The sequence below is a fragment of the Cupriavidus sp. CER-90 genome (genome assembly GCF_057652055.1).
The window spans coordinates 398,117-453,616 of the sequence record NZ_JBYGYM010000002.1; the positions used below are offsets into that span (position 1 = coordinate 398,117).

Below are 55,500 nucleotides of genomic sequence, written 5' to 3' on the forward strand. Positions count from 1 at the left end.
CAGGCTGTTGTCGAGCCAGACGAAGTAGAACGACGAACCGATCCAGGCGATCGCCGTGATGACGTGCAGCCAGCGCAACAGCAGATTGGCCCAGTCGAGAATGTAGCCTTCCATGACTTGTCTCCTTGTTCCCGTCCGCCTTGACTCAGCTGCCGCGGTAGGTCGAATACGACCACGGCGACACCAGCAGGGGCACGTGGTAGTGCGCGTTCGTGTCGGCAATGCCGAAACGCAGCGTCACCACATCAAGGAATGCCGGCTCGGGCAGCTTCACGCCCTGGGCACGGAAGTAGGCGCCAGCGCCGAAATCGAGTTCGTAGACCCCAGGCTGCAGGTCGGCGCCTTCCAGCAGGGGCTGGTCGGCACGGCCGTCGTGGTTGGTCTGGATCGACTTCAGGGTCTCGCGACGATTGTCGACAATCTTATGCAGGGTAACCGACATGCCGGCACCGGGCGTCCCGGCGGCGGTGTCGAGAACGTGAGTGGTCAAGCGTCCCATCCTGTTCTTCCTTTGGAGTGTGGGTTGTGAGGGGCGCCGCTGCCTTCACTAGCACCATTTGTGGGAAATGGTGCCCGCTCGGTACGTGTTTCAACGCATCCCGGCGCTGGATTGGTGCGAGGCGACAATGCGCCCGCCCTATCCTGATGACAACTCGGTAAATACCCGTAGTTGTCGAAAACCTAGGTCGGTTTTGTTGACAATGGTGCTTGCATATCCAAATAATTGTCAACAATTTTTAGATCGGCGAAGCCAAATGATCGATATCAAGACCCTTGATGTTGATGCCTGAACGGCTCGCTACGATCGCTGACCATTGCCTGTCCCGCTTCCACGAGTGCCCAGCATGTCCAAGAATCTCAAGCTGATTGCCGCCGCCGACGCCCTGCCCGCGTCCACCGATAACAAGCCCGCCCGCAAGGGGTCGGTGGAAGAGCGCATGTATCACGAGATCTACGACGCGATCATGGAGCACCGGCTGCCGCCCCGGACGAAGCTGACCGAGCATTCGCTTTGCGAAATCTATGCCACCGCGCGTCACACGGTGCGCAAGGTGCTGTCGCGCCTGGCCGCCGACGGCATGGTCGATCTGGAGCCGAATCGCGGCGCGTTCATCGCCAGCCCGTCCACCGACGAGGCCCACGACATGTTCGAGCTGCGCCAGATGCTGGAACGCGCGGTGCTGGAAAAGCTGGCGGCCATGCCGAACGTGCGCACCGTGATCGCCCCGCTGCGCAAGATGGTCAACGACGAGCGCCAGGCCTTCCTGACCCACGAGCGTCCCACCTGGATCCGCCTGTCCGCCGAATTCCACACCGCACTGGCCGACCTTTCCGGCAACGAACTGCTGGTGACGATGATGCGCCGGCTGGTGTCGCGCACCACGCTGATGATTGCCAGCGTCGAAGCCCCCGGCCACAACGCCTGCTCGTTCGACGAGCACGACGACATTCTCGACGCACTGGAACAGGGCGATGCCGCACTGGCCCAGTCGCGCATGGCGCACCACCTTGGCGCCTGCGCGGACCGCGTGCAGCCGGACGAGCCCGGCAACTTCGATCTTCGCACCGTGCTGGGCCGCTCCACCTAGCACGATGTTCCCGCCGCCGGGCAACAGAGACCCCCTGTTGCCGATGCCATCCCGCCGGCTTTCCGTCGCTGATCAAGCCCGCCAGAGGCGCGACTGAAACCGGACAAGAACCGCCAACAAACGCCCCCGACAAGAGGCGGCGACAAGGCGGACAAGGGTGGAGCCCGGCGTGCGTTCCCATCGAAACCAAAGGAGAGGAGACACACCCATGAATTCCGCAAGCACCACGGTCCCCACGGATCTGACAAACGAGCGGCTGCCCTCCGGGCGGTTGCTGGCGCTGGGCCTGCAGCACGTGCTGGTGATGTATGCCGGCACGGTTGCCGTCCCGCTGATCGTCGGCGGGGCGCTCAAGCTCCCGAAGGACCAGCTGGCCTTCCTGATCAACGCCGACCTCTTCGCGGCCGGCCTGGCCACGCTGATCCAGGCCATCGGCTTCTGGAAATTCGGTATCCGCATGCCGGTGATGATGGGCGTCACGTTTGCGTCGGTGGCGCCGATGATCGCCATCGGCAACGATCCCAACGTCGGCCTGCTGGGCATCTACGGCGCGGTGATCGCTTCCGGGGTGTTCGGCATACTGATTGCGCCGATGATGGGCCGCATGCTCGGACTCTTCCCACCCGTGGTCACGGGCACGGTGATCACGCTGATCGGCGTGTCGCTGATGCGCGTGGGCATCAACTGGGCGGGGGGCGGCCAGCCCACCACGCGCGCGGTGATCGACGGCGTGGTCAAGGACGTGCCGAACCTGGCGTATGGCGACCTGGGCAACCTGGCCATCGCCGGCCTGACGCTGCTGGTCATCCTGGCGCTCACCCGCTATGGCCGTGGTCTGGTGGCCAACTGCGCGGTGCTGCTGGGCATCATCATCGGCACCTTCGTGTCCATGGCGTTCGGCAAGGTATCGTTCGACGGGCTCCATGACGCCAGCTTCGTGGCCGTCATCACGCCGCTGCACTTCGGCATGCCGACGTTCCAGCTGACCGCCGTGCTGTCGATGTGCATCGTCATGCTGATCACGCTGGTGGAATCGACCGGCATGTTCCTGGCCTTGTCCGATATCACCGGCCGCAAGCTCAGCACGAAGGACCTGACGGCCGGCCTGCGCGCCGACGGCCTGGGCACGGTGATCGGCGGGGTGTTCAACACGTTCCCGTACACGTCGTTCTCGCAGAACGTGGGCCTGGTCACGGTGACCGGCGTGCGCTCGCGCTACGTGGCGGCGGCCGGCGGCCTGATCCTGATCGCGTTCGGCCTGTTCCCGAAGATGGCCCACGTGGTGGCCTCGGTGCCGCAGTTCGTGCTGGGCGGCGCCGGCATCGTGATGTTCGGCATGGTGGCGGCCACCGGCATCCGCATCCTGGGCGGATGCGATTTCAACCGCAACCGCCACAACCTGTTCATCGTGGCGATCTCGATCGGCTTCGGCATGATCCCGACCCTGTCGCCCACGCTGTTCCAGTACCTGCCCAAGTGGACCGACCCGTTCACGCACAGCGGCATCGTGCTGGGCACCATCGTGGCCGTGGCGCTGAACCTGTTCTTCAACGGCATCCAGTCGGCCGAGGAAGCCATGCGCAACGCGGCCGCGAACACGCACGGCACGGAGTAACGCCACACGCCAACGACGAACAATCGACGCTCGACAATCGGACTCGACAATTGCGCACGGACAATCCACGACACGTTGCGCACGGTTGTCAAGTCTTTCGCCGGAAATCTGGCACGCGCTTTGCGTAAGCCAGTGCGCTCCAGGTTCCGGCCAGGCCCTCGCCCGAACAGCGGGTCGGGGGCAGCAGTTTGGATTTCTCTCCTGAAGCAGACACAACGAGATGACACACGATAACTATCCACGCGATCTCATCGGCTATGGCGCCCAGCCACCGCACGCCCGCTGGCCGGGCGGTGCGCGTATCGCGCTGCAGTTCGTGCTCAATTACGAAGAAGGCGGCGAGAACTGCGTGCTGCACGGCGACGCCGCGTCCGAGCAGTTCCTGTCCGAGATCGTCGGTGCCGCGGCTTACCCCGCCCGGCACATGAGCATGGAAGGCATCTACGAATATGGTTCGCGCGCCGGCGTCTGGCGCATCCTGCGCGAGTTCGAGCAACGCAAGCTGCCGCTGACGATCTTTGGCGTATCGATGGCCCTGCAGCGCCACCCCGAACTGACGCGCGCCTTCGTGGAACTGGGCCACGAGATCGCCTGCCACGGCTGGCGCTGGATCCACTACCAGAACATCGACGAGGCTACCGAGCGCGAGCACATGCGCATCGGCATGCAGATCATCAAGGAACTGACCGGCGAAATGCCGCTGGGCTGGTACACCGGCCGCGACAGTCCCAACACGCGCAAGCTGGTGGTCGAACACGGCGGCCTGCTGTACGACGCCGACTATTACGGCGACGACCTGCCGTTCTGGACCGAGGTGGAAGTCACCGGCGGCGAAAAGAAGCCGCACCTGGTGGTGCCGTACACCCTCGACTCCAACGACATGCGCTTTGCCACGCCGCAGGGCTTCAACACGGGCGAGCAGTTTTTCCAGTACCTGAAGGACGCATTCGACGTGCTGTACGCCGAAGGCGATCCGCGCGGGCTCGACCAGCCGAAGATGCTGTCGGTGGGCATGCACTGCCGCCTGCTGGGCCGCCCGGGACGCTTCCGCGCCCTGCAGCGGTTCCTGGACTACGTGCAATCGCACGACAAGGTATGGATCTGCCGGCGCGTGGACATTGCGCGCCACTGGATCGACACCCACCCGTACCGGAGCCAGGCATGAGCCAGAACCCCTACACCATCACCCAGCTGAATGCGATGCCCGAAGCCGAGTTCATCCAGGTACTCGGCGGCATCTACGAACACTCGCCGTGGTTTGCCGAAGCGGCCGCGAAGCAGCGCCCGTTTGCCAACGCGGCCGAACTGGCTGCCGCGCTGCGCGGCGCCGTTGACGCGGCGGGCCAGGAAGCCCAGATCAAGCTGGTGCGCGCCCACCCGGAACTGGCCGGCCGCGCGGCCGTGCGGGGCGAGCTGACCGCCGAATCCACGCGCGAGCAGGCCGGAGCCGGCCTGGACCAGTGCACGGCCGAGGAATTCCAGCGCCTGCAGGACCTGAACGCGGCCTACAACCGCAAGTTCGGCTTCCCGTTCATCCTGGCCGTGCGCGGCTACGACCGGCACGGGATCATCGACGCTTTTGCAAGACGTATCGAAAACGAGCCGGCGGTGGAGTTGCAAACATGCATCAACCAGATTCATCGCATTGCGCAGTTCCGCCTGAACGACTTAGTATCCGCCTGAAAAAAAATCCACAGCAGTCAAGAGAGAGAAATTCAGGAACGTTCAGCGACGCAGCATCGCTGTAAAAAAAGGACCCGGCCGCGCCGGTCCCGACTGCCACTGGCAGACACCGTGCGCGGCCGAGGGACAAAGCAGAAGAAGACCCCGCCAGGGTCCCGGCACACAAGAAAACGTTCTGAGCAGCATCACAACCACGGAGGTCTTACATGACGAAGCAGTACAAGCCGGCTCTCAAGCTGGCGGCAATCGCGGCCACCCTTTTCTCCGGCGCAGCCATGGCCCAGTCCAGCGTGACGCTGTACGGCATGGCCGACGCTTTTGTCGGAGGTGTCAAGGCACCGGGCTCGGGCGACCGTGCCTACGTTGTCAATTCTGGTGGCATGCAAACCTCGTACTGGGGCATCAAGGGTACCGAGGACCTGGGCATGGGCACGAAGGCCATCTTCGACCTGAACGGCTTTTTCCGCCCGGATACCGGCAGCACGGGCCGCTTCACCGGCGACTCGATGTTCAGCCGCAACGCGTTCGTCGGCCTGACGAACGACAAGTACGGCACGCTGAAGCTGGGCCGCAACACGACGCCGTACTTCGTGTCGACGATCCTGTTCAACCCGCTGGTGGACTCGTACACCTTCAGCCCGATGATCTTCCATACGTACTTCGGTACGCCGGGCACCGGCCTGTACGATCCGGGCATCATCGGTGACTCGGGCTGGAACAACTCGCTGGTCTACTCGACGCCGACCTTCGGCGGCCTGACCGCCAACCTGATCTACGGCATGGGCGAGTCGGCCGGCAGCAACAGCAAGAACAAGTGGGGCGGCAACCTGACCTACTTCTCGGGCAACTTCGCCGCCACGGTGGCGTTCCAGCAGGTCAAGTTCGACGTGGCGCCGTTCGACCCGCAGAACCCGGCGCTGGCCAACCTCGACAAGCAGTCGGCCGTCCAGGCTGGCGTGACGTACGACTTCAAGTTCGTGAAGGCGTACCTGCAAGGCCAGTACATCAAGACGAACTTCACGACCAGCACCACAGGCGACATCAAGCACATCGACGGCCAGGCCGGTGTGTCGGTGCCGGTCGGCGCGGGTAATGTGCTGGCGTCGTACACGTTCGGCCGCGTGCTGAACGAAGTGACCAGCATCAAGCGCAACACGTTCGGCGTGGCCTACGACTACAACCTGTCGAAGCGCACCGACGTGTACGCCGCGTACTACTACGACAAGGTCACGGGCGTAGAGCACGGCGACACCTTCGGCGTCGGCGTTCGCCACCGCTTCTGATCACGGCAGTCGGCAACACCCGCAGCACTGAAGCCTGCCGCGCGGCAGGCTTTTTTCTTGCGCGCGGCAGTCACCGTCGCGCCACAATGCTGCGCCGCAGCGCGATCTCGCGCCGCTGCAGCAGGATCGGAAGCCATTGCTCCATAGCGCGATTCAATTGGCGGCGCCCCCCTGTTCTACCTAGATTGGTCTTCCGGACTGTGTGCCGGACCACGTAAACCAGGACGAGTGAGGTGACGCATGCGGCGCTATGTGAAATCCCGATCGGAACTGATGGCCATCCTGAGCCAGTGCCTGGACAACAACCCGGAATGCGGCGAGGTGGAGTTGCATGCGATGCGCGTGCATTCGCCGGACCACACGGGTTGCAACTGGAGTGCTGAGGTCGATTTTCGCCAGGACACCTTCGACGATTTGGCACAGCAGATGGCCGCGGCCCGTTCGATCATCGTGGTGATGCGGGAGCAGTACAACGTGCTGCAATAGCCAAGGTCTTGGCTGGGCACACGCCACCCGTGCGTACTGACCCGCCGACGCGCTGACACCCCGGCAGACGTGCCAGCGCACCGACAAAAAAACCGGGCCGCGAGAGACTCTCGCGGCCCGGTTTCCTTTTGCGACCATCAGATCTGCAAAACTCTCAGATCGGGTGCAGGTGCTTAGCGGATCGCGCCAGCCTCCGCAACGGCCACGGCCGTCATGTTGACGATGCGGCGGGTGGTGGCCTGCGGATTCAGGATGTGAACCGGCTTCGCGGCGCCCAGCAGGATCGGGCCCACCGTCACGCCCTGGCCGCCCGTCATCTTGAGCAGGTTGAACGCGATGTTGGCCGAATCCAGCGTCGGCATGACCAGCAGGTTGGCGCTGCCCGCCAGCTTGGTGCCCGGCAGGAAGTGGCGGCGCACGTCTTCATCCAGAGCGGCGTCGCCCTGCATTTCGCCTTCCACTTCGAGCTCCGGTGCCACACGGGCCAGGATCTCCGCCGCTTCGCGCATCTTGCGCGCCGACGGACGGTTCGACGAACCGAACATCGAGTGCGACATCATGGCCACCTTCGGATGCAGCCCGAAGCGGCCGATTTCCTTGGCCGCCAGTTGCGCGATCGCGGCCAGTTCCTCGGCGCTCGGATCATCGTTGACGAACGTGTCGGTGATGAACAGCGTATGTTTTTCCAGCATCAGCGCGTTCATCGCGGCGAAGACCTTGGCGTCCGGCGCCAGGCCGATCACGTCCCGCACGTGCTCGAGGTGAGCCTCGAAGCGGCCGACCGTGCCGCACAGCAGCGCGTCGGCATCGCCCATGTGCATCAGCATCGTGCCGATCAGCGTGTTGGAGCGGCGCAGAGCCACCTTGGCCATGTCCGGCGTCACGCCATCACGGCCACGCAGCGCGTGGTATTCCTCGTGATAGGCGCGGTAGCGCGGATCGTCTTCCGGGTTGATCAGTTCGAAGTCGGCACCGGCGCGCAGGCGCAGGCCGGCCTTCTCGATGCGCATCTGGATCACGTGCGGGCGGCCGATCAGGATCGGACGGGCCAGGCCTTCGTCCACCACGCCCTGCACGGCGCGCAGCACGCGCTCTTCCTCGCCCTCGGCGTAGGCCACGCGCTTCGGCGCGGCCTTGGCGGCCGAGAACACCGGCTTCATGATCAGGCCGGTGTGGTAGACGTAGCTCGACAGCTGCTGGCGGTAGGCTTCCAGGTCCTTGATCGGACGCGTGGCCACGCCCGACTCTTCCGCAGCCTTGGCCACGGCGGGCGCGATCTTCTCGATCAGGCGCTGGTCGAACGGCGTCGGGATGATGTAGTCGGGGCCGAACTTCAGTTCGCGGCCGCCGTAGGCCGCGGCAACGGCATCGTTCAGTTCGGCTTCGGCCAGCTCGGCGATGGCCTTCACGCACGCCAGCTTCATTTCCTCCGTGATCTTCGTGGCGCCGCAATCGAGCGCGCCGCGGAAGATGTACGGGAAGCACAGCACGTTGTTCACCTGGTTCGGATAGTCCGAACGGCCGGTGGCGATGATGCAGTCCGGACGGGCGGCCTTGGCCACTTCCGGGCGGATTTCCGGTTCCGGGTTGGCCAGCGCCAGGATGATCGGCTTGTCGGCCATGGTCTTGACCATGTCGCCGGTCAGCACGCCCGCGGTGGAGCAGCCCAGGAAGACGTCGGCATGCTTGACGATGTCGGCCAGCGTGCGGTCCGCCGTGTCCTGCGCGTAACGGGCCTTGTTGGCTTCCATGTTCGCGTCGCGGCCCTGGAAGATCACGCCCTTCGAGTCGACCACATACACGTTCTCGCGCTTCACGCCCAGGCTGACCATCGTGTCCAGGCAGGCAATGGCCGCAGCGCCCGCGCCCGACACGGCCACCTTGACCTTGCCGATTTCCTTGCCCACCACCTTCAGGCCGTTCAGCAGTGCCGCGGCCGAGATGATGGCGGTGCCGTGCTGGTCGTCATGGAAGACGGGGATGTTCATGCGCTCGCGCAGCTTCTTCTCGATGTAGAAGCACTCGGGCGCCTTGATGTCCTCGAGGTTCACGCCGCCCAGCGTGGGTTCCAGCGCGGCGACGATCTCGACGATCTTGTCCGGGTCGCGCGCATCGAGTTCGATGTCGAACACGTCGATGCCGGCGAACTTCTTGAACAGGCAGCCCTTGCCTTCCATCACCGGCTTGCCGGCCAGCGGACCGATGTCGCCCAGGCCCAGCACCGCCGTCCCGTTGGTGATCACCGCCACCAGGTTGGCGCGCGAGGTGTACTCGGCGGCCATCGCGGGGTCCTTGTGGATCTCTTCACAGGCGTAGGCCACGCCCGGCGAATAGGCCAGCGACAGGTCGCGCTGGTTCGACAGCGCCTTGGTGGCCGTTACCTGGATCTTGCCCTTGGTCGGGCTGCGGTGATATTCCAGCGCGGCCAGACGCAGTTGCGCTTCGGGGCTGTTCGGGGCGTGTTGCGGTGCATCACCGCTGGTCTTGCTGCTCATTCTGCTTGTCCGGGAAGAGAAGGCGAAAAAAATCGAGCAGCCATTCTATGCCCACCCTTCCCCTGCCGGAAGGGCTTTGGCTGGGTCCGGACAGTGTTTTTACGGCGCAGCGTCGAAAAACTCCTTTTACTTCACGGTAGCCAGTCTGATTCGTCCACCCGCGAAACAAGCCGGTGGACGAATGTCGACGAATGCATGCCGGTTTTTCGCTACTTCTGGTCCTTCTGGACTTCCAGCGTGATGCGCCGCGGTCGTCCGCTTTCGCCCGGGAAATCGGTGAACGCGCTACGGATCATGTAGGGCATCACGGCCGTCAGGTCGCCGCCCTCGGTGGTGTTGCGCGCCGTCACCTGGTAGACCCGCTTGCCGCTGGCGGCATCCTTGAAGAAGACCCGCAGGTTCGAGAACGTCACCGGCACATCGCGCACCACGGTCTGTGGCGGCCAGTAGCCCGGGCCCCAGCCATACGGGCCCCACGGGCGATACCAGGGATCGGGATAGACGGTTTCCGCCACCCGCACGAAGCCGGGCGCGGCGTCATAGTCCATCGTCACCAGGTACCGGGCCTGTTTGGGGGGCGCCTGCTCGAAGCCGACGCCGGACAGGGCCTGGGACAGCCACAGTTCATAGGTCTGGCGATCGAGCTGCGCATCCTGCTGCGGTGCGTGGTCGAAGGCGTAGGTACGCGGCGCGTCATTGGTCCAGGTCGCGTCGCGGAACGCGGTCACCTCGGTGGTGACGGTACTGGCGCAACCGGCCAGCCATAGCGCGGCAAGCGCCGCCAGCACACCCAGGCCACCCCGCCCACGCCGTTTTCCCCATGAAACCGCTGCTTGCCACATCGTCACACCTCGTTATTCTTGATTCGGTCACGTTTCCTCAGACACGATCGGGGCAGCCGAATTCCCACGCCGCCACCAACGCGACGCAGGCCTGAAACCGCTTGGCTACAATGGGGGCTTCAGGGCCGGTTGTCACCGTTCACGGCCCGCCGCCCCCGGTCACCCGAAGACAGGATCTCCCCATGCTGCGTACCGACACGCCCGTTACCGTCTATCGCAAGGACTATACTCCGCCCGCGTTTGCCATCGACCATGTCGATCTCGTGCTCGATCTCGACCCGCAGCGCACCCTCGTCACCAGCACGCTGAAGCTGCAGCGCACCGGCGCCGCCGATGCACCGCTGGTACTCAGCGGCGAAGCCCTGGAACTGATCGGTATCACCCTGGACGGCCAGCCGCTCACCACCTACCGCGCCGAAGCGGACACGCTCACGCTGACCGGCCTGCCCGCGCAGGGCACGCTGCAGATCACGGCGGCCTGCAACCCGGCCGCCAACACCACGCTATCGGGTCTCTACGTCTCCAATGGCAATTTCTTTACGCAGTGCGAGGCCGAAGGGTTCCGCCGCATCACGTATTTCCTTGATCGCCCGGACGTGATGACCACGTACCGCGTGACGCTGCGCGCCGACCGCGCCGCCTGCCCGGTCCTGCTGTCCAACGGCAACCTGCTGTCGCAGGCCGACCTGCCGGACGGCCGCCACGAAGCCGTCTGGGAAGACCCGTTCCGCAAGCCGTCCTATTTGTTTGCGCTGGTGGCGGGCAAGCTCGAGTGCATCGAAGAGAAGATCGTGTCGGCGTCGGGCAAGGAAAAGCTGCTGCAGGTCTGGGTGGAGCCCCAGGACCTGGACAAGACCCGCCACGCCATGGATTCGCTGATCCATTCGATCCGCTGGGACGAGCGCCGCTTCGGCCTGGAACTGGATCTCGACCGCTTCATGATCGTCGCCGTCAGCGACTTCAACATGGGCGCGATGGAGAACAAGGGCCTGAACATCTTCAACACGAAGTACGTACTGGCCAATGCGCAGACCGCCACCGACGTGGATTTCGCCAATATCGAATCGGTGGTGGCGCACGAATACTTCCACAACTGGACCGGCAACCGCGTGACCTGCCGCGACTGGTTCCAGCTGTCGCTCAAGGAAGGCCTGACCGTGTTCCGCGACCAGGAGTTCTCGGCCGACATGATGGGCTCGGAATCGGGCCGCGCGGTCAAGCGTATCGAGGACGTGCGCGTGCTGCGCCAGGTGCAGTTCCCCGAGGATGCCGGCCCGATGGCCCACCCAGTGCGTCCCGACAGCTACGAGGAAATCAACAACTTCTACACGGTCACGGTCTATGAGAAAGGCGCCGAGGTCGTGCGCATGTATCAGACCCTGCTGGGTCGCGACGGCTTCCGCCGCGGCATGGACCTGTATTTCCAGCGCCATGACGGCCAGGCCGTGACCTGCGACGACTTCCGCGCCGCCATGGCCGACGCCAACGGCCGCGACCTCACGCAGTTCGGCCTCTGGTACAGCCAGGCCGGCACCCCGGTGGTGACCGCCCGTACGCAATGGGATGGCGCCGCCGGCGCGCTGGCGCTGACGCTGACGCAGAGCTGTCCGAAGGTGGGCATCGAAACCAGGGCCGGCACGCCAGACAAGCAGCCCTTTCACATCCCGTTCGCGCTGGGCCTGATCGACGCCCAGGGCAACGACCTGCCGCTGCAGCTCGACGGCGAAACCCAGGCGGCCGGCACCACGCGCGTGCTCGATTTCACCCAGGCCGAGCAGACCTTCCGCTTCGTCGGCCTGCCCAAGGGTGCCAGGCCCCCGCTGCCGTCGCTGCTGCGCAATTTTTCGGCCCCAGTGATCGTCGACTACGAATATTCCGATGCCGAGCTGACCTTCCTGCTGGCGCACGACAGCGACGCGTTCAACCGCTGGGAAGCCGGCCAGCGCCTGGCCACGCGCGCCCTGCTGCAACTGGTGGGCGACGTGCAGGCCCAGCGCGAACTGAAGCTGGATCCGGCGCTGGTGGCGGCCTTCCGGACCGTGCTGACCGATGGATCGCTGAATCCCGCATTCCGCGAGCAAGCCCTGATGCTGCCGGCCGAAGCCTATCTGGCCGAGCGCATGGGCGTGGCCGATCCGGCCGCGATCCATCGCGCCCGCCTGTTCATGCGCGAAGGCCTGGCCCGCGCGCTCAAGGCCGAATGGCTGGCCGCCTACCAGGCCAATGCCACGCCGGGCGACTACAGCCCCGATGCCGGTTCCATGGCCAAGCGGGCACTGCGCAACCTGGCGCTGGGCTACCTGGCCGACAGCGGCGACGCCGACATGCAGGCGCTGGCCGACCGGCACTACCAGCAGAGCGACAACATGACCGACCGCTTTGCCGCGCTGTCGGCGCTGGTCAACAGCTTCGCGCCGGGCCGCGAGCATGCCCTGGCCGATTTCTACGAGCGATTCGAGGACGACGCGCTGGTCATCGATAAGTGGTTCTCGCTGCAGGGCATGCAGCGCGGCGAGGTCGGCCCGCACGCCGGCAAGCGCACGATCGACACGGTGCGTGCGCTGATGGAGCATCCGGCCTTCAACCTGCGCAACCCGAACCGGGCACGGTCGCTGATCTTCAGCTTCTGCTCGGGCAATCCGGCCCAGTTCCATGCCGCCGATGGCTCGGGCTACGCGTTCTGGGCCGACCAGGTGCTGGCGCTCGACGCGATCAACCCCCAGGTGGCGGCGCGGCTGGCGCGCGTGATGGACCGCTGGCAAAAGTACGAGATCCCGCTGCGCGACCGCATGCGCGCGGCGCTGGAACGCGTGGCGGCGGCGCCCACGCTGTCGCGCGACGTGCGCGAGATCGTCGGCAAGGCGCTGGCAAGCTGATGTGCCTGCGAAGGCGCTCGACGGGCCGAAAACGGCCTGTCCGCAGCGCCGGCCCTGTAGAATGGCGGCCATCCAAGGAGAACCCACCATGACACGCATCAGCCTCACCCGCTATCTGGTCGAGGAGCAGCGCAAGCACAACACGATCCAGCCGGAGCTCCGGCTGCTGATCGAGGTGGTTGCGCGCGCCTGCAAGGCCATTTCCAACGCCGTCAGCAAGGGCGCCCTCGCCGGCGTGCTGGGCTCGGCCGGCACCGGCAACGTCCAGGGCGAAACGCAGCAGAAGCTCGACGTGATCGCCAACGAAGTGCTGCTGGACGCCAACGAATGGGGCGGCCACCTGGCGGCCATGGCGTCCGAGGAAATGGACTCGTTCTACGAGATCCCGAACCGCTACCCGAAGGGCGAATACCTGCTGCTGTTCGATCCGCTCGACGGCTCCTCGAACATTGACGTGAATGTGTCGATCGGCACGATCTTCTCGGTGCTGCACATGCACAAGCCGGGCGAGACCGTCACCGAGAGCGATTTCATGCAGCCGGGCACCCACCAGGTGGCGGCCGGCTATGCCGTGTACGGCCCGCAGACCACGCTGGTGCTGACCGTCGGCAACGGCGTGCACATGTTCACGCTCGACCGCGAGGCCGGCAGCTTCGTGCTGACGCAATCGGACGTGAAGATCCCGGAAGACACCAAGGAATTCGCGATCAACATGTCCAACATGCGCCACTGGGCACCGCCGGTGCGCCAGTACATCGACGAATGCCTGGCCGGCGAGGATGGTCCGCGCGGCAAGAACTTCAACATGCGCTGGATCGCGTCGATGGTGGCCGATGTGCACCGCATCCTGACGCGCGGCGGCATCTTCATGTACCCGTGGGACAAGCGCGAGCCCGAGAAGCCGGGCAAGCTGCGCCTGATGTACGAAGCCAACCCGATGGCGTTCCTGGTCGAGCAGGCCGGCGGCGCGGCCACCAACGGCCACGAGCGCATCCTGGACGTGACGCCGACCAAGCTGCACCAGCGCGTGTCGGTGATCCTGGGCTCGAAGAACGAGGTGGAGCGCGTGACGCGCTACCACCAGGAAGCGGCCAGCAAGGCCTGATCCGCGGCATCGCGGCGGATACTTCCACGCAAACAGGGCGCCCCGGCGCCCTGTTTGCTTTTTGCTTTTTGCTTTTCCGCCCCCCTGTACCCGCCCCCCCGGCTTCCGGCAGCCGTCAGAGGGCGACCTGCCACTGCATGCGCCATGCGACCGTGTCGCCCGGCGCCAGCCGGCGTAGCCCCGTATCCTCCCAGCCACGCGCGGACAGGTTGACTGCATCGGCCACGTGCGACACCGGCTCCACGCATACGAAATCGCAGCCGCCCGGTGCATGCAGCACCAGGTGATCGAGCCCGTCGCCGGCGCGCAGCGTCAGCGCGGCGCCATCGGGCCGCTTCAGCGTCGCCGCACGCTTCCAGCCACTGTAATAGACGCTCAGATCGGCATCGGGCAGGTGGCGCTCGCGCAGGAAGCGTTCGCGATTCCCCACCACGGTACGGCCCGTGGCCACGCCACCGGCATCCGCCGGCCACCTATGCATGGCATCGAACTGCAACCGCATGCCCGGCAAGCGCGCAAAGAACGGGTGAAAGCCACCGCCCACCGGCATAGCCGTTTCGCCATCATTACGGATCGTCAGCTCGGCATCGAGGCCGTCTTCGGTCAGCCGCAGCGTCTGGCAGGCACTGACCGCCCAGGGCCAGTTACCGCCGGCTGGCGCATGCACCAGCGCCATGACGATGCGGTCGCGACCCAGCTCGGCGACGGTCCAGGGGCGCGCATGACCGAACCCGTGCATCGCGTGGGCCTGCCCCGGGTGCGCGGGCAGATCGATATCGCGCCCGTCCCAGCGGAACCGGCCCTCGCGGATGCGGTTCGAGAACGGCAGCAGCGGATAGCTGCCGGCCTTGGGCCACTGGAGCGCGTCAAAGCCTTGTTCCAGCGCCTGCCAGGGCATGGGCGCCAGCCAGTCGATGACATGGCCGTCGGCCCGCGCGGTACTGAACGTCGCCATGCGCCCGCCGGCGGCCGGCGCCACCGTCAGCGTATGCGCGCCCGCGTGCAGCGTATGAAGGGGGCCAGAGGCGAGCCAGGGCATGTCAGTCCTCGACGTGTCGACTCCCCTCTCCTGCGCGCAGGAGAGGGGGATAACCGCCTACTTCAGCAGCACGTCGGGCAGCCATAGCGAGAACGCCGGCACATATGTCACCAGCAGCAGCGCAGCCACCAGCGCACCGTAAAACGGCCAGATCGTGCGCATGACCTGCCCCACCGACACCCCGCCGATCGCACACCCCACGAACTGCGTGGTGCCCACGGGCGGCGTGTTGAGCCCCAGCGCGCAGTTGATCAGCATCAGCATGCCGAACTGCACCGGGCTCATGCCGTAGTGCATGCAGATCGGCAGGAAGATCGGCGTACAGATCAGGATGGTGGCCGCCATGTCCAGGAACGTGCCCAGGATGAACAGCATCAGGTTCACCATCAGGAAGATCACCCATGGGCTGGTGGACACCGAACTCAGGAACTGGCCGGTCAGCTCCGCCACGCCGTAGAGGCTGATCATGTACCCGAACGTGGCCGAAATGCCAATCAGCAGCAGCACCACGCCGGTGGTCTTCACCGCCTTGGCCGCGGCCTTGATGAACTGTTCCTTTGTCAGCGAGCGGTACAGGAACACGGTCAGCGTCAGCGCATACAGCACGGCGACCGCGGCCGATTCCGTGGCCGTGAACACGCCCGACAGGATGCCGGCCAGGATCAGCACCACCACGAACAGGCCCGGCAGCGCGGCCGCCAGCGAATGCCCCACGATCTCCCAGCCCGGGAACTTGCCGGACGGATACCCACGGCTGCGCGCCACGAAGTACGCGGCGGCCAGGTTGCAGATCGTCAGGATCAGCGCCGGCAGCACGCCCGCCAGGATCAGCGCGGCAATCGACACCTTGCCGCCCGCGGCCAGCGTGTAGATGATCATGTTGTGGCTGGTCGGCATCAGCGCGCCCACCAGCGCCGCGTGGGTGGTCACGTTGACGGCGTAGTCGGCGTGATAGCCCTCGCGCTTCATCATCGGGATCATCACCGCGCCCATGGCGGACACGTCGGCCACCGGCGACCCGGACACCCCGCCGAACAGCGTGCAGGCCACCACGTTGGACATGCCCAGCCCGCCGCGCACATGGCCGGCCATCGACTTGGCGAAGTTGACGATGCGGTCGGCAATGCCGCCGTACAGCATCAGCTCGCCGGCGAAGATGAAGAACGGGATGGCCAGGAACGAGAACGCGTTCATGCCCGAGGTCATCTGCTGGAACACCACCGCCAGCGGCAGGCCTTCATACAGGATGGTGGCCACGGCCGACAGGCCGATGGCGAATGCCACCGGCACCCCGAGGACCAGGAAGCCGAAGAAGCAGACGGTCAGAATGATCAGTGCCATGCCGGCTCCACTTCCGTGCCTTTCAGCACTGCAATGATGTGTTCGATCGAAAACAGCACGATCAGCGTGCCGGCGATGACCGGCGGCAGATAGCGCCAGCCTTCGGAAATGCCCAGCGTCGGCAGCTTGTAGTCCGCCACCGAATGCGCCAGGAACGCGCAGTTGTAGGCCATGACGGCACCGAACATGCCCACCAGCACATGGATCAGGATCTCCAGTCTGGTGCGCAGCCGGTCGGGCAGCAGGACCAGCAGCGATTCCAGGCCGATATGGCCGGCATCGCGCACGCCCACGGCGGTGCCCAGCATCGTCACATACAGCACCAGCAGCATGGCGATGGATTCGGCCCAGGTGGGCGTGTCGTTGAGCACGTAGCGGCCGAAGACCTGGTACAGCACGGCGACCACGAGCAGCAGCAGGCCGAACACGCCCAGGCCCAGGCAGGCACGGGCCAGGGCGGCGCAGAACCGGGTGTAAACAGGGGCGCGCACGGCGCCCGCCTCAGCGGCGGGCTCGCGCACGCCCTCCGCCGGCGTGGCCGGCGTGGGAGATGGCGAAAGCATGATGAATTCCCTGCAACCTGAGGTCGGCGGTTTACTTGGTTTCCTGCGTGCGGCGCACCAGGTCCTTCATCTGCGCGCTGGTGATGAAGCGGTCGTACACGGGCTTCATCGCGGCCTGGAACGAGGCCTTGTCCACCTGGATGATCTGCACGCCCGCAGCCTCGACGAGCTTGCGCGACTTCTGCTCGCGCTCGTCCCACAGCTTGCGCATGTAAGGCACCGAATCCTTGGCGGCCTGGCGCACCATGGCCTGGTCTTCCTTCGACAGGCGGTCCCACGCGACCTTCGAGAACATCAGCATTTCAGGCGCCATCGAGTGCTCGGTCAGCGAGTAATACTTGGCCACCTCGAACTGGCGCGAGCTTTCGTAGCTGGGCCAGTTGTTCTCGGCGCCATCGACCAGACCGGTCTTCAGCGCGGTGTAGACCTCGCCCCACGGCATCGGCGTGGCATTGGCATGCATGGCTTCGAGCAGCGACACCCAGAGGTCCGACTGCTGCACGCGGATCTTCATGCCCTTGGCATCGGCCAGGGTCTTGATGGGGCGCCTGGTGGTGTACATCGAGCGCGAGCCGCTGTCGTACCAGGCCAGGCCGATGAAGCCGTTCTTTTCGCACGACTTCAGGATGTCTTCGCCGATCGGGCCGTCCAGCACGTGGCGCATATGGTCGGTGGACCGGAACAGGAACGGCATCGTCGGCACGATGGTGGCTTCGCAGATGTTGTTCATCGCGGCCGAGTTCACGCGCACCATCGACAGCGCGCCAATCTTGGTCTGTTCGATGGCGTCCTTCTCGCTGCCCAGCGCGCCCTGCGCGAAGACTTTGATCGACATCTTGCCGTTCGATCGCTGCTTGAGCAGGTCGCCCATGTAGCGCACGGCCTGCACGGTGGGGTAGTCGTCGGGGTGAATGTCGGCGGAGCGGAAATCCGCGGCGTGCGCCCCGACCGGCAACGCCACGGCTGTCGCAAGTGCGGCCATCAGGGTACCCAGGCGGGTACGTGCGAAGTGTTTCAGAAACATGTGTCTTGCCTCCAGCGTTATCAGTGATTTGTCGTTCAAGTCAACACATTGCCCGGCCCGCCCGGCTCGGCGCGCCGTCTTCGGATCAGGAGCCGTCACGCAGCACAGGCTCGGGCGTGCCGCGCACGCCAGGGCGCAGCGCCACCACCGCGCCGGACAGCGGATCGGTGTCGTCGGTGCGGATCGACGTCACATAGAGCGTATCGAGGCCGCTGCCGCCGAACGCACACATGGCGGGCTTGGCGAACGGCACCGCCAGGCTGCGGTCCAGCCGGCCATCGGGCGTGAAGCGATGCACCTGGCCGGCATCGTTGCCGCAGATCCAGTAGCAGCCATCGGCATCGACCGCCGCGCCGTCGGGCCGTCCGGGGTAGCGGTTCATGTCGATGAACACCCGGCCGTTGGACGGCGTGCCGGTGTCGATGTCGTAGTCATAGGCCCACACGGCCTGCCGGGCCGGATGCGAATCCGACACGTACATCGTGCGGCCATCGGGGCTGAAAGCCAGGCCGTTCGGCGTGATCATCTCGTCGCGGATCACGTCCAGCGCGCCGGTGCGGGCGTCGAAGCGATACAGCTTGCCGTCGGTGGCGGCCAGCGACATGTCCATCACCATCGTCCCGGCCCAGAAGCGGCCCTGCCGGTCGCAACGGCCATCGTTGAACCGCATGCCCCCACGCGCATGCGCCACGGCTGCCACGCGCCGGGGCTCGGGTGCCGGCTGCCCCACCACCAGCCGGCCAATTCGGAAAATGCCGGTCTCCATCGCCAGCAGCCAGCCGCCGTCGGCGGTCATGGCCATGCAGCCGGCCATCTCGGGCACGGCCCATTGGTCGATGCGGCCGCTGGCCGGATCAAAGCGCCACAGCGAGCGATTCGGGATATCGGTCCAGTACAGGGCGGCTTCCGATGCATGCCAGACGGGGCTTTCGCCCACGCCGCAGCGCATGTCGCCGATCCGTTCAAAGGTGTCGGTCATCGCGTGCGGGCCCCCTCAGTCGCCGAACGGGCCGGCCTTGACAAAGGCCCCGCCCTGGTACCAACCGGCCGGATCGTCGGCCGGCAGCGGCGGCACCGATTCCACCTTGGCGCGGAACTGCTCGGAAGACTCCACGGGCTTGAACCCCAGGCGCGCGGCCTTGCTGTTGTCCCACCAGCTATCGCGATTGGCCGAAGCGCCATAGACGATCAGGAAGCCAACCTTCGGCACGAAGATGGCGCGCTTGATCAGCTGTTCCAGATCGTCGTAGCCCAGCCACGTCACCATCATGCGGCGATCCTTGGCCTCGGGGAACGACGAGCCAATGCGCAACGCCACGGTGTCGATGCCGTAGCGGTCGCTGTAGAAGCTGCCCAGCTGCTCGCCGAACGCCTTGCTGACGCCGTAGTAGCCATCGGGCCGGGGCGGCGTATCGGCATCGAGCACTTCTCCCTGCCTGTAGTAGCCGATGACGTGATTCGAGCTGGCAAACACGATGCGGCGCACGCCGTGGCGGCGCGCCGCTTCGTAGAGGTTGTATGTGCCCTGGATGTTGGCAGGCAGGATTTCCTCGAACGGCCGCTCCACCGACACCCCGCCAAGGTGGACGATCGCGTCAACGCCTTCCACCAGCGCATGCACAGCCTTGGGGTCCGAGAGGTCGCACGTCACCACCTCTTCCTGCGCGCGGGCGTCGCCCAGACTGGCGATATCGGACACGCGCACCACATCGGCATAACGCTTGAGCCGATCACGTAGAACTTTTCCGAGATTGCCGGCGGCGCCGGTCAGCAGAATGCGATGGCAACGGGTGGTGACGCCGTCGAGCGGGTCTTTGGAGGTCTGAGACATGGTGTCGGGCGGCACAGGTGCGCGGGATCCCACTCAACGCGCGCCAATGACTGATTAGGGTGTAATTGATCTGTCGTCATACAACGCAACTGGAATCTAATCGCCTGCCCGATTGCGGTCAAGGGAATATCGCCTCGGTAAAATCCCTAGAAGTTTTAAGCTCCATACATGCAGACGTTAATTGCTGCTGTGCGGATTCTTTTCACGCAAACGTGTGAAAACCGAGGTTTCTAGCGCATCAATATCGCGCCTCAGGATTTGCTTCGGGCGGCCATAGCAAACGCTTTCCTGTTAAACGTGAATAACTTACGTGAAACTGACAGCGATTTGCTGCAATGCAAATTAAGCCAATACATAAATCTGGAATACACACCATTGCGACCGACCGAGCGGGTATTTGATATGGCGCGCCAGTGTTGCTGATCCACCCAATGTCTCGTCGTATGTCTTGCTTCGTTATTTTTCTGTAAGGTACGATGTCATAGGACATCAGATCACATCGATTGCCTTTCCCAATCGATCTGGACTGCCTGTCCCGGCGCCCGGGGCGTGACTTCCCTGCGCGCCTCCCATGCCAGCCGGTGAAGGCAATGCACAAGCCGATCCAGGTCGGCAAGAAGTCGAACAAGCATTCGGCACCGGCTCTTCCGCAGCAAAAACGAAATCAATAGCCAGGATGGAGACACACATCATGAAGCGAGCCCTTGCGCCCTTCGTCACGACAGCAGCTCTAGCCGCCATCGGCGCCGCGGCACCGGCCCAGGCCCAGTCGAACGTCACGCTCTACGGCATCGTCGACACCACGATCCGCTACACCTCGAACGAAAGTGCTGCCGGCAACGGCAAGGTGCAGATGACCGATGGCGTGCTGACCGGCAGCCGCTGGGGCCTCTACGGCGTGGAAGACCTGGGGCGCGGCTACCAGGCGCTGTTCGTGCTGGAATCGGGCTTCTCGCCCGATGCCGGGCAGAGCCTGCAAGGCAACCGCCTGTTCGGCCGCAAGGCTTATGTCGGCATGCAGGGCGACTTCGGCACCATCACGCTGGGCCGGCAATTCACGGTGATCCACGAGGTCATCGCCAGCTATGACGCCATGGCGCTGGCCAACCTTGCCATCGTCGGTTTCCAGGGCGGCAACTACACCGGCGGCGTCCGCCAGGACAACATGGTCAAGTACGCCGGAAAATTTGGCGGCTTTACGATTGCAGCCCAGCACGCCTTCGGCGAGCAACCGGGCAGTGTGGCGCGGTCGTCGTCAACAGGCGGCAGCCTGACGTACGCGACGGGTCCGTTCATGGTGGCCGGCGGCTACCAGATCATGAAGGACACCACGAGCTACTACGGCGTGACCGTGCCGAACAGCGACCAGAAGGTCTGGACGCTCGGCGGCACCTACACCGCCGGTCCGGCCACGATTTATCTCGGCTACACGAACAGCAACGTCGACAACGCCGGCTACAAGAACCAGGCCGGCTACCTGGGCGCCAAGTACCAGTTCAATCCGGCGTGGTCGCTGATCGCCCTCGGCACCTACGACCACCTCAAGCATGCCGGCGATTCGGGCAACCGCTTCACCGGCGCGATGATGCTCGACTACGCGTTCAGCAAGCGCACCGACGTCTACCTGGAAGCCGACTACACGTCGCTGACCGACGCGTGGCGCACGCTGGGCGCGCAGCCGACGTTCCAGACGCCGTTCTACGGCCACGGCAGCCGCGTGGGCGTGATGGCCGGCCTGCGCCACAAGTTCTGATCGCCCGGTCGCCACCGGGTGCCGGGTCAATCGGGAACAGGGGGCGGCTTCGCCCCCTTTTTGCGCCAAGCCATCGGCCGCGCCTGTGCGATCCTTGCGCCTGTTGTCGCCGCGCACTGCCGGCTGCCACAGCGGCGTACCGGGTAGCCCCCGCGCGCAGGATTCGATAAAAAACCTGCACAAAGGGCTTCACAAACCCGGGAGTCGCTGATATTATCGCTGGCTCTATCCGACTCGACGCAAACGCAGCAACAGCGCGAATCGCAGCGATCACAGGCAGCGGTAACAGCCTTCGCAGCGATAGGAACAGGTTTTACAAGTCAGGATTCGCCGGTGTAGCTCAGTTGGTAGAGCAGCGCATTCGTAATGCGAAGGTCGTAGGTTCGACTCCTATCTCCGGCACCATCACTTGAAGCAGGAAGGGCAACCCATTCGGGTTGCCCTTTTTGCTTTGGGGCTTTCGCTTTGGGCTTGCCGCGCCGCCGTCATCCGCCGCATTGCCTGACGATCATCGACGCATTGGCCACGGCCCCCATCATCAGCCCACGATCCACATTGGACGCTATCCGGTAGTCCGCCTGCAGCCGCAGCAGCCTGCCGCGATTAAGCATCCGCGCCAAGGCGATCGATCGCCAGTAGCCCGGGTGCTCACGGCGCACACCCGGATGGTATAGCTGGTTGACCAGCGTCTCGTGCTTGCCAGTTTTGCGGAAGCCCCCGCTACCCGGCGCAGGCAACTCGCAATGCCATGCATAGGCAGCGTGATAGGCCGCGAAGTAACAGCGGCTGATGGCCGACCGGAAATTGGCTTCGCCATGCGCGGCTTCGGCGATGACACCCGCGCACCGGAGCATGTCGCCCGCCACCACACTCATGGCTGAAATACGACGTCGAGTTGCGCGGAAGGCGTAAGGCCGCGTGCCAGTTGCAGCGCGGTCAGTGCCTCGTTCAGCGTGTAGGTATCGATGCCCTCCCCGACTTGCACCACGTAGAGCACCGCATCGTCTTCCGCGTCCAGGCCGGCGCATTCGCGCGATACGCGGCAATCCGACAGCGCGCGCCCGTGTCGGCGCAGCAGTGCGTCCGCGGCATCGAGATGCAATGCCTCCAGCGCCGCCGCGTCGCGCACATTGCCGCGCCGCGGTTCGCGCGGCGCGTCACCATGCAGGTAAGACAATGCGGACGACCGCGCCACGGCGCCGGCCGCATCCACATCCGCTCTTGCAGCCACCGCTGCGTCCCTCACCATTCCCGTCATCGCGTCCTCCTTGTCGTTGGATATCCGGATTGGATGACGGAAATTCTAGGCACGAAACGCCATGAAAAACCGGGGCGTCAGTGAAATCGGATTCGTCTCAATAACATTTGAGCGACGACGCCGGCCTGTTACGACGCCACGCGCGGATGGTAGGCCGGTTGCCATGCGTCACGAAGGCTGCCGCGCATCGGCAGGAATCCATCGCAGCCCAGCATCTGCAGCACGACCGCTTCCATGCGCTCGATCGACGCCGACTTGGGCAGGTGTTCGACAACGCCGCACGTCTCCAGCGATGCCGGCACGCGCAGCCACATGTTGTCGGACAGGAGCAGGATGCGCGCGTGGGGCAGCGCCTGATGCAGCTGGCGCAGCAGGTACCAGTTGTCGCTGCTGTCGCCGGACATGCCATAGACCACGATGGACGTCTCCAGGCCTGGCTCCAGCGCCAGGATGCCGGCCGGGTCCAGGGCCCGCACGGCGCCGACGCCCGGTATCCGTTCCAGCAATCCCTGCATGCCCAGACGGACCAGCGGCTGGTCTTCGATCACGAGTGCGGTCATGTTGCGTCTCCCCCGGTGTCTAGTTTTGATATGGGAGACCGAGCAAACGGCGTGCCAGACAATGGCTGTCCGTCACGCGCAACGCTTGCAACCGCAAAATTGGCTGAAATGCTATGCGCAGCAACGATTGGGCGGCTGTGCGCGCCATCGCACGGCAGACAAGGCGCCCTGTGTGATGGCGCCACGATGTTACGGGCGACGTAACGTGTCACGCTGTACCGTAACGACACCCGTCCTATCCGGCCGCCGGACCGCCATGCCGAACCGGCGGCCAGCCCTCGGCAACCGGTCCGTCTTCCGCGGGATCAGGTCACCGTGATCCGGTCTTCGATGACCCGCACCTGGCCGCCGGTCTTGTCTTCCATGACCTTCAGCACCTTGTGGCCCACCTGCAGGGTCACGCCGCCATGGATGCGGCGGCCCACGGCGATCACGGCGTCGTCCGACGGCTTGATCTGCTCGGCCAGCCTGGCGATGTCGGCATCGAGTTCGAACAGGTCCCGGTTGATCTTGTACATCGTGGCGCGTGCCTTCTCGCGGACGTCGCCCTGCGCGCGTTCGGGATTCTTGGCAAAGAAGGCCACCAGCTGCTGCAGTTTGGCCTGGTCGTCCAGCACCTTGCGGCGGCGCGCTTCCAGTTCGCCCTTCTGCTGGTCCGCAAACGGGTTCAGGCCCACCTGCACGGCGGTGGCAGATCCTGCCGGGGCGCCCAGCGTGGCCACGCTGACCGACTGCAGCGCGCGCGTGCGGCCGCCGCTGATGCTGCCCTGGGACGTGGGCGTGCCAACCACCACGCGCTGGCCCGCCGACACATCGCTCTGGCGGATGCCGCTTTCGACCACGACCTCGGTCGCGGCCTCGACGATCGCGTTCTGGATATAGCGCGCATGCACCGCACCCCTGGTACGCACGCTGGCCACCTCGTTGGGGTCGCCGCCATGGGCCGAGTCGGCCTTGCCGATGATGCCGCCCTTGACGATCACGTCGCCCCCGGCCTCCACATGGGCCGCCTCGATCGTGCCCTGCACCACCACGTCGCCCGTGACGCGCACCGACATGCCGGTGCGGATATCGCCCGACACACGCAGCGAGCCATCGAAATTGACGTTGCCCGAATGCAGGTCCACCGCATCCACATCCACCACGGGGCTGACGATCACGCCATTGGGCAGCACCCGCGGCGATCCGGCGATGACGGCCAGCAGCAGGTTCGGGTCGTTGGGATCGGCGGCCACACCGGTCAGGTCCGCCGCATAGGGCGTGTCCACCACGGGCTCGGCCGCAATGGGCTTGCCCAGCACGTCCATGCCATCCTTGCCGGACCTGGCCGGGGTGCGGCGCATCAGCGCCGTGCCGGGATTCACGAGCAGCAGGTTGCCAAGGTCGCGCAGATCGACGCGCTCGTCCTCGTTGTCGGCCTGCGCCGGTCGTTTCTGCTGCACCAGGCTGTCGAAGCGCGCCATTTCGCCCTGCACGGGCGCCACGCCGCGTGCGATCTCGCGGCCTTCGCAACTGCCGGCCTCCAGCGCCACGCCAATGGCGGCGGCATCCAGCAGCGCCACCACGCCCATCGACGCCGCAGCGGCGGCGATATCACTTTCCTCGATGCTGCGGCCGCCTTCGGGCGGCATCAGCGTCAGCAGGAGCTGCAGCTTGTCGGCGGAGATCTCCAGTTCGAAGGCGCCATCGAGCACCGTGCCGATCACCGCGTCGATTTCGCGGTCGGTCAGCTGGCACTGGGTCAGAAAGCCGGTCACGGCCGCCTGGTCCAGGCGCGCCCCCTGCCAGCCGTGCTCGGCCAGCGATGCTTCCAGCGCCGCCCGGTCGGGCGGCAGCCGGCCCGGTTCCGGCGTAAAGCAGGCCCTCACCTGATCGCCCGGCTGGTTGAGTTCCAGGCGTAATCCCACGTCCGCGTTCATGGCTCCCCGCTTTCTCGTTCTGCATGGCGCCATGCCGGCTGGGTTTCGTGCCCCGGGTCCTTCCGCTTGGACGGCCGTACCTGCGCCAACTCTGCTTGTCGTGATCGAAGGTTTAACGGCAGGCGCGCGAGTGAGCTTTAGCCCACAAAAGTGGGGTGCGGGTGTTTCGACGGTGTTTTCGGTAAACTGTCGGCCTTTCCGCAGCCTCCACAGCCCCAGTTCCCCCGATGTCCAGCACCCACGAAGTCCGTCCCGGCCAGTCCATCGAGCTGCTCAAGGAACTCCATATCCTGACGCGCGACGGCAAGATGAACCAGGACAGCCGCCGCAAGCTCAAGCAGGTCTACCACCTGTTCCAGTTCATCGAGCCCCTGCTGCGCGAGGTAAAGGACACCAAAGGCGCCGTGTCGCTGGTGGACCACGGCGCCGGCAAGTCTTACCTGGGCTTCATCCTTTACGACCTGTTCTTCAAGGAGCTGAAAGACAGCTCGCACATCTACGGCATCGAGACGCGCGAGGAGCTGGTCACCAGTTCGACCGCGCTGGCCAGGCGCCTGGGCTTCCCGGGCATGTCGTTCCTGAACCTGTCCGTGGCCGATTCGATCACCTCGCCGGCGCTACCGGAGACTGTCGACGTCGTCACGGCGCTGCACGCGTGCAATACCGCCACCGACGACGCCATCCGCTTCGCGCTGGCCAGGCGCGCACAGCACATCGTGCTGGTGCCGTGCTGCCAGGCTGAAGTGGCAGCGGTGCTGCGCAAGCACAAGGGCCGGCTGCTCGCTGGCAATCCGATGACGGAAATCTGGCGCCACCCGCTGCACACGCGGGAATTCGGCAGCCAGCTGACCAACGTGCTGCGCTGCCTGCAGCTGGAAGCGAACGGCTATCAGGTCAGCGTGACGGAACTGGTGGGCTGGGAACACTCGATGAAGAACGAACTGATCATCGCCCAGTACAAGGACCTGCCGCGCCGCCGGCCGGCCGAGCGGCTGCAGCAGGTGCTGGAGTCGGTGGGGCTGGAGGAACTGGGCGACCGCTTCTTCACCCCCGACACGTCCGCCACGTCCGCCACGCCCGCCACGTCGGAGTAAGCGGGCGCCGGTCAGAGATCGCTCTGGCCCGCCATCCACTTTAGCCACCCCGCGTGGCCAAGCTGGCGCAGGGTTTCCATGTTGCGCTCGTAGATGTCCTCGGCTTCGGGGAAGGCCTCCGCCGCGCGGGCGATGCTGTCCTCGCGCAGCAGATGCAGAATGGGATACGGCGCCCGGTTCGTGTAGTTCTCGATATCGTCCGGCGCGGTACCCTCGAACTGGTATTGCGGATGAAAGCTCGCGATCTGCAGCGTGCCTTCCAGCCGCAGGCTGCCGAGCAGCCGGTCCGCGAAATACAGGAAGTCGTTGTAGGCCAGGAAATCGGCCAGCGCGTGCGGCACGATCAGCAGCGTGGTATCCACCTGCTCCGGGTCGGCCTCGGCCAGTTCCCGCAGTTCGCGCTCCAGGTCGTCCAGCACGTCCTCGTCGCGCGTGGCCTGGCTGACCACATACCGCACCTGCCCCTTCACATGCACGCTCTTGGCGAACGGGCACAGGTTCAGGCCGATCACGGCACGCGTGAGCCAGTGGCGCACGTCGGCGACGACGCGCTCGTCTTCGGGGCCGACGGCCTGCCCGGGCATCGTCACTGTCCGTTCTCGATGTGCAGCGCCACGGCCTCGGCCACTTCGATGCCGTCGATGGCCGCCGAATAGATGCCGCCCGCATAGCCGGCACCCTCGCCGGCCGGATACAGGCCGCGCACGTTGATGCTCTGGTAGTCGTCGCGATTGCGCCGGATGCGCAGCGGCGACGACGTGCGCGTCTCCACGCCCGTCAGCACCGCATCGTGCATGGCAAAGCCGGCAATTTTCTTGTCCAGCTCGGGCAGCGCCTCGCGGATCGCGTCGATGACATAGTCCGGCAGCGACGTGCTCAGGTCCGTGGGCGTCACGCCCGGCTTGTACGACGGCTCGACCGATGCCAGCGTCGTGGACGCACGCCCGGCAATGAAGTCGCCCACCAGCTGCCCCGGCGCGCGATAGTCGCCACCGCCCAGCTCGAACGCGCGCTCTTCCCACTTTCGCTGAAATGCGATGCCAGCCAGCGGGCCGCCCGGGAAGTCCTCCTCGGGCGTGATCCCCACCACGATGCCGGCGTTGGCGTTGCGCTCGGCGCGGTAATACTGGCTCATGCCGTTGGTCACCAGGCGCCCCGGCTCGGACGCCGCCGCCACCACGGTGCCGCCCGGACACATGCAGAAGCTGTACACGGCACGGCCGTTGCTGGCGTGATGCACCACCTTGTAGTCGGCCGCGCCCAGCAGCTTGTTGCCCGCGAACTTGCCGAAGCGGCTGCGGTTGATCAGGCCCTGCGGGTGTTCGATGCGGAATCCCAGCGAGAACGGCTTGGCTTCCATGAACACGCCCCGGTCATGCAGCATGTGGAACGTGTCGCGTGCGCTGTGGCCCACGGCCAGGATCACGTGGTCGCACGGCAGGTAGTCGCCGTTGGACAGCTTCAGCCCGCGCACCTGGCCGTTGTCGATGTCGATATCGTCCACGCGCGTCTCGAAGCGGATTTCCGCGCCCAGTTCCAGCATCTCGGCGCGCATCTTCTCGACCATGCTCACCAGCCGGAACGTGCCGATGTGGGGCCGCGCCTTGTAGAGGATGTCCTCGGGCGCGCCGGCGCGCACGAATTCCTGCAGCACCTTGCGGCCGTAGTGCTTCGGGTCCTTGATCTGGCTGTACAGCTTGCCGTCGGAAAACGTGCCCGCGCCGCCCTCGCCGAACTGCACGTTCGACTCCGGATTCAGCACGCTCTTGCGCCACAGGCCGAAGGTGTCCTTGGTGCGTTCGCGCACTTCCTTGCCGCGTTCCAGGATGATCGGGCGATAGCCCATCTGCGCCAGCAGCAGGCCGGCCAGCAGCCCGCACGGCCCCAGGCCGATCACCACCGGACGCGACTTCGGGCCGCCTTCGGGCGCCCTGGCCACGAAGTGATACGCCATGTCCGGCGTGACGCTCCAGTTCGGTTTGCGCTGCATGCGCTTGACGGCGGCGGCCTCGTCCTTGACCTCGATGTCGATGATGTAGGTCAGCTTGATATCGTCGCGCTTGCGGGCGTCGTGCGCACGGCGGAACACCGTGAATCCGACAAGGCCGTCGCCCTTGACACCGATCTGGGCCAGATGGCTGCGCACGGCAGCCTCGAGGTCGCTCTCGACGTGGTCGAGCGGCAGTTTGACTTCACTGAGACGTAGCATGGGGTACCGATTCTTCTGCGGCCTGGATGTCTGGTGGCCGGGCGTTACCCAGCAGGAGGCCAGAACGGCCGAGCCGCGATTTTAGCAGCGACCATAGCCCCGGGCGCGCGGCCGGCGTCATGATCCGCAACTGCACCGGCCCCTGCGCCACCAGCTGGTGCCAACCTGCCGCATCCGTCACACAGACACCGCCGGGGCACAGATGCCGGGGCACCTGGCACACCTGTTCGGCCAGCCAGCGCGGCGCGCCGGCCACGGCCACCCGGCCTTGCTCGACATGCACCACCGCGCCGGCCTTCAGGTGCAGGCTCAGGCACTGGCCGGCAGCCAGGAAGAGGGTCTGGACGTCTCTGGAAATCGTCTCGGGGGATGACATGGCGGCACTCCTTCGCAAATGAAAAACGTGCCACCAGCGTATCGGCGCGCCCGCCGGGCCAACAGGCACAAGCGTTCGCCCCCTTGACCAGAACAGATGCAAAACTTTGGCGCTGTTACGATACAGCGTCGTACCATCTGTATCTGTTCCCACCGTCGCGCCCGCGCGAAGATGCCGCCATGTCCATCGTTGCCCCTGCCGTCGCGCCAGCCGTCGCCCCGGCCTCCGCCGCCCGCCCCGTCCCGCCGCACGCGTCCGGCCCGCTCTACCAGCAGCTGGCGGGCCACTATCGCCAGGCGATCTCGGCGGGCACGCTGGTGCCTGGCGATCGCATGCCGTCGGTACGGGCGCTGATGGGGCTGCACGCCGTCAGCCTGTCCACCGCGCTGCAGGCGTGCCGCGAACTGGAGGCGGCCGGCCTGCTCGAAGCGCGGCCCCGGTCGGGCTACTTTGTCTGCGCGCCGGCGCAACCGGCCCTGGCGCCCATCGAGGAGCCGGTGCCCGGCCTGCCCGATCCGGCGCAGTACGTCGGCATCCACCAGCGCATTTCTGCCATCCTGGCCCGCAGCAAGCATCACCGGATCAACCTGGGCGGCGCCTGCGGGGCGCCCGAGCTGTACCCGACCGATGCGCTGCGCAACGCGGCCACGCGGGCCCTGCGCCGCTACCCGGAACTGTTCGGCACATCGGTCGATTCCGATGGGCATCCGGCCTTCCGGGCGGCGCTGGCCCGTCACGCGCTGCGGTCGCGCATCAACGTCTCGCCCGAGGAAATCGTTGTCACGCACGGCGCCACCGAGGCGCTGACGCTGGCCCTGCGCGCGGTGGCCGGCCCCGGCGACGTGATCGCCGTGGAATCGCCCACTTATTACGGTCTGTTGCAGATCCTGGAAAGCCTGGGCATGCGCGCGCTGGAGATCCCGTGCAGCCCCCAGACCGGCATCTCGCTCGAGGCGCTGGAGCTGGCCGCCCAGACCTACGCCAACATCAAGGCCGTTTGCGTGGTGCCGAACCTGCAGAATCCGCTCGGCTGCGTCATGCCCGACGCGCACAAGCAGCGGCTGGTGGCGTGGTGCGCCGCGCGCGGCATCGCCATGATCGAGGACGACTGCTGTTCGGCCACGTTCGACGACGATGCCCCGCTGCCAGCGGCCAAGGCCTGGGACACCACCGGCACGGTGATCCACTGCGCGTCGCTGCACAAGGTGCTGGCGCCCGGCATGCGGCTGGGCTGGATCACGGCCGGCAAGTGGCAGGCGCGCGTGGAAATGCTGAAATTCGGCCTGTCGCGGCCCAACGAGATGCTGACGCAGATCGCGGTAGCCGAGTACATGGGCACCGGCGCGTTCGATCGCCACCTGCGGCGGCTGCGCACCCAACTGCGCGTGCAGCGCGAATGGATGGCGCAGCGGGTGGCCACCACCTTCCCCGCCGGCACGCGGCTCACGCTGCCGCGCGGCGGCCTGCACCTGTGGGTGGAAATGCCGCGCGGCGTGTCGTCCGAGGCCGTATTCGAGCAGGTGATTGGCGACGGTATCCGCGTGATGCCGGGCGCCATGTTCTCCAATTCGAACCGCTTCAACCATTTTCTGCGGCTGAACTGCGGCAACCTGCGCACGCCGGAACTGGAGCGCGCGCTCGACACCGTGGCCGCGGCGGCGCGCCGGCTGGCGGGCTGACAGCCTGGGTGGCCGACTGGCTGGCCGGCAGCCGCCGGCGCCTGGCGCGCCAACCCCATCCGCATCGGATACATCGCCGTTTCTTTAGATTTCTACCCACAAGCGGTGCGCGCTCGCCTATGCTAGTGCGCGGTACGCCATCCATCACAAAAAGGGAGAACAACTTGGGGCATGCAACCGCCGCCTCGCGGCTCGACAACGACTATCAAACCCTGTTCCAGCTGGCGCCGGTGTCGCTCTGGCTGGAAGACTTCAGCGCGGTGCGCCGGGCGTTTGAACAACTGCGAGCCGATGGCGTGACCGACCTGCGCCGCCACCTGCGCGACAACCCGGCCGAAGTGGCGCGCTGCTCGGCGCTGATCCGCGTGCTCGACGTGAACCAGCGCACGCTGGACCTGTTCCGCGCCAGCAATCTGGCCGACCTGGTGGCCAACCTCGACAGCGTGTTCCGCGACGACATGTTCGACCAGCACGTGGAGGAACTGGGCCAGCTGTGGGACGGCGGCAACCACTTTTCCAGCCAGACCGTCAACTACACGCTGGACGGTGAACGGCTCGACATCCGCCTGGAAGCCACGGTCATGCCCGGCCACGAGGCCGACTGGTCGCGCGTGCTGCTGTCGATCGAGGACATCACGGCCCGCGTGCGCACCGAGCGCGACCTGCGCCGCGCTCAGCAATATGCGGTGGGGCTGTTCGAGCATTCGCCCGTGTCGCTGTGGGTGGAAGACTTCAGCGCCGTGAAGATGCTGCTGGACGAAGTGCGCGCGGCCGGCATCACCGATTTCCGCACCTTCCTGAACGTGCATCCCGATTTCGTCTCGCGCTGCATGCAGGAAATCCGCGTGCTCGACGTCAACCAGCAGACGCTGACGATGTTTGGCGCGCCCAGCAAGGAAATCCTGCTGTCGCGCCTGGGCGACGTGTTCCGCGACGACATGCGCATCCACTTTGCCGAGCAGCTGATCGACCTGTGGCACGAAAAGCTCTGGCAGCAGCGCGAAGTCATCAACTACGCGCTGGACGGCCGCTCCGTGGACGTCTTCATGCAGTGGTCGGTGTTCCCCGGCCGCGAGGCCGACTGGGACCAGGTGCTGGTGTCGCTGACCGACATCACCGCGCGCAAGAAGGCCGAGGCCTATGTGGAGTTCCTGGGCAAGCACGACGTGCTGACCAAGCTCTACAACCGTGCCTATTACGAGGACGAACTGGCCCGCCTGGGCCGCAAGGGTCCTTGGCCGGTCAGCGTGGTGGCGGTGGACCTGAACGGGCTGAAGGCCATCAATGACCAGTTTGGCCATGGCGATGGCGATGCGCTGCTGCGCCGCACCGGCGAGGTGCTGAAGAAGGCCGTGGGCGAGCAGGCCTGCGTGGCGCGCACCGGCGGCGACGAATTCATGGTGCTGCTGCCCGGCCGCGACGAACGCGGCGCGGCGACCGTGGTCGAGCAGATCCAGGAAGTGGTGGTCCTGAACAACCAGTTCTACCCCGGTGCGCGGCTGTCGTTCTCGATCGGCACGGCCACGTGCGCCCAGGGCGACAGGCTGACCGACACGGTCAAGCTGGCCGACCATCGCATGTACGAGGCCAAGCGGGCACACTACGCGGAACTGGGCAACGAGCGGCGGCAGCCCGAATCCGATCTGCACTGACGGCCGCGGACGAAAAACCCCAGGACGAAAAAAAACCGGCAGTCATCTGCCGGTTCCTGTTTGCGCGGTTTGCGCGGTTTGCGCGGCCGCCCGTTCCGCGCCAGCGGCAAGCCGAGGATCAGAGGAACACGATCAGTGCCACCCCGCCGATGATCAGGCCGAACTTGGTCACGTAATACAGGTTCTTGTTCCACGACTTGAAGCGGCGGCGATACTGGCCGCCCAGCCACACGAAGCGGAACAGCTTGTTGATCGCGCCGGTCTGGTCGTTTTCGTCGTTCGGCGAGCTGGCGGCCGTCATCACCTTGCGGCCCATCCAGTGGTTGACCGCGGCGGCCCAGCGATAGCGCATCGGGCGCTCGATGTCGCAGAACAGGATCAGGCGGTCCGTCTCGCTCTTGTTTTCGGCCCAGTGCAGGTAGGTCTCGTCGAACACCACGCCCTGGCCGTCCCGCCAGCTGTGGCGTTCGCCGTCCACTTCGATGAAGCAGCGGTCGTCGTTCGGCGTGGACAGGCCCAGGTGGTAGCGCAGCGAACCGGCGAACGGGTCGCGGTGCGGATTGAGCTTGCCGCCCGGCGGCAGTTCGGCAAACATCGCCGCCTTGACCGACGGCATCTCGCGCAGCAGCGCCACGGTGTTCGGGCACAGCGTTTCCGCCGACGGATGCTGGGCCTCGTACCACTTGAGATAGAACCGCTTCCAGCCGTACTTGAAGAACGAATTGAAGCCAGCGTCATCGTTCTTGTCGGCGGCCTTGATCTTGCGCATTGCGATCAGGGCCAGGCCCTCGTCGCGAATCTGCGGCCACGCGGCCCGCAGTTTCTCCAGTTCTGGAAAGCGGTCGACGTCGATGTACGGCGTGCGCGGCACGCCCGAGAACATGTACATGAAGCAATTGACCGGTGCCACCAGTGCCGAATGGTCAAGCACCTGGCGCATGAACGGCAGCCGTACCTTGCCGCGGAAATGCACATACAGGATGGCACCCACGTAGGCGGCGACGATTATCCACTTGATCACCCGAAATCCCTCCACGACAAACCCCCGCCCCCGGTGTGACCGGTTGGCCGTCGGGGACGGCCTGAGAGCGGAAAACGCGCTATTTTAGCCAAACGGCGACACTCACGCATCGTGTGATGCATGAGACCCACCGCGGGCCGGCGCGTTCAGGGCGTGCCGCGCGATTGCCGGGCGATCCGGTCGATCAGCACGCGCGCATCCTCGGCCTTGCCTTGCAGGGTCAGCAGCCGGGCATTGAGCACGATGTTCTCCAGCACCAGCTTGGCCGTGGACGCCCACAGCGTGGCCAGCAGCGCCTCCTGGGACAGGCCCGAGGTTTCCAGTTCGGTGGAGCGTTCGGCAATGATCTTGCAGGCAAGGGCGCGCAGCTTTTCGTCATCGAAAGGCAGGTTCGCGTAGTCGATGGGATCGGCCTTTTCCACTTCCACCATCAGTTGCAGCAGCAAATCTTCGGTCATCGGCGCACTCCTGGGGTCAAACGGGTCCGGTCGGGTCGGACCGGGTCAAACGCGGAAATCGGCGGCCATGTCGGCGTCCGTGCGGGCTTCGAGCCGGCCCGAGCGGCACGCCTTGACGAATAGGTCGTAGTCGCGCTCCACGTGGTCGGCATAGGCATTCGAATAGGCAATCATTGATTCGGCCATGCGGTCGTTGTTGCCCAGGTAGCCGCTGACCTCGGCCGCCAGCCCGCCGGCCTTGGCATGGGCACGCGCCAGCACCCAGCCGCACACACGGGCATAGGCGGTCAGCACATTGACGTCCATCAGTTCGATGTCGGCCGAGAACTTCATGTCGCGCAACTGGCGGATGTAGAAATGGCGTCCGAACGGCCCTTTCGACCAGCCCAGGAAAAGGTCGCTCGCGGCTTGCATCAGGCGCTGCCCCTCCACCACGCGGCGCCCCTCATGCGCGACCGTCGCCGACTTGAAGTAGCGCGCCACCACCGACCGGGTGGCCTCCTTGACCTGCAGGAACAGCGGCTTGCCATGGCTGTCGATCATCAACTGGATCAGGCAGCGCGTGCCGACGCTGCCGACGCCCACCACCTTGAAGGCCATGTCATGCAATTTGAAATGCGACAGCAGTTCGCGCCGGTCGCGGGCAAGCGTCGAGACGTAGTCGGCAAAGCACTTTTCGACGATCTCGCGCGGATTGTCGACGGCCAGCCAGTCGTCCTCGGCACGGAACAGCGTCTGGGCGCCCCGCACATGGAACACGGCGGGCGGCGCGTCGAGAATGCGCCAACGCTCGCCATCGTGTTCGGACAGCTTGGGCAGCAGCGTTTCGTGCGTGCGCTCCGCCGCCCGCTCCATGGCGCGCCTGACGCGCTTCTGAATATCGGGATCGTCCGTGCTTTCCAGTAGCCGCTCGAACGTGATGCGGTCGTACCAGGTTTCCAGGATGCCCATCTCCGCGTACTCGGCCATCCGTTCGCGATAGCTGGTCACCACGTCGTAGACGAGGTTGTCGGCGACCTGGGTGCCGTGGCGCAGATGGCGCGCCGCCACCACGAAGCTGGCGGTCAGGCGCTTCAGGTCCCATTCCCACGGGCCCGGACTGGTCTCGTCGAAATCGTTGACGTCGAACAGTAGCGCGCGCTCGGGCGTCGCGAATCCGCCAAAATTCGACAGATGGCAATCGCCGCAGATCTGGTGGATCAATCCCGTGTTCGACGTGCCGGCCAGGTCGTGTGCCTGGATGATGGCACTGCCACGATAGAACGTGAATGGCGACGCGATCATGCGCCCGTAGCGCAGCGGGATCAGACGCTCCACCCGACCGGCGCTGCTTTCCTCCAGCAGGCGAACCGGATCGCGATCGACATTGCCGATCGATTCCTGTGTGCGTCGCGGCACCTTCTGACGCAGGGCCTTGCCGCTTTCGAGCCGCTTTTCGAGCTCTGCCACTTTTTCCACACTTGCCTCCACGCCCATCGGGCCCAGGACAACGTTAGATTTTGTGCAGCATATGCAACCACGCTAAGACAACTGTTACAGCTTGTCAATTTGCCAGCGCACATCCCAGAAGCGGCGTCGGTGTCACGATGCCTCGCAGCCGTCACATGTCATCGTGCGCTGAAAGAAAATCAGACGCCAGCCTACAAAACCGTCACAACTATCCGTGTAAGCTGTGGTCTCAATTCCGCATCGCCAACGAGAAGAGCAGCATTCATGACCAAGCGATTTCTTGCTGCCATGCGTCAATACGTGTGGTTCAAGGGGGTAAAGCATCATGTGGTCCAGGGCGTCGAAGCCCTGGCCGACCTGCTGAAATCCCCATCTGTCGCGGCCCGTGCAGTGGCCGCCATCGTGTCCGAAACCGAACACGGCGTGCAGGTATGGGTATCCTATTTCGGCAAGCCGATGGACCCGCACACCAACTACGTGCTGTGGCCTTCGCGCGTGCTGAAGCCGGCCCGACGACGCATCGCACCGCCGCAGTTGCCGCCGCGGCATTGATCCTCTGACCGGCATCGGTCCGGACGTGCCGGCACTCCCATTTCAGTGTTTTCGTTGTTCGCCAAGGAGCCACCATGCCCGAACCGCAACATGATGAAGCACTGGTCAACAGCTTTCTGGAGCGCGTGTCGGCCCTGTCCGTCAGCGCTTTCGATGGCGCCGACGTGAACCAGGAACTGACGCAGCTCATGAACGAGGCCGCACGCGCATGCGGCGGCGGCGGCAACCTTGCCGTACTGACGTCCCGACTCAAGGCCCGCGCCGAAGCCGCCGAACGCGAAGGCCAGCCGCAGGTACGCGATACGTTCCAACGCGCCGCCTCGCTGATCAAGGCCTGATCCCCTGCCCCTGACAAACAACGCCCCCGCCGGCCGCATGGCTCGCGGGGGCGTTGCTCGTTCGCAGACGCCGCATCATCGTGTGCGCAAAAGACGAGCGCACGCTGCCTCGCGGCCGGATGCGGTGCAGGGAATAAAAAGGAAACGGGAAGCGAACAGCAGGAGGGGAAAACAGCGCAAACGCAGAGAAAAACAAAAGGGCTACACATCATGTGTAGCCCTTTCGAGTATCTGGTTGCGGGGGCAGGATTTGAACCTGCGACCTTCGGGTTATGAGCCCGACGAGCTGCCAGACTGCTCCACCCCGCGTCTGAAGAAAGAGATTATGCAGCAATCTGGGGCGTGTTGCAAGCGTTTCATGCACCAGCACGAAGAAAAAGGCCTCCAACATCGTGGAGGCCTCTGTTCAACACGCATGTTGTCGTGCAATGTGCCGCGCATCCTCCGATGACGACGCCTATGCACGACGTTGCAACGGCTTCACGTTGTCACCTTCCAGGCCCTTCACGGCCTGCGCGACATAGCGGTTCACATGATCGAGCGCCTCGAGTTTGGTATCGAACGGCTGGCGCGGAAACGGATTGTGACGCGCCATCAGAACCTCGCCATCCTCGCGACGAATGATCTCGATCATGATGGCCCACTTGTCCTTGGGCAGCATGATCACTTCGTAGACGATCTTTAATCCTTCGTATTCGGGCATGGCGCGCTCCTGGTTTTCTACCGCTGGCGCGCACCGCGGCGCGCCTCAGTTCCAGACTAGGAGCCATCCCCCGATCCACGAATGATCTGGATCAAGTCAAAACCAATGAGGCCGGAATCGGCCTGTGATACGCCATTGCACGTATCGCAAGGAACTTTGCGACGAGGAACCGCCGGGCAGGCCCAGCGCTATCGCGCCGGGACCACCAGCTTGTCGATCAGCGCATAGGCCGCGGCGAATGCCGCCACTTCGGCCGCATGGCGCGTGGCATAGACATGCGCGCCACTGGCAAGCCGCTCGGTGTCGCCGGCATCGGCCGGGTCCATGCCCTCCTGCGCCACCCGGACTTCGTAGCCCCATGTCTGCGTATCGCCCACGCTGCCGGCGACAGCATCGTGATGCGAGGTCACCAGTACGTATGCGTCCATGCCGCGATAGCCTTCCACGCGCCAGTCGTCCTGTTGCATGTTGCCTCCGTGAGTAGCGATCAGGATTGAAATTGGAGCCAGCCAGCGCGCAGGTGTTCCCGCCGACCATGCATACAGCATAGACAGCGAACGAGGCGCAAACGAAAACAAAAAACGAAGGGGGGGGAAGGATGAAGCGGGAGGGGAAGGATGAAGCGGGAGGGGAAGGGGAATGAAAAAAGGGCTTCCGTCTCCGGAAGCCCTTCTCTCGTATAGGTTGGCGCGGCTGGCAGGATTCGAACCCACGACCCCTTGGTTCGTAGCCAAGTACTCTATCCAACTGAGCTACAGCCGCAACCGAGAAAAGAGATTATATAGAAGTTTTCAGTTTTGTGAACCCCCTTCGCGCATTTTTTTCATCGCCGGGGGTCGATGAGCGCAACTTCCTATAATTGAAGCTTCATGAAGTGATTCGGAACATGAACAAGGCATTTGTCAAAGAGTCGTCCAACGATGACGACGACGATCTTCCCGAGGGCGCGACACCGCTGCCCGCCGGCACCAAGAACTACATCACCGCCGCCGGCTACAAGCGGCTGCGCGACGAATTGATGCACCTGATCGATGTGGACCGTCCCGATGTCGTCCAGATCGTGTCATGGGCCGCGTCCAATGGCGACCGCTCGGAAAACGGCGACTACCTCTACGGCAAGAAGCGCCTGCGCGAGATTGACCGGCGCATCCGCTTCCTGACTCGGCGGCTGGACAAGGCCGAGGTGGTGGACCCATCGCTGCAGGGCGACAACGACCAGATTTTCTTCGGCGCCACGGTCACGTACGCGAACCAGTCAGGCGAGGAAACCACGATCACGATCGTCGGCATGGACGAGGTGGACCTGGACAGCAACCACGTCAGCTGGATTTCACCGATCGCCAAAGCTCTGATCAAGGCGCGCGAAGGCGACACCGTGCCGCTGCGCACGCCGGCCGGCATCGAACAGATCGACATTCTGGAAGTGAAATACCCGGCGAAGTAACCAGGAGACGCCAGGCAAACGAAGCCGGCGTCGTTGCGCGGCCTCGGTTTAACCGTCGTTCCGGTCGCGGAAGATGCGGATCACATCCGGATTCCGACGCAGCCCGCGCATGACGTTGGCCAGGTGCAGGCGGTTTTGCACCTGGATCACGAACTGCATGTACGTGGCTTCCTGGTGCCCGGCCACCTGCTGCTGCTCCATCGCCACGTGTGCCACGTTGGCGTCGGCGGCGGTCAGGTCGGCGGCCACGCGCGCGACGATGCCTTTCACGTTGCGCACCATGACCTTGATCGACACATCGAAGGCACGCGTCGTCTTCTTGGCCCACATGACCTCGATCCAGTGCTCGGGGTCCTTGCTGTGCAGACGCTTGGCCACCTTGCAGTCCTGCACGTGGATCTGCAGGCCTTCGCCCTTGCCCAGATAGCCAACGATCGAGTCGCCCGGGATCGGACGGCAGCACGCCGAGAAGATCATCGACATGCCTTCGTCGCCGGTGATCGGCACGGCCGGGGCTTCCTCGCCGGCGAATGTCTGCACCGCCGCCAGCAGCGCGCTGTCCACATCGCCAGACAGCTCCTGCAGCAGGATCTCCATGCGCCGCGCCACCACGGCTGGCACACGCCGGCCCAGCGCCAGGTCCGCGAAGATGTCCTCGCGCACCTTGTTGCCGGTCCACTGGATCATGCGCTCCCACACCGACTGCGGCACCGCCTTCAGTTCGATGCCGAGCTGGCGCGCGGACTGGTCCAGCAGGCGCTCGCCCAGCTGGATGGCCTCGTCGAGCTTGGTGGTCTTGAGGTAGTGGCGGATCGCCGCGCGCGCCTTGCCGGTCCGCACGAACGCCAGCCAGGCCGGATTCGGCTTCGAGTACGGCGCCGTCACGACCTCGACGATATCGCCGCTCTTGAGCTCCGTGCGCAGGGGCAGCAGCTCGTTGTTGATCTTGACCGCCACGCACTGGTTGCCCAGGTCGCTGTGCACCGCGTACGCGAAATCCAGCGCCGTGGCGCCACGCGGCAGCGCACGGATATGGCCTTTTGGCGTAAATACGTAGACCGCATCCGGGAACAGGTCGATCTTGACGTGCTCCAGGAATTCCTGCGAATCGCCGGTCTGACTCTGGATATCGAGCAGCGACTGCAGCCATTGGTGGGCCTGCTGCTGGATATCGTTGGCATGGTCGGCCTGGTGCTTGTACATCCAGTGCGCCGCCACGCCGGCCTCGGCAATCTGGTGCATGCCGCGCGTGCGGATTTGGAACTCCACCGGCGTGCCGAACGGCCCCACCAGCGTCGTGTGCAGCGACTGGTAGCCGTTGATCTTCGGAATGGCGATGTAGTCCTTGAACTTCCCCGGCATCGGCTTGTACAGGCCGTGCAGCGCGCCCATCGCCATGTAGCAGTGCATCTGCGTTTCCACGACCACGCGGAACCCGTAGACGTCCAGCACCTGCGAGAACGACAGCTGCTTGTCATGCATCTTGCGATAGATGCTGTACAGGGTCTTCTCGCGCCCCGACAGCTCGGCCACGATACCGGCGTCGCCGAGCGCGCCCTGCGCCGCCTCCAGGATGCGGCGAACCACCTCGCGGCGATTGCCGCGCGCGGCCTTGACGGCCTTCTCCAACGTGGCGTAGCGGAACGGCGAGCCAACCTTGAACGACAGTTCCTGCAGCTCGCGGTAAATCGTGTTGAGACCCAGCCGGTGCGCGATCGGCGCGTAGATCTCCATCGTTTCCAGCGCGATCCGGCGCCGCTTCTCGGGCGGCACGAAATCGAGCGTGCGCATGTTGTGCGTGCGGTCGGCCAGCTTGACCAGAATCACCCGCACATCGCGCGCCATCGCCAGCAGCATCTTGCGGAAGCTCTCCGCCTGCGCCTGCTCCCGGCTCTGGAATTCGAGCTTGTCCAGCTTGGTCAGGCCATCGACCAGTTCCGCAACCTTCGGCCCGAACTTCTCCGCCAGCTCGCTCTTGGTGATGCCCTGGTCTTCCATCACGTCATGCAGCAGCGCCGCCATGATGGACTGCACGTCGAGCTTCCAGTCCGCGCACAGTTCGGCCACGGCCACCGGGTGCGTGATGTACGGCTCGCCGCTCTGGCGGTACTGCCCCAGGTGCGCCTCGTCCGAGAACTGGAAGGCCTCGCGCACCACCGCCTGGTCAGCCGGCTTCAGATAAGCCAGCTTCTCCATCAGCCGCGCGATCGAGATGACCTGCTGCCTTGGCGGCACCGCCGGCTGCGACGTCGGACCGAAGAAATGCCGGTATGACTGCGCCAGCACCGCATCGATGAACAGGTCGCCGCCCGGCGTGGCCGGCACGGTGCCAGCCACGGGTTCGGCTACCAGTTCATTGGCCAGGGCGGCGCGCGCCTTGCCCTGCTGGATCGGCGGCACGACGGCACGCTCGCCGACGACGTTGTCGCCGAGCGGATCGGGCAAATTGGGAGCACCGGTACGGGCTGTCACGGGAAGCATTCCGGGACGCTTACGGCCGGCAGGCGCGGAAGGCGCCGGAGGCAGGGATGTGGAAACCGGTACGACGCCGGGCAGCGGTGCGCCGGGCGCCACAGGCGTGGCGACCGCACCGGCCGGAGCCGGCACGGCGCCAGGATGCTTCGCCGCCGGCAATGCACGCGAAAGCCCGACCCCGGCGTTGGCCGGGGGAGCAATGGCGGGATCGGTCGGCGACGAAGGCATGGCAGCCCCTGGAATTCAACCGGATGCGCGGCGGGATGCGTACGCACGCGAAGCATGAATGAACCACGGGCCGCCCTGGCAATCAGGTCGGTACCTTCTTGAGCATCTCGATACCCACCTGGCCAGTCGCGATTTCGCGCAGCGCCACCACGGTGGGCTTGTCCTTCGCCTCGACCTTGGGCGTATGGCCTTGCACGAGCTGACGTGCCCGGTAAGTCGCGGCGAGCGCGAGCTCGAAGCGGTTCGGGATGTGTTTCAGACAATCTTCGACGGTAATACGCGCCATATCAAATCCACCTTGGGATAAAACCTGTTCGACAGGCCGGTATTTTACAGCACGCCGCCGGAACCTTCCGGCGACGGGCCTGCAATCAATGAATGCCGAGCTCGATAAACAGCTCGGCGTGACGGGCCTTCTGCGACGAAAAGCGCAAACGGGTCGCGTGAACGACGTTCTGGAGCTGCTTCAGCGCGTCCTCGAAAACCTCGTTGATGATCACGTAATCGGACTCCGAAGCATGGGCCATTTCGCTACCGGCCGCCAGCAGGCGCCGCACGATCACGTTCGGCTCGTCCTGGCCCCGCTTCTTGAGGCGGTCTTCCAGCGCGGTCAGCGACGGCGGCAGGATGAAAATCTCCACGGCGTTGGAAAAACGCTTGTGGACCTGCTGCGCGCCCTGCCAGTCGATCTCCAGCAGCACGTCGTTGCCCTGGGCCATCTGCTGCTCGATCCAGACGCGCGAGGTGGCGTAGTAGTTGCCATGCACTTCGGCCCATTCCAGGAATTCCCCGCGATCGCGCGCGGCACGGAATTCCTCGACCGTGGTGAAGTGGTACTCGCGGCCGCTCTGCTCGCCGGGGCGCGGCTTGCGGGTGGTATGCGAGATCGACAGGCGGATGGACTGGTCCTGCGCCAGCAGCGCATTGACCAGCGTGGATTTGCCGGCCCCTGACGGTGCCACCACCATGAACAGGTTGCCGGGATAGACGGTATCGATGGCGGTGTGGGTGGTGTCGCTCATGATCTTATTCGAGGTTTTGAATCTGTTCGCGCATCTGCTCGATCAGGAGCTTGAGCTCCATCGACGCATCGGCAAGTTCCTTGGCGGCGGCCTTCGAGCCCAGCGTGTTGGCCTCGCGGTTGAGCTCCTGCATCATGAAATCCAGGCGCTTGCCAACCTGGCCGCCCTTCTTCAGGATATGCCGCGTTTCGTTGAGGTGGGCCTGCAGGCGCGACAGCTCTTCGGCGATGTCGATGCGGATGCCGTAGACCGTGGCTTCCTGGCGGATACGCTCGGCCACCTCTTCGCGGCTCATCGACGGCATGCCGTTCGGCGCGGCCAGATTGAACGCCTCCTGCAGGCGCTCCGTCAGCTTTTCCTGATGGTGGGCGATCAGCTGGGGAATCATCGGCGTCAGCCGCTCGACGATGGCCAGCATGGCGTCGATACGCTCCTCCAGCGTGGCCTTGAGCGCGGCGCCCTCGCGGCCGCGGGCCTCCAGCAGTTGCTTCAGGGCGTCGCGCGCGGCACCGGTCACGGCTTCGCGCAGGGCTTCCTGCGACAGTTCGGGTTCCACCAGCACGCCCGGCCAGCGCAGGATCTCGCCCATGCGCATGGTGCCCGCGCCGGCGAAGGTGCCGGCCACGGTGGATTCCAGCGCGCGGATCTGGTCCAGCAGGCCCTGGTTCAGCGCCAGCGTGGCGCCGCCGGTGTCGGTGCGCTGCAGGTTGATCCGGCATTCGAGCTTGCCGCGCGACAGCTCGCCCATCAGCATCTCGCGCAGTGCCGGCTCGAAGGCGCGGCACTCTTCCGGCGCGCGGAACAACAGGTCGAGAAAACGCGAATTGACAGTGCGGAATTCCACGGAAACCGAAGCCGTGCGGCCGCTGGGTTCGCCCTGGGCGTTGGTCAGCGGTGCCTGGCGGGTGGCCAGGCCATAGCCTGTCATGCTGTGGATCATCGTCGTTAATCTCGCGAAAGAGTCGAAAAATCGGGATTCGGCACGAAAACCGGGTCCGGCGGCCCGGCCAGCGCGGCCGTACAGGCGCTAAAACGCCCGAAAAATCAATGGGAAAGCGGCGGTCGGAAAGCGCGGAGTTTTGGCAACACTCCCCGCTAATGATTTCTTTACAAGTGACCGATTAGACCGGAGAATCCGGGAGCAAATGAGGTCCCGAATCCTATGACAGAGTCCAAGGGCGCCAACCAACCCAAGAGCGCGCCGCTCCCTATCGGCACGCTGCTTGCCAACTACCGTATTGTAAAGAAGTTGGCCAGCGGGGGGTTCAGTTTCGTCTACCTCGCCACCGACGAGACCGGCGCCCCGGTTGCCATCAAGGAATACCTGCCGTCTTCGCTGGCGCGCCGCAATCCCGGCGAACTGATTCCGGTCGTCCCCGACGAAAACGCCGCCTCGTTCCGCCTTGGCCTGAAGTATTTCTTCGAGGAAGGCCGCTCGCTGGCGCGTATTTCGCACCCCAGCGTGGTTCGCGTGGTGAACTTCTTCCGCGAGAACTCCACGGTCTACATGGTGATGAACTACGAGCTGGGCAAGACGCTGCAGGAGCATATCCTGCAGGCCCGGCAGCAAGGCAAGTCGAAGGTGCTGCGCGAACGGTTCATCCGCAAGGTCTTCCACGACCTCATGAGCGGCCTGCGCGAAGTGCATATTCACAAACTGCTGCACCTGGACATCAAGCCCGGCAACATCTATCTGCGCGAGGACGAATCGCCGATCCTGCTCGATTTCGGTGCGGCCCGGCAGATCCTGACCATGGAAAACGCGCGCTTCCAGCCGATGTACACCCCCGGCTTCGCGGCGCCCGAACTCTATGGCAAGCATTCCGAACTGGGCCCGTGGACCGACATCTACAGCCTGGGCGCCACGCTGTACGCGTGCATGGCCGGCATGCCGCCGCAGGAGGCCAACCAGCGCGAGAAGGAAGACCGCATGGCCGAATCCTTCACGCGGCTGCGCGCCACCTACACCAATGGCCTGGTCGATCTGGTCGAGTGGTGTCTGCGCCTGACGCCGTCCGAACGGCCGCAGAGCGTGTTCCGGCTCCAGAAGGAGCTGCGCGACCAGAGCAATGCGCTGGGCGAGCAATCGGCTGCCGCGGCGGCCAGCGCCCCCGCGGCAACGACCGGCGAACGCGTCAATGCCACCAGCCGCTTCATGACGCTGCTGCGGCGCCGCGAAGACAAGAGCATCGACAAGCCGACCGCCGCCAAGCCCGTTCACGCCGAAGAAACCGGCCGAAGCGGCGACTAACGCACGAACCCGACACGAATTACCGCAATGCGATTCTCCGTCTATCAGGAAAGCCGGAAAGGCGGCCGCCGGATCAACCAGGACCGCATGGGCTATTGCTTCACACGCGATGCCCTGCTCATGGTGCTGGCCGATGGCCTGGGCGGCCATGCCTTTGGCGAAGTCGCCGCGCAGCAGGCGCTGCAGACGCTGGCCCGCCAGTTCCAGTCGCAGGCCCGCCCGTCGATCCGCAACCCCGCAGACTTCCTGCAGGACACGGTCATGCTGGCGCACCGCGAGATCCATCGCTACGCCGAAGCCAACAAGCTGCCCGATGTGCCCCGCACCACGGTGGTCTGCTGCCTGATCCAGAACGGCCAGATCCACTGGGCCCACGCCGGGGATTCCCGCTTCTACCTGATGCGCAAGGCCGCGCTGCTGACCCGCACTCGCGACCACTCGAAGATCGAGAACCTGCTGCAGCAGGAACGGGTGCTGCCCATGGAAGTGGCCAACCACCCGGAGCGCAACAAGCTCTACAACTGCCTCGGGTCGCCCAACCTGCCGCTGATCGATATCGGCGGCCCGGTACGGCTGGAGCCGGGCGATGTGGCGCTGCTGTGCTCGGACGGCCTGTGGGGCGTGCTGGACGAAAAGGTCATCGTCGACAAGGTGACCCACCTGTCGGTGGTCCACGCCATCCCCGACCTGATCGAGCAGGCCCTGGCCAACGCCGGCGAAGGTGCCGACAACACCACAGCGATTGCCATGATGTGGGAAGCGGACGCCACCGTGCCCAACGAGGACGCGGTGCTGACCGACACGCTGCCGCTGAACGCGTTCACCACGTCGATCCTGGAACGCACCGGCACCGACACCGATCTGCTGTCCGAGGAAGAAATCGAACGCTCGATCGCGGAGATCCGCGCGGCCATCGACAAGACCTCGAACTTGATGCGCTGACGCGCCAGGCAGCCCCGAGGACGCAAGATCGCCCCGCCGGCGTTAGAATCGCGGTCTTACCCGATTCCAACGAAAGATTCCCCATGCGACCCAGCGGACGCGCGGCCGACGCGCTGCGACCCATCAGCCTGACCCGTCACTACACCCGCCACGCCGAAGGTTCGGTACTGAGTGCCTTCGGCGATACCAAGGTGCTGTGCACGGCCAGCGTGCTGGCCAAGGTGCCGCCGCACAAGAAGGGCAGCGGCGAAGGCTGGGTCACCGCCGAATACGGCATGCTGCCGCGCGCCACGCATACGCGGTCGGACCGCGAGGCTGCGCGCGGCAAGCAGACCGGCCGCACCCAGGAAATCCAGCGCCTGATCGGCCGGGCAATGCGCTCGGTGTTCGATCTCTCCGCGCTTGGCGAATATACGATCCACCTTGATTGCGACGTGCTGCAGGCCGACGGCGGCACGCGCACGGCCGCCATCACCGGCGCCTTCGTGGCCGCCCATGACGCCATCGGCACCATGCTGCGCAGCGGCGCGATCCAGGCCAGCCCGATCCGCGACTTCGTGGCCGCGGTGTCGGTCGGCATGGTCGATGGCGTGCCGGTGCTGGACCTCGATTATGCCGAGGACAGCACATGCGACACCGACATGAACGTGGTGATGACGGGCAGCGGCGGTTTTGTCGAAGTCCAGGGCACGGCCGAGGGCGCGCCGTTCAGCCGTGCCGACCTCGACGCCATGACGCGTCTGGCCGAAGCCGGCATCGCCGAACTGGTGCGCCACCAGAAGCAGGCGCTTGGGCTCTGAGGCGCGGGAGGGAATGACGATGCAACGCCTGGTCCTGGCCTCCAACAACGCCGGCAAGGTGCGCGAATTCAGCGCGCTGCTGTCGCCGCTCGGATTCGACGTCGTGCCGCAGGGCGAGCTGGGCATTCCGGAAGCCGAGGAGCCGTTCGTCACCTTCGTCGAAAACGCGCTGGCCAAGGCCCGCCATGCCAGCCGCCTGTCGGGCATGCCGGCGCTGGCCGACGACTCGGGCATCTGCGTGGACGCCCTCGATGGCGCGCCCGGCGTCTATTCGGCCCGCTACGCGCAGATGGTCGGCAAGCCGAAGTCCGATGCCGCCAACAACGCGCACCTGATTTCGCAGCTGGCGGGCAAGCTGAACCGCCACGCCCACTATTACTGCGTGCTGGTGCTGGTGCGCCATGCCGACGATCCGCGTCCGATCATCGCCGAAGGCACGTGGGCGGGTGAAGTGGTCGACGCCCCGCGCGGCGCCGGGGGCTTTGGCTACGACCCGCACTTCCTGCTGCCCCGGATCGGCAAGACGGCCGCCGAACTGAGCGCGGACGAGAAGAACAGCATCAGCCATCGCGCGCTGGCCCTGCAAGGGCTGGTGGCACGGTTGCAGGCCGCCAGTCTCAAGGTAGGCGCATGATCCCCATCATCCCCGCGGGCAGCGGCAAGCCGGCTGACGTATCGCCGGCCGGCAACCAGCAGCTCTGGCTCAAGCCGGGCCAGATCGCCCTGCCCGGCTCGCCGCCGCTGTCGCTGTATGTCCATATTCCCTGGTGCGTGCGCAAATGTCCGTACTGCGACTTCAACTCGCATGCGGCACCGGGCAAGAACGACAGTCACGACATCCCCGAGGACATGTATCTCGATGCGCTGCGTGCCGACCTGGAGCAGTCGCTGCCGCTGGTGTGGGGCCGCCCGGTGCATACGGTGTTCATCGGCGGCGGCACGCCCAGCCTGCTGTCGGCGGCGGGCATGGACCGCCTGCTGTCCGACATCCGCGCGCTGCTGCCGCTCGATGCCGACGCCGAGATCACGATGGAAGCCAACCCGGGCACGTTCGAGGCCGAACGCTTCGCGAGCTACCGGGCCAGCGGCATCAACCGGCTGTCGATCGGCATCCAGAGCTTTGACGACCGGCACCTGCAGGCGCTGGGGCGTATCCACGGCGAGCGCGAAGCGCGGGCGGCCATCGACATCGCGCTGAAGCACTTCGACAACGTCAATCTGGACCTGATGTACGCCCTGCCCGGCCAGACCATCGACGAATGCGTGCGCGATCTCGAAGCGGCGCTGTCCTATGGCACCACGCACCTGTCGCTGTACCACCTGACGCTGGAGCCGAACACGCTGTTCGCGAAGTATCCGCCGGCCCTGCCGGACGAGGACATCGCCTACGAGATGCAGGACATCATCGAAGCCCGCACGGCACAGGCGGGCTTTCGCCACTACGAAACGTCCGCCTATGCCCGCCCGCATCGCGAGGCCAGGCACAACCTCAATTACTGGCGTTTTGGCGATTACCTGGGGATCGGCGCCGGCGCGCACGGCAAGCTGTCGTTTCCGAACCGTATCCTGCGCCAGATGCGCCACAAGCATCCGGCCACCTATATGGAACAGGCCATGGCCGGCAACGCCGTGCAGGAAGCCCGCGAAGTTGGCGCGGACGAACTGCCGTTCGAGTTCATGCTCAACGCGCTGCGGCTCACCGACGGCGTGCCGGCATCGAGCTTCCACGACTACACCGGCCTGCCCCTGCACACCATTGGCAAGCAACTGGCCGCGGCGGAAAAAAAAGGACTGCTCGAAGCGGACCCCACCACGATCAAGCCGACCGAACTGGGCCGCCGGTTCCTCAATGACCTGCAGGAGATGTTCCTGAAGGATTGAGCCGGCATGGCTCATGGTCGTTCGACGAAGGTAAATCAAAAGCAAAAGCGCCACACCCTGAACCGGTGTGGCGCTTTTACTATGTACTGCGTTGGCTGACTGCCGATCAGTACGGCGTCGCCATGTCGTTGGCCACGCGTGCGCGGTCACCCACGCGCAGGTTGCCCAGATTGCTCTGCGTCACCGTGGCCACGCGGCCATCGTCAAGCCGCACGTTCACGCGGTAGGCGGTCGATGTATTGCTGCCGGCGCGCTTCTCGATCTGGTTCCCGGCCACGGCGCCACCCACGGCACCGACGATCGTGGCCGCGGTCTGCCCGCGTCCGCCGCCGACCTGGTGGCCCAGCAGGCCGCCCGCCGCGCCGCCGATCACGGTGCCCAGCAGGCCCGAACTGCCCTGCGTCGTCTGGATCGGCTCGATCGATTCCACGCGTCCGGTAAAGACCGAACCGCTCGGTGCCTGGTAGCTGTTGGTGCCCGGCTGCTGATAAGGCTGCGGAGGCGGGGCCGTGTTGTAGTTGCCGTAGCCGCCGTAACCGGGCTGCGCGCAGCCGGCCAGGCCAGCGGCCAGCGCCAGTGCGCCCAGGCTGCCAAGCGCGAGCCACGACCGGGGCGTGCCCTGGTTGTCCTTGTGTTGTCCCTGCATGATCAATGCTCCTCTGATAGCGGAATGAGGCGTTTGGAAAGGTGGACCTGCGCGGCAAGCGCCCGCAAATCGACCTTTCTAGGAACCTTACAGCCCCAACATGGTTCCGCGCTGTCCGACAAAGACCGACAAATGCGCCAGTGCCCGACCCATTCCGGGCCGAAGCCGTCATGGCCCCGTCAACCATGCGACCTGTCGTGCGCCCATCAAGCCGCACACTGCCCGGCCCTGCGACCTTGTATAATGCGCGGCCGGGCATGACGGATGACACGCCGCGCCCGGTATCCAACCCGAAAGGAAGCGTGGCCGAGTGGTTTAAGGCAGCAGTCTTGAAAACTGCCGATGGGGTGACCCATCCGTGAGTTCGAATCTCACCGCTTCCGCCAGACAAATGAAAAATGCCGCGGCACCGCTCCGATCTGGAGCCAGTGCCGCGGCATTTTTTGTTGGCCGCTCGCAGGCGGCCAGATCGGTCCGACGCAGTCCGACTCAGTCAGATTGATACTTCGGCGAACGCGGGCCGTACAGGATGCCGTTGGGCATCCCGGCCGACAGCAGGCGTGCGCTCGCGGTGCCGGCCACGGGATAGCTGGCGTCGGTCAGGTGGTTCATCGCCTGGTTGATGGCTGCCGTGACCAGCATGCCGATCAGGCCGCCGCCGCTGCTGCTGCTGTCCTGCGCCGCCACCGCCCTGCCGCTCCAGAGTTCATCGCCGGTCTTCAGGTCCACCAGCGTCGCTTTCGCGGCCACGCGGGTCACGCTGCTCAGCACCTGGTAGCGCGAGCCGTAGTCGGTCACGGTCACATACAGCGCCGCGTCGGCCCCGAAGATTTCGCGCAGCTTGGGCACCGGCACGGTGTGGATATCACCGGGCACGGTCAGGCCGTTCTGGCGGAACGTTTCGTCGACCAGCGCCACCGGCAGCACGTAGTAGCCCGATTCGGCCAGCGGATACGTGGCCTGCGCCAGCATCGCGTAGGTGGCCTTGATGTCAGGCGACTCGTTCAGCGGCGGCAGCACCACGATCGAACGCGGGCGCGCTTGCTTGAACGCGGCGTAATTCACCTGCGTGGTCGGCACGGCGCAGCCGGCGAACAGCGCGGCCGTGCCCAGGGCGGCGATACAGGTCAGAAGGCGGCGCATCATTTGGTGCTCCCTGCGGTGACGTCAGACCTGGCGGCGGCCGTGGTTTCCGCCCTGGCCTGCGGTGCGGTGGCGGCCCCCGCCTCCTTGCGCTCGTCGGTCTTCATGTTGCGCATCAGGAAGTCCATGTACGGCGTGGACTCGGGGAACAGGGTCTTTTCGGTCTGGAATTCCTTGACCGTCTGCTCGCCCTTGCCCACGTTCAGGTAGAGCATGCCAAGCTGGGCGTGATAACCCGGCGGCACCGAACCGCCCTTGGCCTTGATCTTTTCCAGGCCGCTTTCGAGCGCGGTGATCTGCGCTTCCTTCGACTCACCCTTGAAGTACTCGTAGACCTGCGACTGGTAGCCTTCCCACTGGTACATCGACTGCGGACCGGCGCAGCCAGCCAGCAGGCCGGCCGCCGACAAGAACGCCGCGTTGCGCAGCGTGACCCATTGCTTCATGTTTTTCTCGCTTTTTGTTGGTAACGGCTTACTGCTGAACCGGCTTCCAGGCTCCGCTTTCGATCGCGTTCACCAGGTTGTTCACGGCTTCGCGCATGGCCAGGTCCATTACCTTGCCGTTGAGCGTCGAGTCGAAGCTCGCCGTTCCGCCAAAACCGATCACCTCGCGATTCGACAGCTTGTATTCCCCCGCGCCCTGCGTGGCGTACACGACTTCGGACGTGCTGATATTGACGATATTCAGGTTGACCTTGGCGTAGGCCACCTGCTCGCGGCCACGGCCCAGGATGCCGAACAGCTGCACGTCGCCCACTTCCTTGCGGCCGAACTCGGTGATATCGCCGGTGACCACGAAATCGGCACTCTTGAGCTTCTGGGCCTGGTTCTTGATGGCGGCTTCGCGCTTGATCTCGTCGAGGTTCTCGCGCTCCAGCACGTTGAAGCGGTTGGTCTGCTGCAGGTGCGTCACCAGGCTGGTCTTGGCCTGGCCACTCAGGCGGTCGATACCGTCCGAGAACACGCCGCGCATGTAGTTCGAGCGGTTATCGAACTTGCCCACCGCGATCGGGGTGCGCACGCCGTTGAACGGGCGGCTCGCGCTTTCCACCTTCTGCACCGGCAGGGCCGTCGACGTTTCGGTCGCGCAACCGGCCAGGCCCATGGCGGCCACGATCCCGGCCAGGCAGCAGCTCTTCAGATTCCTCACTTCCATTTCTCCAGATAGCGTCAAGGGTCGGCCATTTGCCGACTCGGCAACATGGACCAGCGGCCCAGATTCATCAATAGCAAAAGGGCGAAATATTACTGACGCAGATCAAATCTGTCAGATTTTCAGCGTGCCACTGGCCTGATACTGCCCAAATCGTTATCGGACATGTCCCGCGATTGTTAATGGCGAGGCTGGGGTACCCCCACTTCAGGCGGGGCTTGGCGGCAAACACGCAGCCAGCCATCGGGCGCGCAAAGAAAAACCCCGCCATGCAGGCGGGGCCAATGTCCAGCAACCTCCGTGGAGGCATTACTCGGCGGTGATCTTGCCTTGCTCGATCACGGTCTTCCAGCGTTTGAGTTCCTGGTTCTCGAACTCGGCGAACTGTTCCGGCGTGTTGGCGACGACCTCGAAGCCCTGCTCGCTGAGCTTCTTCTGCATGCCAGGGTCCTTGAGCGCGCCGACGATGGCGCCGTGCAGGCGGGTTTTCACGTCGGCCGGGAGCCCCTTGGGTGCGGCCACGCCCTGCCACGAATACACATCCACGTCCTTGACGCCGCCCTCGACCATGGTCGGTACGTTCGGCAGCACCGACGACCGCTTGTCCGAGGTCACGGCCAGTGCCTTGAGCTTGCCGGTACGGATGTGCTGCAGCACCGCGTTGATGTTCTGGAACGACACATCCACCTGGCCCGCCAGCAGGTCGGAGATGGCCGGCGCACCGCCCTTGTACGGCACGTGCAGGCCCTCGGTGCCGCTCTTCTGCCAGAACAGCGCGGCGGTCAGGTGATCGGACGAGCCCGCACCCGAACTGGCAAACGACACCTTGCCGGGGTTCTTCTTCATGTAGGCCACCAGTTCCTGCAGCGACCGGGCCGGAAAGTTCGGGTTCGCCACCAGCACGTTCGGTGCGCGCACGGCCACCGTCAGCAGGTCGAAATCCTTGGCCGGGTCGTACTGCAGGTTCTTCTGCAGGAACGGATTCACCGCAAAAACGCCAATCGAGGCCACCAGCATCGTGTAGCCATCGGCCGGCGCACGCTTGACGAACGTGGCACCGATGGCGCCGGTGGCGCCCGGCCGGTTTTCCACCACGAACGGCTGGCCGAGCTTCTCGTTGAGCGGCTGGGCCAGCAGGCGCGCGATGGTGTCGGTGGACCCGCCAGCCGGGAACGGCACCACGACCGAGACCGCACGTTGCGGCCAGGCGGTGCCCGAAGCCATGGCGGCGGTGCTCACCGTCATGCCGGCCGCCAGCGCAACGGCCACGCCGGCAATGCGGCGCAGCCACGTGGAAGCGAAAGCCGCGCGCGGGGCGGCCGTGAAGGTGTACATCATGGGGTTGTCTCCTGCTTTGAACGAAAGCTGTGCGGCTTCTCTGCATAGGTGGCCGATACGTCGATCAGCGCACCATGCAAGGCATCTTGTTGTTGAACTTCCAGTTGGGGATCAGGAACTGCATGGCGATGGCGTCGTCGCGCGCGCCCAGGCCCTTTTCCTGATAGAGGCGGTTGGCGCGCGCCAGCGCGTCCATGTCCAGTTCCACGCCCAGGCCCGGCGTCTTCGGCACCTGCACCAGGCCGCCTTCGATCTTCAGCGGATGGCGCGTCAGGTGTTCGCCGTCCTGCCAGATCCAGTGCGTATCGATGGCGGTGACACGGCCCGGCGCGGCGGCGGCCACGTGCGTGAACATCGCCAGCGAGATGTCGAAGTGGTTGTTCGAATGCGAGCCCCAGGTCAGGCCCCATTCCGCGCACATCTGCGCCACGCGTACCGAACCCTGCATGGTCCAGAAATGCGGGTCGGCCAGCGGAATGTCCACCGACTGCAGGCGCACCGCGTGGCCCATCTGGCGCCAGTCGGTGGCCACCATGTTGGTGGCGGTCGGCAGGCCGGTGGCGGCGCGGAATTCGGCCATGATCTCGCGGCCCGAATAGCCGTCCTCGGCGCCGCAGGGGTCTTCGGCGTAGGCCAGGATGCCGTGCTTGTCGCGGCACAGGCGGATCGCGTCCTTCAGCAGCCAGCCGCCGTTCGGGTCCAGCGTGACGCGCGCCTTCGGGAACCGCTCGTGCAGGGCGATGATCGCTTCCATTTCCTCGTCGCCGCTCAGCACGCCGCCCTTGAGCTTGAAGTCGTTGAAACCGTATCGCTCATAGGCCGCTTCGGCCAGGCGCACCACGCCCTGGGCATCCATCGCCACTTCGTTGCGGACGCGGAACCACGCGTTGTCGGCGCCGGGTTCGGTACGGTAGTCGAGCGTGGTCTTCCTGCGGTCGCCCACATAGAACAGGTAGCCCAGCATTTCCACGGCATCGCGCTGCTGGCCTTCGCCCAGCAGCGCGGCCACGGGCACCTGCAGGTGTTTGCCCAGCAGGTCCAGCAGCGCCGCTTCCAGCGCGGTGACGGCGTGGATGGTGATGCGCAGGTCGAACGTCTGCAGGCCGCGCCCGCCGGCATCGCGGCTGGCAAACTGTTCGCGCACCTTGTTCAGGATGGCCAGGTACTGGCCGATGCCCTGCCCCACCACCAGCGGGCGCGCGTCTTCCAGCGTCTGGCGGATGCTTTCGCCGCCGGGCACCTCGCCCACGCCGGTGTTGCCGGCGCTGTCCTTGAGGATCACGATGTTCCGGGTGAAGTAAGGGCCATGCGCGCCCGACAGGTTCATCAGCATGCTGTCGTGGCCAGCGACGGGCACCACGGTCAGTTCGGTCACGACGGGCGTGACCGACGCGAGAGACGTGACGGGCAAGGCGCCCGCGGCTTGGGTAGTTGCGTTCATGTGGAGGGTCTCCGATTCCTGGTGTCTGGGCCGCCGGGTTCGCGCTTCGCGGTGGATGTGCGGAAATGCGCCCTGCTGTCTGCTGCTCATACGCTAATATATTAGTTGACCTGTGCGGCTAGGCGGTCGTGCTGCCACAACGGTTTCATGGCGGCAAGTTGCTGTGCGTTATCGGTCGTCGTATGACTTATGACGCAGTATAATGAGCGCGTACCTGCGCGGTCAACATTGCCGCCGTCAGGGTCATCCCCACAATGGTTCCAACACCTGCCCGCCCATGTCCAACGCTTCGATGACTTCGCCCGCTCCCCTGCGCCGCCGTGGCCGCACGCTTGCTGAAGAAGTAGTCGGCAACCTGACCGAGAGCATCCAGCAAGGCCAGCTCAAGCCGGGCGACAAGCTGCCGACCGAATCCGAAATCATGGCCACGCTCGGCGTGAGCCGCACCGTGGTGCGCGAAGCCCTGTCGCGCCTGCAGGCCAGCGGCCTGGTGGAAACGCGCCACGGCATCGGCACCTTCGTGCTGAACCGGCCCATCGAGACCCATTCGCCGTTCCGCATCGACCCATCGGCGATGGTCACGGCCATGGACGTGCTGGCCATGCTCGAATTCCGCGTGAGCCTCGAAGCCGAGGCCGCCAGCCTGGCCGCCACGCGCCGCAGCGATGATCAGCTGCGCGCCATGCGCCGCGCGCTGGACGACATGAAGCGCAACGCCGCCGAGGGGAGCGACGCGGTGGGTTCGGATTTCGAATTCCACCTGTCGATTGCCCGCGCCACCGGCAACCGCTATTTCACCGACATCATGGGCCACCTGGGCACCATGGTGATCCCGCGCAGCCGGCTGCAGGTGAGCCAGCCCGAGCGCGAACAGTATCTGGAGCGCGTGAGCTTCGAGCACGAGAGCATTTTCGATGCGATCGAGCGACGTGATCCGGAAGCCGCCAAGGCGGCCATGCGCATGCACCTGACCAACAGCCGCGAACGCCTGCGCAAGGCGTCGGCGGCAGCCGGATCCCCGACCTGAACCCCCATGCATCGCCTGACCGTTTCCCCGGCAGGCGACGCGGTTGCGAGGCGCCCAGCAATGTCATATGATGTCTTACGACGATGGCTTGACAACAATTCCGGGGCGAGACGCACTGCGGCAGGCGCATTCATGACAGCCACCCCTGGCTGCCTTTGCCTGGCGTGACGGTGTTCTGGCCGTCCTTTCCCAATTTCCCGCAGGACCCAAGATCATGACGATGACTGGCGAAATGCTGATCGGCGCCTCTGCCGTTCGCGGCACCGAAACCACCTTTTACGGCATCAATCCGGCCACGGGCGAAAGCCTCGAACCGGCCTACCAGGGCAGCACGTCGGCCGATGTGGACCGTGCCTGCGCGCTGGCCGAAGCCGCGTTCGACACCTATCGCGCCACGTCTCCCGAGCAGCGCGCCACGTTCCTGGAATCGATCGCCGCCGGGCTGGAAGCCCTGGGCGACGCCCTGATTCAGCGCGCGCATCTGGAAACCGCCCTGCCGATCGCCCGCCTGCAAGGCGAACGCGGCCGCACCGCCGGCCAGCTGCGTCTGTTCGCACGCGTGCTGCGCGATGGCCGCTGGCAAGACGCCACGCTCGACAGCGCCCTGCCCGAGCGCACCCCGCCGCGCCCGGACCTGCGCATGCAGCGCATCGCCGTCGGCCCGGTGGCCGTGTTTGGCGCCAGCAACTTCCCGCTGGCCTTCTCGGTCGCAGGTGGCGACACGGCCTCGGCGCTGGCCGCTGGCTGCCCGGTCGTCGCCAAGGCACACCCGGCACACCCGGGCACGTCGGAACTGGTGGGCCGCGTGATCCAGAAGGCCGTGGCCGATGCCGGCCTGCCCGAAGGCGTGTTCTCGCTGGTGCAAGGGGTGGGCAACGCCATCGGCACGGCGCTGGTGGCGCACCCGGTCATCC

General features: G+C 65.3%; 54 protein-coding genes and 4 tRNA genes (2 of these 58 only partly in view). 24 read left to right on the forward strand and 34 right to left on the reverse strand.

Features of this window, described 5'->3' with window-relative positions; all coding sequences use genetic code 11:
* On the reverse strand, positions 1-114 hold the start of the coding sequence (locus AC24R4_RS12340) for a urate hydroxylase PuuD (RefSeq protein WP_400391583.1). The gene continues 1,098 nt to the left of window position 1, outside the view; 114 of the gene's 1,212 nt are visible here — the first part of the coding sequence; its start codon is at positions 112-114; its stop codon lies off the left edge, out of view.
* 31 nt (positions 115-145) lie between these two features.
* Positions 146-499 (reverse strand): hydroxyisourate hydrolase, encoded by a 354-nt coding sequence (uraH, locus tag AC24R4_RS12345; RefSeq protein ID WP_153947558.1) that lies wholly within the window; start codon positions 497-499, stop codon positions 146-148.
* A gap of 346 nt (positions 500-845) precedes the next feature.
* On the opposite strand from uraH, the gene AC24R4_RS12350 reads away from it, so the two are divergent.
* The 6 genes from AC24R4_RS12350 to AC24R4_RS12375 all read left to right on the forward strand — a co-directional run bounded on the left by AC24R4_RS12350 (position 846) and on the right by AC24R4_RS12375 (position 6,656).
* On the forward strand, positions 846-1,589 hold the full coding sequence (locus tag AC24R4_RS12350) for a GntR family transcriptional regulator (RefSeq protein WP_153947557.1): 744 nt from the start codon (positions 846-848) through the stop codon (positions 1,587-1,589).
* A gap of 208 nt (positions 1,590-1,797) precedes the next feature.
* The gene (locus tag AC24R4_RS12355; protein ID WP_400391588.1) at positions 1,798-3,204 is read left to right on the forward strand and encodes a nucleobase:cation symporter-2 family protein; all 1,407 of its coding nucleotides are present in this window, start codon (positions 1,798-1,800) and stop codon (positions 3,202-3,204) included.
* Between the two features lie 220 nt (positions 3,205-3,424).
* On the forward strand, positions 3,425-4,369 hold the full coding sequence (gene puuE / locus AC24R4_RS12360) for an allantoinase PuuE (RefSeq protein ID WP_400391590.1): 945 nt from the start codon (positions 3,425-3,427) through the stop codon (positions 4,367-4,369).
* Positions 4,366-4,887: a 2-oxo-4-hydroxy-4-carboxy-5-ureidoimidazoline decarboxylase gene (gene uraD / locus AC24R4_RS12365; protein ID WP_487523185.1), complete on the forward strand. Its 522-nt coding sequence runs from the start codon at positions 4,366-4,368 to the stop codon at positions 4,885-4,887. Before puuE ends, uraD begins: the two co-directional genes overlap by 4 nt.
* Positions 4,888-5,093: 206 nt before the next feature.
* A complete protein-coding gene (locus tag AC24R4_RS12370) occupies positions 5,094-6,170 on the forward strand; it encodes a porin (protein ID WP_400395112.1) in 1,077 nt (358 codons plus the stop codon).
* A gap of 240 nt (positions 6,171-6,410) precedes the next feature.
* A complete protein-coding gene (locus tag AC24R4_RS12375; protein ID WP_029051014.1) occupies positions 6,411-6,656 on the forward strand; it encodes a hypothetical protein in 246 nt (81 codons plus the stop codon).
* 173 nt (positions 6,657-6,829) lie between these two features.
* Here AC24R4_RS12375 and AC24R4_RS12380 read toward each other — a convergent pair whose 3' ends face one another.
* The gene (locus tag AC24R4_RS12380; RefSeq protein ID WP_400395114.1) at positions 6,830-9,151 is read right to left on the reverse strand and encodes an NADP-dependent malic enzyme; all 2,322 of its coding nucleotides are present in this window, start codon (positions 9,149-9,151) and stop codon (positions 6,830-6,832) included.
* Positions 9,152-9,360: 209 nt separating this feature from the next.
* Positions 9,361-9,993, reverse strand: coding sequence for a DUF4136 domain-containing protein (locus AC24R4_RS12385; protein ID WP_487523186.1), 633 nt, complete (start codon positions 9,991-9,993; stop codon positions 9,361-9,363).
* Between the two features lie 182 nt (positions 9,994-10,175).
* Here AC24R4_RS12385 and pepN point away from each other — a divergent pair, with 182 nt between their 5' ends.
* A complete protein-coding gene (gene pepN, locus AC24R4_RS12390; RefSeq protein ID WP_400395669.1) occupies positions 10,176-12,869 on the forward strand; it encodes an aminopeptidase N in 2,694 nt (897 codons plus the stop codon).
* A gap of 88 nt (positions 12,870-12,957) precedes the next feature.
* On the forward strand, positions 12,958-13,974 hold the full coding sequence (locus AC24R4_RS12395; RefSeq protein ID WP_400395670.1) for a class 1 fructose-bisphosphatase: 1,017 nt from the start codon (positions 12,958-12,960) through the stop codon (positions 13,972-13,974).
* Positions 13,975-14,089: 115 nt separating this feature from the next.
* On the opposite strand, the gene AC24R4_RS12400 is transcribed toward AC24R4_RS12395, so the two are convergent.
* From AC24R4_RS12400 to AC24R4_RS12425, 6 genes are all read right to left on the reverse strand, one after another.
* Positions 14,090-15,013, reverse strand: coding sequence for an aldose 1-epimerase (locus AC24R4_RS12400; protein ID WP_487523187.1), 924 nt, complete (start codon positions 15,011-15,013; stop codon positions 14,090-14,092).
* Between the two features lie 57 nt (positions 15,014-15,070).
* Positions 15,071-16,354 carry a TRAP transporter large permease gene (locus AC24R4_RS12405; RefSeq protein ID WP_487523188.1) on the reverse strand — a complete coding sequence of 428 codons (1,284 nt, stop codon included), beginning with the start codon at positions 16,352-16,354 and terminating at the stop codon, positions 15,071-15,073.
* Complete coding sequence (locus AC24R4_RS12410) at positions 16,345-16,917, reverse strand: TRAP transporter small permease (RefSeq protein ID WP_487523189.1); 573 nt, start codon at positions 16,915-16,917, stop codon at positions 16,345-16,347. Before AC24R4_RS12410 ends, AC24R4_RS12405 begins: the two co-directional genes overlap by 10 nt.
* A 31-nt stretch (positions 16,918-16,948) precedes the next feature.
* Complete coding sequence (locus AC24R4_RS12415) at positions 16,949-17,941, reverse strand: TRAP transporter substrate-binding protein (RefSeq protein ID WP_487523190.1); 993 nt, start codon at positions 17,939-17,941, stop codon at positions 16,949-16,951.
* 85 nt (positions 17,942-18,026) lie between these two features.
* On the reverse strand, positions 18,027-18,920 hold the full coding sequence (locus AC24R4_RS12420; RefSeq protein ID WP_487523191.1) for an SMP-30/gluconolactonase/LRE family protein: 894 nt from the start codon (positions 18,918-18,920) through the stop codon (positions 18,027-18,029).
* Between the two features lie 15 nt (positions 18,921-18,935).
* Positions 18,936-19,772: an NAD-dependent epimerase/dehydratase family protein gene (locus AC24R4_RS12425; protein WP_487523192.1), complete on the reverse strand. Its 837-nt coding sequence runs from the start codon at positions 19,770-19,772 to the stop codon at positions 18,936-18,938.
* Positions 19,773-20,463: 691 nt separating this feature from the next.
* On the opposite strand from AC24R4_RS12425, the gene AC24R4_RS12430 reads away from it, so the two are divergent.
* Both AC24R4_RS12430 and AC24R4_RS12435 read left to right on the forward strand, forming a co-directional pair.
* A complete protein-coding gene (locus AC24R4_RS12430; RefSeq protein ID WP_487523193.1) occupies positions 20,464-21,525 on the forward strand; it encodes a porin in 1,062 nt (353 codons plus the stop codon).
* Between the two features lie 329 nt (positions 21,526-21,854).
* Positions 21,855-21,930: transfer RNA gene (locus AC24R4_RS12435), tRNA-Thr, on the forward strand.
* A gap of 80 nt (positions 21,931-22,010) precedes the next feature.
* On the opposite strand, the gene AC24R4_RS12440 is transcribed toward AC24R4_RS12435, so the two are convergent.
* From AC24R4_RS12440 to AC24R4_RS12455, 4 genes are all read right to left on the reverse strand, one after another.
* Positions 22,011-22,400, reverse strand: a complete 390-nt coding sequence (locus AC24R4_RS12440) for a hypothetical protein (RefSeq protein ID WP_487523194.1) — start codon at positions 22,398-22,400, stop codon at positions 22,011-22,013.
* Positions 22,397-22,774, reverse strand: coding sequence for a hypothetical protein (locus AC24R4_RS12445; RefSeq protein ID WP_487523195.1), 378 nt, complete (start codon positions 22,772-22,774; stop codon positions 22,397-22,399). Before AC24R4_RS12445 ends, AC24R4_RS12440 begins: the two co-directional genes overlap by 4 nt.
* A 137-nt stretch (positions 22,775-22,911) precedes the next feature.
* Positions 22,912-23,343 (reverse strand): response regulator, encoded by a 432-nt coding sequence (locus AC24R4_RS12450; protein ID WP_487523196.1) that lies wholly within the window; start codon positions 23,341-23,343, stop codon positions 22,912-22,914.
* A 305-nt stretch (positions 23,344-23,648) separates the two neighbouring features.
* On the reverse strand, positions 23,649-25,262 hold the full coding sequence (locus tag AC24R4_RS12455) for a flagellar assembly protein A (protein WP_487523197.1): 1,614 nt from the start codon (positions 25,260-25,262) through the stop codon (positions 23,649-23,651).
* A 227-nt stretch (positions 25,263-25,489) separates the two neighbouring features.
* Here AC24R4_RS12455 and AC24R4_RS12460 point away from each other — a divergent pair, with 227 nt between their 5' ends.
* Positions 25,490-26,356, forward strand: coding sequence for a class I SAM-dependent methyltransferase (locus AC24R4_RS12460; RefSeq protein ID WP_400394139.1), 867 nt, complete (start codon positions 25,490-25,492; stop codon positions 26,354-26,356).
* Positions 26,357-26,367: 11 nt separating this feature from the next.
* Here AC24R4_RS12460 and AC24R4_RS12465 read toward each other — a convergent pair whose 3' ends face one another.
* From AC24R4_RS12465 to AC24R4_RS12475, 3 genes are read right to left on the reverse strand one after another with little or no spacing between them, the layout of a single operon-like run.
* Positions 26,368-26,940: a DUF1415 domain-containing protein gene (locus AC24R4_RS12465; RefSeq protein WP_400394137.1), complete on the reverse strand. Its 573-nt coding sequence runs from the start codon at positions 26,938-26,940 to the stop codon at positions 26,368-26,370.
* Between the two features lie 2 nt (positions 26,941-26,942).
* A complete protein-coding gene (locus tag AC24R4_RS12470; RefSeq protein ID WP_400394135.1) occupies positions 26,943-28,565 on the reverse strand; it encodes an NAD(P)/FAD-dependent oxidoreductase in 1,623 nt (540 codons plus the stop codon).
* Entirely contained in the window at positions 28,549-28,941 is a 393-nt protein-coding gene (locus tag AC24R4_RS12475) for a hypothetical protein (RefSeq protein ID WP_400394133.1), read from the reverse strand. The genes AC24R4_RS12470 and AC24R4_RS12475 overlap by 17 nt, the downstream gene beginning before the upstream one ends.
* A gap of 179 nt (positions 28,942-29,120) precedes the next feature.
* Here AC24R4_RS12475 and AC24R4_RS12480 point away from each other — a divergent pair, with 179 nt between their 5' ends.
* Together AC24R4_RS12480 and AC24R4_RS12485 are read left to right on the forward strand one after the other, a co-directional pair.
* Positions 29,121-30,620 carry an aminotransferase-like domain-containing protein gene (locus AC24R4_RS12480; protein WP_400394131.1) on the forward strand — a complete coding sequence of 500 codons (1,500 nt, stop codon included), beginning with the start codon at positions 29,121-29,123 and terminating at the stop codon, positions 30,618-30,620.
* A gap of 119 nt (positions 30,621-30,739) precedes the next feature.
* The gene (locus AC24R4_RS12485) at positions 30,740-32,272 is read left to right on the forward strand and encodes a sensor domain-containing diguanylate cyclase (protein WP_400394129.1); all 1,533 of its coding nucleotides are present in this window, start codon (positions 30,740-30,742) and stop codon (positions 32,270-32,272) included.
* Positions 32,273-32,390: 118 nt separating this feature from the next.
* Here the strand turns inward: AC24R4_RS12485 and lpxO are convergent, their stop codons facing one another.
* The 3 genes from lpxO to AC24R4_RS12500 all read right to left on the reverse strand — a co-directional run bounded on the left by lpxO (position 32,391) and on the right by AC24R4_RS12500 (position 35,209).
* Positions 32,391-33,293 (reverse strand): lipid A hydroxylase LpxO, encoded by a 903-nt coding sequence (lpxO, locus tag AC24R4_RS12490; RefSeq protein WP_400395854.1) that lies wholly within the window; start codon positions 33,291-33,293, stop codon positions 32,391-32,393.
* A 146-nt stretch (positions 33,294-33,439) separates the two neighbouring features.
* Positions 33,440-33,751 carry a hypothetical protein gene (locus tag AC24R4_RS12495; protein WP_400395855.1) on the reverse strand — a complete coding sequence of 104 codons (312 nt, stop codon included), beginning with the start codon at positions 33,749-33,751 and terminating at the stop codon, positions 33,440-33,442.
* A 45-nt stretch (positions 33,752-33,796) separates the two neighbouring features.
* Positions 33,797-35,209, reverse strand: coding sequence for a DUF2252 domain-containing protein (locus tag AC24R4_RS12500; protein ID WP_400395857.1), 1,413 nt, complete (start codon positions 35,207-35,209; stop codon positions 33,797-33,799).
* Between the two features lie 255 nt (positions 35,210-35,464).
* Between AC24R4_RS12500 and AC24R4_RS12505 the strand changes: the two genes are divergently transcribed.
* Both AC24R4_RS12505 and AC24R4_RS12510 read left to right on the forward strand, forming a co-directional pair.
* Entirely contained in the window at positions 35,465-35,752 is a 288-nt protein-coding gene (locus tag AC24R4_RS12505) for a hypothetical protein (protein ID WP_153947534.1), read from the forward strand.
* 74 nt (positions 35,753-35,826) lie between these two features.
* A complete protein-coding gene (locus AC24R4_RS12510) occupies positions 35,827-36,090 on the forward strand; it encodes a hypothetical protein (RefSeq protein WP_153947533.1) in 264 nt (87 codons plus the stop codon).
* Between the two features lie 232 nt (positions 36,091-36,322).
* On the opposite strand, the gene AC24R4_RS12515 is transcribed toward AC24R4_RS12510, so the two are convergent.
* The 4 genes from AC24R4_RS12515 to AC24R4_RS12530 all read right to left on the reverse strand — a co-directional run bounded on the left by AC24R4_RS12515 (position 36,323) and on the right by AC24R4_RS12530 (position 37,555).
* Positions 36,323-36,399, reverse strand: a tRNA-Met gene (locus tag AC24R4_RS12515).
* A 148-nt stretch (positions 36,400-36,547) separates the two neighbouring features.
* Complete coding sequence (locus AC24R4_RS12520; RefSeq protein ID WP_487523198.1) at positions 36,548-36,793, reverse strand: hypothetical protein; 246 nt, start codon at positions 36,791-36,793, stop codon at positions 36,548-36,550.
* 188 nt (positions 36,794-36,981) lie between these two features.
* Positions 36,982-37,260 (reverse strand): hypothetical protein, encoded by a 279-nt coding sequence (locus tag AC24R4_RS12525; protein WP_487523199.1) that lies wholly within the window; start codon positions 37,258-37,260, stop codon positions 36,982-36,984.
* A 218-nt stretch (positions 37,261-37,478) separates the two neighbouring features.
* Positions 37,479-37,555 (reverse strand) — tRNA-Arg (locus tag AC24R4_RS12530).
* Positions 37,556-37,679: 124 nt separating this feature from the next.
* On the opposite strand from AC24R4_RS12530, the gene greB reads away from it, so the two are divergent.
* Complete coding sequence (gene greB, locus AC24R4_RS12535; RefSeq protein WP_153947530.1) at positions 37,680-38,237, forward strand: transcription elongation factor GreB; 558 nt, start codon at positions 37,680-37,682, stop codon at positions 38,235-38,237.
* Between the two features lie 48 nt (positions 38,238-38,285).
* On the opposite strand, the gene AC24R4_RS12540 is transcribed toward greB, so the two are convergent.
* The 4 genes from AC24R4_RS12540 to AC24R4_RS12555 all read right to left on the reverse strand — a co-directional run bounded on the left by AC24R4_RS12540 (position 38,286) and on the right by AC24R4_RS12555 (position 42,902).
* Complete coding sequence (locus AC24R4_RS12540; protein ID WP_400393142.1) at positions 38,286-40,709, reverse strand: RelA/SpoT family protein; 2,424 nt, start codon at positions 40,707-40,709, stop codon at positions 38,286-38,288.
* A 313-nt stretch (positions 40,710-41,022) separates the two neighbouring features.
* A complete protein-coding gene (gene rpoZ, locus AC24R4_RS12545) occupies positions 41,023-41,226 on the reverse strand; it encodes a DNA-directed RNA polymerase subunit omega (protein ID WP_092594707.1) in 204 nt (67 codons plus the stop codon).
* A gap of 85 nt (positions 41,227-41,311) precedes the next feature.
* The gene (gene gmk, locus AC24R4_RS12550; protein WP_400393140.1) at positions 41,312-41,962 is read right to left on the reverse strand and encodes a guanylate kinase; all 651 of its coding nucleotides are present in this window, start codon (positions 41,960-41,962) and stop codon (positions 41,312-41,314) included.
* Positions 41,963-41,966: 4 nt separating this feature from the next.
* On the reverse strand, positions 41,967-42,902 hold the full coding sequence (locus AC24R4_RS12555; RefSeq protein ID WP_153947528.1) for a YicC/YloC family endoribonuclease: 936 nt from the start codon (positions 42,900-42,902) through the stop codon (positions 41,967-41,969).
* Positions 42,903-43,124: 222 nt separating this feature from the next.
* Here AC24R4_RS12555 and AC24R4_RS12560 point away from each other — a divergent pair, with 222 nt between their 5' ends.
* From AC24R4_RS12560 to hemW, 5 genes are all read left to right on the forward strand, one after another.
* Positions 43,125-44,213, forward strand: coding sequence for a serine/threonine protein kinase (locus AC24R4_RS12560; protein ID WP_153947527.1), 1,089 nt, complete (start codon positions 43,125-43,127; stop codon positions 44,211-44,213).
* 27 nt (positions 44,214-44,240) lie between these two features.
* Positions 44,241-45,155, forward strand: coding sequence for a PP2C family protein-serine/threonine phosphatase (locus tag AC24R4_RS12565; RefSeq protein WP_153947526.1), 915 nt, complete (start codon positions 44,241-44,243; stop codon positions 45,153-45,155).
* Between the two features lie 83 nt (positions 45,156-45,238).
* Complete coding sequence (gene rph / locus AC24R4_RS12570) at positions 45,239-45,955, forward strand: ribonuclease PH (protein ID WP_400393135.1); 717 nt, start codon at positions 45,239-45,241, stop codon at positions 45,953-45,955.
* A 19-nt stretch (positions 45,956-45,974) separates the two neighbouring features.
* A complete protein-coding gene (gene rdgB / locus AC24R4_RS12575; protein ID WP_400393133.1) occupies positions 45,975-46,589 on the forward strand; it encodes an RdgB/HAM1 family non-canonical purine NTP pyrophosphatase in 615 nt (204 codons plus the stop codon).
* Positions 46,586-47,836, forward strand: coding sequence for a radical SAM family heme chaperone HemW (hemW, locus tag AC24R4_RS12580; RefSeq protein WP_153947523.1), 1,251 nt, complete (start codon positions 46,586-46,588; stop codon positions 47,834-47,836). The genes rdgB and hemW overlap by 4 nt, the downstream gene beginning before the upstream one ends.
* Before the next feature lie 106 nt (positions 47,837-47,942).
* Here the strand turns inward: hemW and AC24R4_RS12585 are convergent, their stop codons facing one another.
* Positions 47,943-48,482, reverse strand: a complete 540-nt coding sequence (locus AC24R4_RS12585; protein WP_400393131.1) for an outer membrane lipoprotein — start codon at positions 48,480-48,482, stop codon at positions 47,943-47,945.
* 296 nt (positions 48,483-48,778) lie between these two features.
* Between AC24R4_RS12585 and AC24R4_RS12590 the strand changes: the two genes are divergently transcribed.
* Positions 48,779-48,868, forward strand: a tRNA-Ser gene (locus AC24R4_RS12590).
* 103 nt (positions 48,869-48,971) lie between these two features.
* On the opposite strand, the gene AC24R4_RS12595 is transcribed toward AC24R4_RS12590, so the two are convergent.
* The 5 genes from AC24R4_RS12595 to gudD all read right to left on the reverse strand — a co-directional run bounded on the left by AC24R4_RS12595 (position 48,972) and on the right by gudD (position 53,559).
* Entirely contained in the window at positions 48,972-49,628 is a 657-nt protein-coding gene (locus AC24R4_RS12595) for a DUF799 domain-containing protein (RefSeq protein WP_487523200.1), read from the reverse strand.
* Positions 49,625-50,071, reverse strand: a complete 447-nt coding sequence (locus AC24R4_RS12600) for a DUF4810 domain-containing protein (protein ID WP_400397123.1) — start codon at positions 50,069-50,071, stop codon at positions 49,625-49,627. Before AC24R4_RS12600 ends, AC24R4_RS12595 begins: the two co-directional genes overlap by 4 nt.
* Before the next feature lie 28 nt (positions 50,072-50,099).
* Positions 50,100-50,783 carry a CsgG/HfaB family protein gene (locus tag AC24R4_RS12605; protein ID WP_400397120.1) on the reverse strand — a complete coding sequence of 228 codons (684 nt, stop codon included), beginning with the start codon at positions 50,781-50,783 and terminating at the stop codon, positions 50,100-50,102.
* 306 nt (positions 50,784-51,089) lie between these two features.
* On the reverse strand, positions 51,090-52,115 hold the full coding sequence (locus AC24R4_RS12610) for a Bug family tripartite tricarboxylate transporter substrate binding protein (RefSeq protein ID WP_400393770.1): 1,026 nt from the start codon (positions 52,113-52,115) through the stop codon (positions 51,090-51,092).
* A gap of 67 nt (positions 52,116-52,182) precedes the next feature.
* Positions 52,183-53,559, reverse strand: coding sequence for a glucarate dehydratase (gene gudD / locus AC24R4_RS12615; RefSeq protein WP_400393762.1), 1,377 nt, complete (start codon positions 53,557-53,559; stop codon positions 52,183-52,185).
* A 277-nt stretch (positions 53,560-53,836) separates the two neighbouring features.
* Here gudD and AC24R4_RS12620 point away from each other — a divergent pair, with 277 nt between their 5' ends.
* Positions 53,837-54,586, forward strand: a complete 750-nt coding sequence (locus AC24R4_RS12620) for a FadR/GntR family transcriptional regulator (protein ID WP_153947519.1) — start codon at positions 53,837-53,839, stop codon at positions 54,584-54,586.
* Positions 54,587-54,800: 214 nt separating this feature from the next.
* Positions 54,801-55,500, forward strand: partial view of an aldehyde dehydrogenase (NADP(+)) gene (locus AC24R4_RS12625; RefSeq protein ID WP_400393764.1) — the beginning only. Its footprint extends 878 nt past the window's final position; 700 of the gene's 1,578 nt are visible here — the first part of the coding sequence; the start codon lies at positions 54,801-54,803; its stop codon lies off the right edge, out of view.

What these genes read in the sequence shown, in the direction of transcription:
- uraH (WP_153947558.1), bottom strand. Translation starts at nt 499, where the DNA reads ATGGGACGCTTGACCACTCACGTTCTCGACACCGCCGCCGGGACGCCC.
- AC24R4_RS12350 (WP_153947557.1), top strand. Translation starts at nt 846, where the DNA reads ATGTCCAAGAATCTCAAGCTGATTGCCGCCGCCGACGCCCTGCCCGCG.
- AC24R4_RS12355 (WP_400391588.1), top strand. Translation starts at nt 1,798, where the DNA reads ATGAATTCCGCAAGCACCACGGTCCCCACGGATCTGACAAACGAGCGG.
- puuE (WP_400391590.1), top strand. Translation starts at nt 3,425, where the DNA reads ATGACACACGATAACTATCCACGCGATCTCATCGGCTATGGCGCCCAG.
- uraD (WP_487523185.1), top strand. Translation starts at nt 4,366, where the DNA reads ATGAGCCAGAACCCCTACACCATCACCCAGCTGAATGCGATGCCCGAA.
- AC24R4_RS12370 (WP_400395112.1), top strand. Translation starts at nt 5,094, where the DNA reads ATGACGAAGCAGTACAAGCCGGCTCTCAAGCTGGCGGCAATCGCGGCC.
- AC24R4_RS12375 (WP_029051014.1), top strand. Translation starts at nt 6,411, where the DNA reads ATGCGGCGCTATGTGAAATCCCGATCGGAACTGATGGCCATCCTGAGC.
- AC24R4_RS12380 (WP_400395114.1), bottom strand. Translation starts at nt 9,151, where the DNA reads ATGAGCAGCAAGACCAGCGGTGATGCACCGCAACACGCCCCGAACAGC.
- AC24R4_RS12385 (WP_487523186.1), bottom strand. Translation starts at nt 9,993, where the DNA reads ATGTGGCAAGCAGCGGTTTCATGGGGAAAACGGCGTGGGCGGGGTGGC.
- pepN (WP_400395669.1), top strand. Translation starts at nt 10,176, where the DNA reads ATGCTGCGTACCGACACGCCCGTTACCGTCTATCGCAAGGACTATACT.
- AC24R4_RS12395 (WP_400395670.1), top strand. Translation starts at nt 12,958, where the DNA reads ATGACACGCATCAGCCTCACCCGCTATCTGGTCGAGGAGCAGCGCAAG.
- AC24R4_RS12400 (WP_487523187.1), bottom strand. Translation starts at nt 15,013, where the DNA reads ATGCCCTGGCTCGCCTCTGGCCCCCTTCATACGCTGCACGCGGGCGCG.
- AC24R4_RS12405 (WP_487523188.1), bottom strand. Translation starts at nt 16,354, where the DNA reads ATGGCACTGATCATTCTGACCGTCTGCTTCTTCGGCTTCCTGGTCCTC.
- AC24R4_RS12410 (WP_487523189.1), bottom strand. Translation starts at nt 16,917, where the DNA reads ATGCTTTCGCCATCTCCCACGCCGGCCACGCCGGCGGAGGGCGTGCGC.
- AC24R4_RS12415 (WP_487523190.1), bottom strand. Translation starts at nt 17,941, where the DNA reads ATGTTTCTGAAACACTTCGCACGTACCCGCCTGGGTACCCTGATGGCC.
- AC24R4_RS12420 (WP_487523191.1), bottom strand. Translation starts at nt 18,920, where the DNA reads ATGACCGACACCTTTGAACGGATCGGCGACATGCGCTGCGGCGTGGGC.
- AC24R4_RS12425 (WP_487523192.1), bottom strand. Translation starts at nt 19,772, where the DNA reads ATGTCTCAGACCTCCAAAGACCCGCTCGACGGCGTCACCACCCGTTGC.
- AC24R4_RS12430 (WP_487523193.1), top strand. Translation starts at nt 20,464, where the DNA reads ATGAAGCGAGCCCTTGCGCCCTTCGTCACGACAGCAGCTCTAGCCGCC.
- AC24R4_RS12440 (WP_487523194.1), bottom strand. Translation starts at nt 22,400, where the DNA reads ATGAGTGTGGTGGCGGGCGACATGCTCCGGTGCGCGGGTGTCATCGCC.
- AC24R4_RS12445 (WP_487523195.1), bottom strand. Translation starts at nt 22,774, where the DNA reads ATGGTGAGGGACGCAGCGGTGGCTGCAAGAGCGGATGTGGATGCGGCC.
- AC24R4_RS12450 (WP_487523196.1), bottom strand. Translation starts at nt 23,343, where the DNA reads ATGACCGCACTCGTGATCGAAGACCAGCCGCTGGTCCGTCTGGGCATG.
- AC24R4_RS12455 (WP_487523197.1), bottom strand. Translation starts at nt 25,262, where the DNA reads ATGAACGCGGACGTGGGATTACGCCTGGAACTCAACCAGCCGGGCGAT.
- AC24R4_RS12460 (WP_400394139.1), top strand. Translation starts at nt 25,490, where the DNA reads ATGTCCAGCACCCACGAAGTCCGTCCCGGCCAGTCCATCGAGCTGCTC.
- AC24R4_RS12465 (WP_400394137.1), bottom strand. Translation starts at nt 26,940, where the DNA reads ATGCCCGGGCAGGCCGTCGGCCCCGAAGACGAGCGCGTCGTCGCCGAC.
- AC24R4_RS12470 (WP_400394135.1), bottom strand. Translation starts at nt 28,565, where the DNA reads ATGCTACGTCTCAGTGAAGTCAAACTGCCGCTCGACCACGTCGAGAGC.
- AC24R4_RS12475 (WP_400394133.1), bottom strand. Translation starts at nt 28,941, where the DNA reads ATGTCATCCCCCGAGACGATTTCCAGAGACGTCCAGACCCTCTTCCTG.
- AC24R4_RS12480 (WP_400394131.1), top strand. Translation starts at nt 29,121, where the DNA reads ATGTCCATCGTTGCCCCTGCCGTCGCGCCAGCCGTCGCCCCGGCCTCC.
- AC24R4_RS12485 (WP_400394129.1), top strand. Translation starts at nt 30,740, where the DNA reads ATGCTAGTGCGCGGTACGCCATCCATCACAAAAAGGGAGAACAACTTG.
- AC24R4_RS12495 (WP_400395855.1), bottom strand. Translation starts at nt 33,751, where the DNA reads ATGACCGAAGATTTGCTGCTGCAACTGATGGTGGAAGTGGAAAAGGCC.
- AC24R4_RS12505 (WP_153947534.1), top strand. Translation starts at nt 35,465, where the DNA reads ATGACCAAGCGATTTCTTGCTGCCATGCGTCAATACGTGTGGTTCAAG.
- AC24R4_RS12510 (WP_153947533.1), top strand. Translation starts at nt 35,827, where the DNA reads ATGCCCGAACCGCAACATGATGAAGCACTGGTCAACAGCTTTCTGGAG.
- AC24R4_RS12520 (WP_487523198.1), bottom strand. Translation starts at nt 36,793, where the DNA reads ATGCCCGAATACGAAGGATTAAAGATCGTCTACGAAGTGATCATGCTG.
- AC24R4_RS12525 (WP_487523199.1), bottom strand. Translation starts at nt 37,260, where the DNA reads ATGCAACAGGACGACTGGCGCGTGGAAGGCTATCGCGGCATGGACGCA.
- greB (WP_153947530.1), top strand. Translation starts at nt 37,680, where the DNA reads ATGAACAAGGCATTTGTCAAAGAGTCGTCCAACGATGACGACGACGAT.
- rpoZ (WP_092594707.1), bottom strand. Translation starts at nt 41,226, where the DNA reads ATGGCGCGTATTACCGTCGAAGATTGTCTGAAACACATCCCGAACCGC.
- gmk (WP_400393140.1), bottom strand. Translation starts at nt 41,962, where the DNA reads ATGAGCGACACCACCCACACCGCCATCGATACCGTCTATCCCGGCAAC.
- AC24R4_RS12555 (WP_153947528.1), bottom strand. Translation starts at nt 42,902, where the DNA reads ATGATCCACAGCATGACAGGCTATGGCCTGGCCACCCGCCAGGCACCG.
- AC24R4_RS12560 (WP_153947527.1), top strand. Translation starts at nt 43,125, where the DNA reads ATGACAGAGTCCAAGGGCGCCAACCAACCCAAGAGCGCGCCGCTCCCT.
- AC24R4_RS12565 (WP_153947526.1), top strand. Translation starts at nt 44,241, where the DNA reads ATGCGATTCTCCGTCTATCAGGAAAGCCGGAAAGGCGGCCGCCGGATC.
- rph (WP_400393135.1), top strand. Translation starts at nt 45,239, where the DNA reads ATGCGACCCAGCGGACGCGCGGCCGACGCGCTGCGACCCATCAGCCTG.
- rdgB (WP_400393133.1), top strand. Translation starts at nt 45,975, where the DNA reads ATGCAACGCCTGGTCCTGGCCTCCAACAACGCCGGCAAGGTGCGCGAA.
- hemW (WP_153947523.1), top strand. Translation starts at nt 46,586, where the DNA reads ATGATCCCCATCATCCCCGCGGGCAGCGGCAAGCCGGCTGACGTATCG.
- AC24R4_RS12585 (WP_400393131.1), bottom strand. Translation starts at nt 48,482, where the DNA reads ATGCAGGGACAACACAAGGACAACCAGGGCACGCCCCGGTCGTGGCTC.
- AC24R4_RS12595 (WP_487523200.1), bottom strand. Translation starts at nt 49,628, where the DNA reads ATGATGCGCCGCCTTCTGACCTGTATCGCCGCCCTGGGCACGGCCGCG.
- AC24R4_RS12600 (WP_400397123.1), bottom strand. Translation starts at nt 50,071, where the DNA reads ATGAAGCAATGGGTCACGCTGCGCAACGCGGCGTTCTTGTCGGCGGCC.
- AC24R4_RS12605 (WP_400397120.1), bottom strand. Translation starts at nt 50,783, where the DNA reads ATGGAAGTGAGGAATCTGAAGAGCTGCTGCCTGGCCGGGATCGTGGCC.
- AC24R4_RS12610 (WP_400393770.1), bottom strand. Translation starts at nt 52,115, where the DNA reads ATGTACACCTTCACGGCCGCCCCGCGCGCGGCTTTCGCTTCCACGTGG.
- gudD (WP_400393762.1), bottom strand. Translation starts at nt 53,559, where the DNA reads ATGAACGCAACTACCCAAGCCGCGGGCGCCTTGCCCGTCACGTCTCTC.
- AC24R4_RS12620 (WP_153947519.1), top strand. Translation starts at nt 53,837, where the DNA reads ATGTCCAACGCTTCGATGACTTCGCCCGCTCCCCTGCGCCGCCGTGGC.